This is a genomic window from Mesorhizobium sp. M1334, from assembly GCF_040317995.1.
Lineage (GTDB): Bacteria > Pseudomonadota > Alphaproteobacteria > Rhizobiales > Rhizobiaceae > Mesorhizobium.
The window spans coordinates 1-57,671 of sequence record NZ_JAMYLM010000008.1 but is presented as its reverse complement, the minus strand read 5'-3'; the positions used below and the strand labels follow the sequence as shown (position 1 = coordinate 57,671).

The window sequence follows — 57,671 nt, the reverse complement described above, 5'->3', positions numbered from 1 at the left end:
GAGTTTCCTGTCACGTGCACGCCAAATCAGCGAGCGCGAGCAGATCGACACGACAAACGTACAGGTGATTTCGACCGCGGTGCCCCCGCCCGCGCGCTCATGGCCCCCGCGCACTGCCCTGGTAGCAGGCGCAGGAGCGTTCGCAGGCTTTGCCCTGGGCATGCTGCTGGCCATCGGCATGGGCATCATCCGCGACATGCGTCGGCCGCCGAACCGATCAGGCCTTGCCGCCAGCCGAGCCTGAAGCAAGGCATGGTGAAGCGCATCGTTTTCCACATCGCCAGCCTGAGGGGCGGCGGCGCCGAACGTGTCTTCGTCCTGATGGCAAATGAACTGGCGTCGCGTGGCCACGAGGTCACGCTTTTTACCTGGAACGCGGAAGGCCCTAACGCCGCGCTGCGTTCCGCTGCCGTGCATCTGGTCGACTTCGGCCTTCTCTTGCGCGGCGAGGGTTACGCCAAGTCGGCGACGCTGAAAGGCATCGTGCGAAGCGCAAATTTGTTCCGCCGCCTTGATCCTGATGCGGTCTATAGTGCCCCGGAATTCGCCAATCTGGTGATGGCGCTGTCACTCATGTTGGCCAGAAGCCGGGCAAAATTCTTTCCAAGTTTCCACGCGGCCGCCTCGCTGCCTGCCAGCGGCCTCGGCGCGAGACTGGCGATCGGGCTTTCCGCGCTGGTTGCAGCGCGTGCAACCAAAGCCATCGCCGTTTCGGCGGGTGTCGGCCGTGACATCATCGCCCGCGGCTTCCCCAAATCCAAGGTCGTCGTCATCAACAACCCGCTGCCGCCGGCTGAAGCACCGCAGGGGACTTCCTATGCCTGGCAGGCAGCGTTGGCGGCGATGGGCGATGGCCCCGTCATCGCCACCGCCGGACGCCTGGTGCCGGTCAAGGACCACCGGACTTTGCTGCGGGCCTTCGCTGCCCTGCGCGCCGGCCGCCCTGCCCGGCTTGTCATCTTCGGCGAAGGTCCGCTGGCTGCCGAATTGCACGCCTATGCCGAAGAGACCGGCATCGGCGCGCACGTGCTCTTTGCCGGCTACGTCAACGACCCCGCAGCTTGCTATGCCGCAGCCGATCTGTTCGTTCTGTCATCGACCAGCGAAGGCTTTGGCAACGTGTTGGTCGAGGCCATGGCTGCAGGTGTCCCCGTAATCTCCACCGATGCCCCGCATGGCCCGCGAGAAATACTCGGTGACGGCCGCTTCGGCGCCTTGGTGCCGGTCGGTGACGCCGCAGCCCTTGCGAAGGCGATGGCCGAAATGCTGGATCACCCCATCCCTGCTGCCGTGCTGAGAAACAGGGCGCTGGATTTCACAGTCGACAAGATCGGCGATCGCTACGAAGCGTTGCTCTAGTTGTCGCGCACGGCCAGCAGATCGCGGTTGGATGCGATCGACGCGGGCGGGTCTTGATTGCCGTAATCTCTTCACAAGCTGGAGCGCAGCGGCTCATGGTCGGGCGTTTCCTCGTTCCTTGAGTTGTTGGGCGAGGAAGTCCTTGACCGAATCGAGAACCGCGTCCCGTTCATGAGATACGCCTGGCAGCAAATCGAAGCGCACGCGCGCACCCGCCTCCTCGAACGATCGACACAAGGCCATGAGGCGTTCCGGCCGTGTTCGCCCGGCATCGTTGGCGCCTGGCATCCAATGGGTGCTGCCTTGCACATGAGTGATTTCCCAAGTCTCCAGGTCAGCGTCGCCGACGATCATCTGGAAAGGCACTTTTGCCAGCGCTGCGGCATCGAAGGTGATGCCGAACTTCTCCGGCAGATCGCGAATGCCCACCCACCAGTCATGCGTCGGATCGAGTAAGGTCACCGAGCCTGGCGCGCCGATTGAGGCCGCCCAGAGCCTGTCGGGATGCAGGATAGCAAAACGATGCGTGAAATGCCCGCCGCCGGAAAATCCGAACATGGCAAAGCGGCTCCAATCCTGACTGTATTTGGCGCTGACCTCCTCAATCATGGCGAGCAGCACCTGATCGTAGCGTATGTTGCCCTCGAGCATATATTTGTACCCACTGCGGGCATCGTCCCCGAGAACGCCGATCGGAAACAGCGGACACAACACGGCGCAGCCGTTCCAGCGTCCGAACTCGGAAAACGCGTCGCGGAATCCAAGAAAAGAGGTGCGGCCGGTGCCATGGACGGCGACCATCAGGTCGACTTTGGCCCCTTCTCCAACCGCGGGAGGCACATACAGGCAATAGTGAAAGCGCGGGTCTGATTTGGAAGCAAAGATGGCGGTCGCGCCAAGGTCATAGGTAGCGCGACCGCGATCCGCGACAGGCCCCTTGGCAACGCTTGTCAAACCGATAACTCCTTAATAGGCCCGGCATTCCGACAACAATATACCGGTCGGCCGACTTCGTGAACTGGAGGCGCCTCCAGGCAGCCGCGAGGAGGACCTCGTCTTGCACCGGAAGCAGGTCGCCGGCGGGACGATCGGAGGCAAAAAGAATGCCTCCGCCAACGCCTCGGGCAGCCGCCATTAACTTTTCGTTAACCATGCCGGGCTAGCCTTAACCAATCAGTAAGGACTCGCCTCTGTGACCTGCGTCGCTCCCATCCAAAACAAGTCCATACGCTTTCGAGCGCGCTCGTTTGTAGCCTTCACCCTCACCCCTGAGGCCCCGCTAGGGGAATGGCTGCAAAGCCTCGATCACTGGACCGAAAACTCTCCCGGCTTCTTTGCCGGCCGCCCGGTTGTGCTCGATCTGACCATGTTCAAGCCCGAGGTGGGCGAGATGCGGGATCTTGTCTCACAACTCGCGGAGCGCGGGATTCGCATTTACGCGATCGAGGCCGATGGCAACGTTGCTCTTGATGCCGATCTGCCGCCGCTCCTCGTTGGCACCAAGGAGGCCACCGCTGATGCGCTTTACGCGCAGCCGAACCCGAAGGCCGCCGCTGAGGCCAAGACGGAAGAGCCGCAGGCGCCGAACTCATTGATGATCAAGGCACCGATCCGCTCCGGCCAGTCGATCTTTCACCCCGATGGCGACGTGGTCATTGTCGGCTCCGTCAGTTCCGGATCCGAGATCATCGCCGGAGGATCGATCCACGTCTACGGCACGTTGCGTGGACGTGCGTTCGCCGGCGCCACGGGAAATTCCGCAGCTCGCATCTTTTGCCGGAAAAATGAAGCCGAACTTCTGGCGGTAGACGGCTGGTACCGCACCGCCGAGGAGATGGACGCCTCCTCGCGAGGAAGGCCGGTACAGGCCTTTCTCGAGGACGGCGCACTTTGCGTAGCACCGCTCAACTAACAACATTGGAGGCACAAATATGGGCAAGGTAGTGGTTGTCACATCCGGCAAAGGGGGTGTCGGCAAGACGACCTCGACGGCCGCTCTCGGCGCCGCGGTCGCGAAAACCGGCAAGCGGGTGGCCCTCGTCGACTTCGATGTCGGGCTGCGCAACCTCGATCTGATCATGGGCGCCGAGCGGCGCGTTGTTTTCGATATCGTCAACGTCATTCAGGGAACCGCCAAGCTCTCGCAGGCGCTGATCCGTGACAAGCGGCTCGAAACGCTGTTCCTGCTGCCGGCCTCGCAAACGCGCGATAAGGATGCTCTCACCGAGGAAGGAGTCGCCGATGTCATCGACAAGCTGCGATCGGTTTTCGACTACGTCTTCTGCGACAGCCCGGCCGGCATAGAGCGGGGCGCGCAACTTGCCATGCGCTTTGCCGACGAGGCGGTAATCGTTACCAACCCGGAAGTGAGCTCGGTCCGCGATTCCGATCGCATCATCGGCCTGCTCGACTCCAGGACGATGAAAGCCGAGCAAGGTGAATCGATTGCCAAACACGTCCTCGTCACGCGCTACGACGCTGCCCGCGCTGCCCGCGGCGAGATGCTCAGCATTGATGACGTTCTCGAGATCCTGTCCACGCCTCTGCTGGGAATAATTCCCGAGAGCCAGGACGTGCTGCGCGCATCCAATGTGGGCGCGCCGGTTACGCTCAGCGAAAACACCAACCCCGCCGCACGCGCCTATATCGACGCGGCAAGAAGACTCGAGGGCGAGGACCTGCCGGTCATTCTGCCTTTCGAACGGAGGGGCCTCCTCGACCGGCTGTTGGGAAGGAGGGCAGCATGAACCTGCTCGATATCTTCAAGCGCCGCGGCAGCGCGCCCGTGGCGCGCGAGCGCTTGCAACTGCTGTTGGCTTACGAGCGTCGAAGCCGCAACCAGCCCGATCTCGTCTCCGTGTTGCGCGAGGAGATCATGGCGGTGATCGCCCGGCATGTTCAGGTCGACCAGGATTTCCTGCAGGTAAGCATGGATCACGGCGAAACGACGTCGAGATTGGAGATCGACATCCAGATCCCCAACAAAGTCGCAATGCCCATGGCCGCGGCGTTCTAACGAAACCCTCCAGTCAGGGCTTGCGTCGGCTGCTGCCGAAATTGCGGCGCCGTGGTTGGTGTGCTTGAGCCGGTCGCCACCGGCAAGTTCTCGCAAGTCGAGGACAGTAACCACTCCCTCACCAAAACCCCGCGGCCGTTTCCAGCCGCGGGGGGCCTTGGGAGGGCCTTTCGAAACCCGTGGTCAAATGTTGGCGAGCAATTCGTTGACGCGGCTTTCCATGTCGGCAAGGGCGGTGTCGACGTCCTTCTGGCCACTGATTGCTGCACTCATCTCTTCGCCAATAATGTCCTGGATCGCAAACTGACGCTGTACGGCGGACGGCAGCGGCTTGCCGAGATCAGCGACCGCAGAGATTGTGTTGCGATGCGGCAGTGCCTTGAAGGCGTCCGAGGTGATGACGGCCTTGTAGGCTGGCAAGTGGCCGGTGCGCGACCATTCGAAGTCGTTGTCGGCGAAGAACTTCAGGAATTTACCGATAGCCGCGATCTGTTCAGGCGTGCGGTCTTTCTGCGAAACGGCCCAGGTGTGGCCGTCGGCATATTGCGCATGGGCGCCGCCAAACAGCTGCGGATACGGATAGACCGCATATCCGCCCTTGTTGAGCGCCGTCCCCTTGGTCTCGGACTGGGCGTTGTAATCGCCGACCACCCACGTACCGTTGAGATGGACGCCACCCTCGCCGGCAAGGAAGGCGTTGATCGAGCCGCCATAGTCGAGATCCTTGGTGGTGTAGCCCTTCTCGAAGATCGCCTTGTACATCTCGACGACCTTCTTGGCTTCCGGCGTATTCAATTTCACATGCTTCGGATCGGCAAAGAAATCGGAATCCTGCTGGAAAAGATAGGTGTAGAGGTTGCGTGTGTAGAGTGCAGTCTCATTGGCCAGGTTCTGGACGAAATAAGGCTTGCCCGTCTTCTGCTTGAACTGTTCGGCCTGGGCGAGCAGTTCCTCGGGCGACTTTGGAAAAAATCGGCGTGCCGTCTGCATTGACGAGGCCGGCTTGTTTGAAAAGATCCATGTTGACGTGATAGAGCATCGTCCAGCTGTCGATCGGCAGACCATAGATCTTGCCGTCTTTGGTGGCGCCATTGCGTGCCGCGTCGGTGAAGGCGTCGGGTGTCACGCCGACCGACTTCAAGAGATCGTCGAGCGGCATCAACAGGCCCTTCGACTGATAATCCGACAGTACGGATTCATGGATCGTGACGATGTCCGGAGCGTCGCCTGAAGCGAACTGGGCGGTCAGCTGATCATAGCCGGGCCATTCCACGGTGGTGACGTTGACGTGGACATCGGGATTGTCGGCGTTGAACTTGTTGATCAGCGAGGTGATGATGCCGCATTCGCCAACGGCCTTGGTGGCATCGGTGTTGGTGCCGAAATCAGCATCGCAGGCGCCGAAAAAGCGCTGCACGCTCAGTTCGGTGGCCGCGAAGCTTGGAGCTGCGAGCAGCATTGCGCCCGCAGAGACTGCGGCAAACAGTATTTTTTTCAGTTTCATATCAGTTCCTCCTACTGAGTTTCCGCCGCTCCACCCTGGATTGGCTTTCGTGCTTCAATCGCTGCGCATTCCCCCGGCCGTCAGGCTATCTTCGTTATCTCACCGCAGCGCCGGAGACCGCCGTGACGATGTATTTCTGGAAGAACAGGTAGACGATCAGGATCGGGGCACCGGCGAACACCGCCTGCGCCATCAGGAAGCCGATGCCTTCGGACTGGGCGAAATTGGTCTGGGTCGAGGCCATGCCGACCGTCAGCGTGAACATGTCCTTCCTCGTCGCCGAAATCAGCGGCCAGAAGTAGTCGTTCCACGCGCCGAGAAAGGTGAAGATGCCGAGCGTCGCCTGCGCAGGCAGCGTGAGCGGCAGAAGCACCTTCCAGAAAATCCTGAGCCGGCTGGCGTTATCGAGCATGGCGGCTTCGTCCAGCTCCTTCGGGATGGCCTTGAAATACTGGGTCATCAGGAAGACGCCGAACGGAGCCGAAAGGCCCGGCAGGATGAGCCCTTGATAGGTGTTGTGGAACTTCAGCATGCTGAAAATTTGGTGACGGGCGACCAGCACGGCCTGTTCCGGGACCGCCAGGCCGAACAGCACGATCACGAACAGCACGTCTCGGCCGGGGAAATTCAGCCGTGCAAAGCCGTAGCCGGCGAGCGACGACAGGATCAACGTGCCGAGCGTCAATCCGCCCGAGACGATGATGCTGTTGCGCACCCAGATGAACACCGACGAGGTGCCGACGGTGTTGATGTAGTTCTTCAGCGTATAGGGCGCGTGAAACACCGAATTCGGATCGGCCATCAGCTCGGTATTGTCCTTGAGCGACAGGCCGATGACCCACAGAACCGGCGCGATCATGACGATCGAAAGCAGGATGACCAGGGCCAATAACAAATGGTCGCCAAATGCCCGGCCCTTGATGGAAGCTGTGGCGCTCATGCCTGGTCTCCCCTGCTGCGTGTCACCAGGTACTGGGCCATGGCCGCGACCAGGATGAGGATGAACAGGATTTCCGATGCCGCGGCGCCCAGGCCGAGATCCCAGCGACGGAATGCGGTATCGTAGATGTAGAGCACGATCGGCTTGGTCAGGTTGTTCGGACCGCCCCGCGTCATCAGCCAGGCCTGGCCGAACAGCTGGAATTGCAGCACGATCTGGATGATGATCACCAGGATGAAGGTCCGCTTGATCGACGGCAGCGTGATCGAGCGTAGCGTCTGCCAGCGATTGGCATTGTCCAGCGCTGCCGCCTCGTAAATATCCTGTGGAATCTGCTGGAGCGCCGAGAGAAAGAGCATCATCGGCAGGCCGATGCACCACCAGATGGTGGCAATGGCGATGCCGATCATCGCAAGGCTGGGATCGGAAATGAAGGCCGGTGCGGTTGCGCCGAACCATCCGTAGATCGTCGACAACAGGCCGACATTCGGAATGAAGACGATGCGCCAGATCAGCGTGACGATGGTGACCGACAGCACCGACGAGGAAAAGAACAGCGTCCGCAAAACCGCGGCAGTGCGCGTGCGGCGCTTGAGGCAAAGCGCCAGGAAAAGCCCGATCAGCGCCAGCGTCGGCACCGTCAGAAGCACGAAGTAGAAGGTATTCCAGATCGATTGCAGGAAGACCTTGTCGTGATACAGCCTGGCGTAATTGCCGAGACCGACAAAATTTCCGGACGAAAACGTGTCGGCCTTGTGGAAACTCAGCCACATCCCCCAGAGCAGCGGGAAGAGCAGCAGCGTGGTGAAGAAGAACAAGAATGGCGCAACGAAAATGAAGTTTCGCCATTGCGGCGCATAGATGTCGGCGGTAGGGGCTCTGACGCCGACAGCAAGCGTCGCGGTCGGGGACGTCGCCAGCCGGTCAACCATCTCAGGCCTCCCTCGCATGCCAGGCTCGGCCGGTCTCGTTGAACAGATGCGATTTCTGGCCGTCGAAGGCGAGCCCGATTCTGTCGCCGACGGCGACGCGGCTGTTGCCGGCATCGGAGCCGACGATCTGCTGGCCATCGCCCAGCCGCGCGTAGATCAGGGTGCGTTCGCCGAGCCGCTCGAGCACATCGACGACGCCGTCGGCATTGCCCTGTCCGGCGGCAACGATGCGCACGTCTTCCGAACGGATGCCGAAAGTGTAGTTGCCGTCGGCCAATTGGCTGGAGGCGATCTCGGTCTGCACCGAGATGCCGTCCGCAAATCTGGCCGTGGCGTTCTTGCCCGATCTGTCGAGTATCGCATCGACGAAGTTCATCGCCGGCGCACCGACGAAACCCGCGACGAATTTGGTCGCCGGGCGTTCGTAGATCTCCATAGGGGTACCGATCTGGTCGATCTTGCGATTGTTCATGACGACAATGCGGTCGGCCAGCGTCATTGCCTCGACCTGGTCGTGGGTGACGAAGATCATCGTCGATTGCAGCCGCTGGTGAAGCTGGGCAAGCTCGATGCGGGTTCGGGTGCGCAGCGCCGCATCGAGATTGGAGAGCGGCTCGTCGAACAGGAAGGCCTTCGGCTCCTTGACGATCGCACGGCCGATCGCGACGCGCTGCCGCTGACCCCCGGAGAGCTGGCCCGGCTTGCGATCGAGCAGATGCGGCATTTCGAGGATGCGGGCGGCTTCGTTGATGCGCGCCTCGATGACCTTGCCTGGTACGCCGATATTCGCAAGGCCGAAGGCCATATTGTCGCGCACCGTCATATGCGGATAAAGCGCATAGGACTGGAACACCATCGCAATGCCGCGCTTGCCCGGCGGCAGATGATCGATGCGCTCGTTGTTGATGGCAATCTCGCCGCTATCGACAGCTTCAAGACCGGCGATCATCCGAAGAAGCGTCGATTTTCCGCAGCCGGACGGCCCCAGGAACACGATGAATTCGCGTGCCCTTATGGAGAGCGACAGATGATCCAGCACCGTCATGGCACCGAACTGCTTGCTCACGTTCCTGATCTCGATATCGGCCGTCACGTCGACGCTCCTCCTCAGCGTTTGCGCTTTCTCGATGATCCGCCCGAACTCAGAGCCTCAGGCGTATGAACTGGTAGGAATACGCCGGCAGCGACAGGTTTAGTTTGCCGCCGGCGACTGCGGCGCCCTCACCCTTCCTGGGGCTGACATTGCCAGGGTTTTCGGCCGAATTGACGGCTTTCAGATCGGCGTGTGCCATCACCTGGTGATCGACGATCTCCGCCGCGCCGAAGCCGGAGAGGTCGACCACTGTTTCGATTGCCTCGCTCGAATGGCGGTTGACGGCGAAGAAGGTGACGTGGCCGGTTTGCCTGTCGTGCACGCCGGCAACATCGACATAGGCGACGTCGCCCGCAACGCTGGATCTGTAGGTCGGGCTTTCCACCTTGAGATCCAGCGCATTGCCGCGGCCATAGTTGGAAGCAAACAGATACGGATAAAAAATCGTCTGCCGCCATGCCGGGCCATTCGGAACGGTCATGATCGGCGCGATGACGTTGACCAGTTGTGCCAGGCAGGCGATCTTGACGACGTCGGAACGGCGGATGAAGGTGTTGAGGATCAGGCCGACCTGCAGCACATCCTCGAAATTATAGATGTCTTCGAGCAACGGCGGGGCGAACGGCCAACCGTCGCTGCCGCCGAGTATCTTCTTGTCCTGTTCCTTGGAATGGTACCAGACGTTCCATTCGTCGAACGAGATGTAAACCTGCTTGTTGGAGCGCTTCTTGGCCTTGATATAGTCGATGACGCCGGCGACCGAGACAATGTAGGCGTCGAGCTTTTCGCTCATGGCGAGATAGTTCGGAGCGTCGTTGGCTTCGTTGTCGAAATACATGTGCAGCGAGATGTAGTCGACCTCGTTGTAGGTATGGTCGAGAACCGTCGCTTCCCATTCAGGGTAGGTGGGCATCTTGGCATTCGAAGAGCCGCAGACCACCAGTTCGAGTGACTTGGAGAAGGCGCGCATGGCCTTGGCTGTCTCGTGCGCCAGGCGGCCATACTCGTCCGCGGTCTTGTGGCCGATCTGCCAGGGGCCATCCATTTCATTGCCGAGGCACCAGAGCTTGACGTCGAAGGGCTCCTTGCGGCCGTTGGCGATGCGCTTGTCGCTCCATTTGCTGCCGCCGGGATGGTTGGCGTACTCCAGCAGGTTGCGGGCTTCGTCGAGGCCGCGCGAACCGAGATTGACGGCAAGCATCATCTCGGTGTTGGCGCAGGTGCACCAATCGGCAAATTCATGCAGGCCGACTTCGTTGCTTTCCGATGTGTGCCAGGCAAGGTCGAGGCGGACTGGGCGCTGTTCCTTGGGGCCAATGCCGTCTTCCCAATTGTAGGCCGAGACGAAATTGCCGCCGGGATAGCGCACAATCGGAACATTGAGTTCCCTGACGAGATCGATGACGTCCTGACGCATGCCGTTGGCATCCGCTGTCGGATGGCCGGGCTCATAGATGCCGGTGTAAACTGCCCGCCCCAGATGCTCGATGAAGGATCCGTAGAGCCTCGGATCGATTTCCGAGACAACATAATGCGGATGAGCCGTAACGGCTGCCTTCATGCATTCCTCCCATCGATATCAAAAATGATGATTTAAATCATCTTGCCCGATATCAAAGCGGGATTGACAGCCCTTCGTCAAGCCAAAATACCCAAATGTAGGACAATTAGACGAACGCTTTGGCGCGGCAGAAAGCCAGCTAGTTGAAATTGCTAAGTTATCTTCAGAACCCGGTTTCATGATATCAACCAGTATTGATCCTGAGCAGGATGTCCTGATCGTAATTTCCAAAGCCCTTGCCGAAAATGTTGATCCCGCCGGGGCGCTTGGCGTCGTCCTTGACGCCGATACGGACGCGGATTGAATGATGGCTCTTCAGATCGAGTGCGGCGAGACCGGTTTCGGAAATCCTGAGGCCGTCGACATAGGTGCCGTCATTGGCAATTCGCCAGTTCTTCAGCTTACCGTATTGCGAGCCCTTGAGCTTCCACCAGGAGGGCGTGAAGACGCCGCGCTTGTCGCCGAAATCCCCCGGCGACGTCCATGTGCCGACATCGACGCCATTGATCGTCAGCGTAATGTCCGAGGGCCAATCGGCGCTGGTGCCCGGCACTTCCGAGGACAGCTCTATCGCCACTTCGAGTCCGGTGATCTCGGCATTGGCGAGCTTGGCATTGTTGGGGAACTGGTATTCGACAAAACCGCGCGTGAACCACAGCAAACCGGCTTTCATGCGGTCCGGATCGAGGAAAGTGTTCGGCACATCGAGCAACCCGATGATGCCGTCCGGCGAACAAAGGCCGCAGGGCGCGGTAACCTCGAAGCCGGTGTAAAGCCCGATCGGCATCGACACTTCGATCGCATCGTTCTTGACCGCACGATATTCGCTCTTGAACACGACAAGCACTTCTTCGGCCGTCGGATAACAGATTTTCTGACTGCCTTTCTTCGCTTTCAGGTTCTCGGTTCGGATCAGCCCCGCATCCTCCAGCACCTGGATGTTGGTCGAGACGGTCGACTGCGGCAGCGACAGCACGGCGGCGATTTCGTTGATATTCATCGGCCCCTTTTCATGCAGCAGTTTCAGCATCGAGATCCGCGCCGAGGAGGCAAGCCCTTTGAGCACGGCAATGCCTTCCTCAGGTTCAATCACCAGAAAATTGCGACTCATGAAATTGCCCGGCCCACGCGAAATCCATATCCGAAATTTACCCTGTATATCGAGATAGCTGATTTAGTCAATGCGCAGGCGGAACGCCGGGCAATTTGTTGAATCCGGCAGGGCGAGGGTCAACCAGTGGCCCTGCACAGAGTTTGTGCTGGAGTCACATGCAGAGTGGACACCTGAACGCCGATCGCCCAATCTAGTCCCGAGCCGAGCCCGGTGATGGCGGCTTGAACATAAAGTGGTTGGACGGGTCGTGACCAAAGGGTGGAAATTATACGATCAGCGACTGGCCTGGGTCCTCGTCGCGCCTGTGCTTATACTGCTTACCCTGCTTCTGCTGCTGCCGATCGCGATGATGACGGTCTACACGTTTTTCACCTTCGTCACCGCCGGAGTTGAGTCGGCGGTGCTGACCTTCGACAACTGGAAGGAATTCCTCACCGACAGCTATTATCACGGCTTTCTTTGGAAGACCGTTCGCGTCGGCGCCATCACCGCGGTGATCTGCGCGATCCTTGGCTATTTCCCCGCCTATTTCATCTGGGCCACGACCTTCAGGCACAAATGGCTGCTGTTGCTGCTGCTCATCGTGCCGTTCTGGATCAGCTTCACCATCCGGACGTTCTCGTGGATCCACATCCTCGGCGAACAGGGGCTGATCAACGTCGCGCTCATCAGGCTGGGCGTCATCAACGAGCCGTTGCCGATGCTCTACACCGAGGGCGCCGTCATCATGGGGCTGCTGCATTTTCTGCTGCCCTACATGATCCTGAACGTCTATGTCAGCCTGGAAAGCATCGACCGCACGCTGATCGCCGCCGCCCGCTCGATGGGCTGTACCAGCGCGCAGGCGTTCCGCGAAGTGACCTTGCCGCTATCGATGCCGGGGCTGGGCGCCGGGCTGCTGCTCTGCTTCGTGCTGGCGGCCGGTTCCTATGTGACGCCGCAGCTGCTCGGCGGTAGCCGCGATGCGCTGTTCGGCAACCTGATCTACGATACCATTATGGGGCAGCTCAATTGGCCGATGGGCGCAACGCTTTCCATCGTCCTGTTCGTCCTGCTCGGCGCCGCCGCTGCCGCCTACAGCCGCTATATGGGCCTGTCGCAGATCATGAAGGGCCTCAGCGCATGAGAGCGGATCATCCCGATCGCGAAGGCAGATGGGCGTGGCGGCTGACCGGCGTGGTCACGGTGTGCGTCTACGTCTTCATGTTTGCGCCGATCCTCGCCACGGTCGTGCTTTCCTTCAACGCCTCGATGTTCGGCGGCTTTCCCCTCACCGGCTTCAGCCTGAGATGGTATGAGAAGCTGCTCACCAACGAGCCGGTTCTCGACGCCTTCCGGACATCGATGTGGATTGCCCTGGTAACGGCGACGGTGACGACGCTGCTCGGCATCATGGCGGCATTGGCGCTGGTGCGCTTCGAGTTTCGTGGCAAGCAGGCGATCAACACGCTTGTCATTCTTCCCGCGCTGGTCCCTGAAACGATACTCGGCGTCGGCCTGCTGGTCATGATCAAAGCCGTCGACCAGCCGCGCAGCATGACGCTGCTGGTGCTCGGCCACATTCTGCTCACGCTCCCCTACGTGGTGCTGATCGTCCAGGCGCGCATGGTCGGCATAAAGCGTTCCTATGAGGAGGCGGCGCTGTCGCTCGGGGCGCCGCGTGTGTCGACATTCCGCGAGATTACGCTGCCGCTGCTCATTCCCGCAGTGCTTGCCAGCGTCCTGCTCGCTTTCACCATTTCGTTCGACAACACTTCGGCCAGCCTGTTCTGGCGGCCGGCGGGCGTCGAGACCATGCCGACGCAAATCCTTTCGATGCTGAAGATCTCGATCAGCCCCGAGGTGAACGCGCTCGGAACCGTCATGATCCTTTTGACGGTCGGCATTCCCTTGGCTGGCGGGCTCATCCTGCAAAGCCTCACCTGGTTCAAGGCAGGCAAGTGAAAATGAAAATGGGAGAACGGAAATGAAACTGACAACCACCAAACGACTGGAACGGCTCAACGAACGATATGCCGATGGCGACATCAGCCGGCGATCATTCCTGACGCTGACGGCCGCCGCTGCCGCCGCCACCGGGCTTTCCATGCCTTGGATGGGACGGGCGCTGGCCGCGGTTTCGGAAGTGCGCTTCGACGGATGGGGCGGCGTGGTGCAGGAAGCGATCGATAAGTACGCGTTCCAGCCCTACACCGCCAAGTCCAAGGTCAAGGTCGTCCAGGGCACCTTTGGCGACGAGAACGAGATCATCACCAAGATCAAGACGTCGAAGCCGGGCGACTTCCAGATCGTCCATTCTTCCGGCGTCAACTACTACATCAAATACGTCAATGGCGGTTTCAATTCGGAGATCAACGAGGCGAACATCCCGAACATGGCAAATGTGCTGACCGCCATGATCGAGCCGTTCCGCAAGATCACGCCAAAGCTGTCGGCTGTGCCCTATGATTACGGCACCACCGGCATCGCCTACAACAACAAGGTCATCTCGCCGGAGGAAGCCAAGGAAAAGGGCGCCAACCTGCTTACCGACAAGAAATATGCCGGCAAGATCGGCGGCTACGCCGATATGACGACGCGCGTCTGGTATGCGGCGCTGCAGACGAAACAGGATCCCAACAACATCCAGGACATGGATGCCATCTGGGCCAAGGTTCGCGAGACCCGCGACCTGGCCAAGAAGTTCTGGAGTTCCGGCGCGGAACTCATGGACCTCCTGTCGCGAAACGAGATCGTCGTCACCGACGCCTGGTCAGGACGTGTCGCCGCCCTGCAGCAGCAGGGCCAGCCAATCGGCTATCTCGACCCTGCCGGCTCATACGCGTGGATGGAGGACATGCTGGTGCTCAAGGGTTCGCCCATGGCCGAATGCGAGGAACTGATCAACTTCATGCTGGATCCGGCAACGTCGATCGCCGTCGCCGAGGGCCAGAACTATCCGCCATCGCTTGACCCGACCAAGGTGAAGCTGACCGACAAGATCGCGGCACTTCCGGCCTTCGACCCGACCGGATCGATGAAGTCGTTGACCTTTGCCGATCCGCTCTACTGGGCGAAGAACGAAGACGCCTGGACCAAGCAATGGGACAGGGTGTCGAAAGGTGCATGACGACGACAGCCACGACCAGCAGCCCCGGCCGGCTTCGGCCGGGGCCGCTGGCGACCCGCTTGCCCAAGGCGAGAGGCAGCCGACAGGAAAGCCTGCGGTCGAGTTTCGCGACATCGATATTTTTTACGGCAAGTTCGCCGCTGTGCGCGATTTTTCACTGGCGATCGGCAAGGGTAGTTTCGTCACCTTGCTGGGGCCGTCCGGGTGCGGCAAGACGACGATCCTGCGATCGATCGCGGGCCTGGTCGACATCTCCAGTGGCCAGATCTCGATCGGCGGAAAGCGGGTCGACGACATCCCGATCTACAAGCGCAACATTGGTCTGGTGTTCCAGAACTACGCGCTCTTTCCGCACAAGAACGTCTTCGACAACGTCGCATTCGGCCTGAAATATCGAAACGTGCCGAAACCGGAAATCGTGCGCCGGGTCAAGAAGGCGCTGGACATGGTGCGGCTGCCCGGCAGTGAGACAAAGCTGCCATCACAGCTCTCTGGCGGCCAGCAGCAACGCATCGCACTGGCCCGCGCCATCGTCTTCGAGCCGGAAGTGCTGCTGCTGGACGAGCCCTTGTCGGCACTCGACGCCAACATGCGCGAGGACATGCGCGTCGAGATCAAGAAAATCCAGAGGGAGACGGGCATCACCGCTATCTTCGTGACGCATGACCAGGAAGAGGCCTTGTCGATGTCCGACCGCATCGTCGTAATGAACGCCGGCCTGATTGAGCAGATCGGCTCCCCCGCGCAGGTCTATGACCAGCCGGCCACCGCATTCGTCGCCAATTTCCTTGGCAAGGCCAACATGCTGCCTGGCAGCGTGACAGTGATGGACGGCAAGATGGCGACGATCGCGCTGGCCAGCGGCCACGTCGTAAAGGCGGCCGCGCCGAAGGCCCTCGCGACCGGCAGCGCGGTCACCGTCGTCGTTCGCCCGCAGAAGCTTACCGTCAGTGCCGCCGGTGCTGCCAACAGACTGGCGGGACGGGTCGTTTCGACCTCCTATCTCGGCGGCAATGCGGTCTACGAGATCGACATCGGCGCCGGCACGCTGGTGCGCGCCAACACGCTGATCGACGGCCAGCCGCTGCGTGAAGGCGAAATGGTCGATGTCTGCTTCGATCCGCTGGGCTGCGTGCTTCTCGACGCGCAAGGCTTACGCATCGCGTAGCGAGGCGGAACTGAGCCGTTCAGTCTTTCGCGTCACCCTTTGGCCCGAGAAACCGCGCATAAACCTCACCGACAATACCGCGCCGGAAAACCAGCACGCAGACCATGAAGGTCAGGCCGGTGGCGATGGTCACCGGAAAACTCGAGGTGGCGAGCGTGTTTTCCAGGCCGACGACCAGACTGGCCCCGATGATCGGCCCGACCATGGTGCCGATGCCGCCGAGGAGCGTCATCAGGATCACCTCGCCCGACATCTGCCAGGTGACGTCGGTGAGCGTGGCAAACTGAAAAACGATCGCCTTGAGCGCGCCGGCCAGCCCGGCCAATGTCGCCGACATGACGAAAGCCGCCAGCTTGTAGTTGGCGACGGAATAGCCCAGCGAAATGGCCCGGCTCTCGTTTTCCCGGATGGAACGCAGGATCATGCCGAAAGGCGAGTTGATGATGCGCCAGATGGCGAAGACGCCGATCAGGAAGACTGCCAGCACGAAATAATAGATGTTGATCGAGACGTTCAGGTCGAGCATTCCAAACAGCCTGCCACGCGGCACGCCCTGGATACCGTCCTCACCTCCGGTGAACGGTGCCTGCACGCAGAAGAAGAAGAACATCTGCGACAGCGCCAGCGTGATCATGGCGAAATAGATGCCTTGCCGGCGGATGGCAAAGAAGCCCATCACAAGGCCGAGCAGGGCCGCACCCAGGACGCCGAGCAGGATGCCCGCTTCCGGCGGCCAGCCCCAGACCTTGACCGCGTATGCGGTGAAATAGGCCGCCCCGCCGAAGAACGTCGCATGGCCGAAGGACAACAGACCGGTGTAGCCGAGCAGAAGGTTGAACGCGCAGGCAAACAGCGCAAAGCACAGCATCTTCATCAGGAAGATCGGATAGACGAAGAAAGGCGCCACCAGCAGCGCCAGGATGCCGAGCCCGACCAGCGCCCATTCAAGCCGTGCGGAATTCTTGGCACGCGTCTCGCGAAGGGTCAGTTCGGCCATCTCAGGCATCCCTTCCGAACAGGCCGGCTGGCCGGACCAGAAGCACGATCGCCATGATGACGAAGACCACCAGATTGGAGGCTTCGGGATAGAAAACCTTGGTCAAGCCTTCGGCGAGGCCAAGCATGTAACCGGTGACGATCGCCCCGAGGATCGATCCCATGCCGCCGACCACGACAACGGCGAAAACGACGATGATGAGGTCAGATCCCATCAGCGGGCTCACCTGATAGATCGGCGCGGCGAGAACCCCCGCAAGCCCGGCAAGAGCGGCGCCGAGGCCGTAGGTAAGGGTCAGCAGCAACGGCACGTTGACGCCGAAAGCCTGCACCAGGCCGGGGTTCTCCGTTGCCGCGCGCAGATAGGAGCCCAGCCTGGTCTTCTCGATCAGCGCCCAAGTGCCGAAACAGACGATCATCGAGGCTACCACCACCCAGCCGCGATAATTGGGCAGGAACATGAAGCCGAGATTGGTGCCGCCGGACAGCAGCGGCGGCACGGAATAAGGACTTCCCGATACGCCATAGTAGTAACGGAATACCCCTTCGAGCACGAGCGCGAGGCCAAAGGTGAAAAGCAGCCCGTAGAGCGGGTCGATGTCGTAAAGCCTCGACAGCGCCAGGCGCTCGACCACGACGCCGAAGCCGCCGACGATCAGCGGCGACAGGATCAGAGCCGGCCAGTAGCCGATGCCGAACCGGGTGAGAAGCAGATAGCCGATGAAGGCGCCGAGCATATAGAGCGCGCCGTGAGCGAAATTGATGACGCGCAACAGGCCGAATATGACGGCAAGGCCCAGGCTCAACATTGCGTAGAACGAGCCGTTGATGAGGCCGACCAGCAATTGGCCGAGGAATGCCTGAACGGGTATTCCGAAGACCATCGTCATGGCGCCATCATACACCCAGCACTTCATGCAGCAGCGTCATGCGATCCGGCAGTTCGCCGACCGGAAAGGCCGCCACGACCTTGCCGTGCTCCATCAGGTAGAAACGGTCGGTGACGCGGCTGGCAAAGCGGAAATTTTGCTCGACCAGCAGGATCGTCATACCGCGCTTTTTCATCGTCGCCAGCAGATCGCCGATGCGCTGCACGATGACCGGAGCCAGGCCCTCGGTCGGCTCATCGAGAAGCAGCATTTTCACGCCGGTTCTGAGCATGCGCGCAATCGCCAGCATCTGCTGCTCGCCGCCCGAGAGCCTGGTGCCGGGGCTGTTGCGGCGCTCCTTCAGATTGGGGAAAAGATCGAATATTTCCTCCACGCTCATGCCGCCTTCGGCGACGATCGGGGGCAGCACCAGATTCTCGTCCACGGTCAGCGTCGCGAAGATGCCGCGTTCCTCCGGCACCAGGCCGATGCCTTGATGCGCGGTCCGGTGCAATGGCAGGCGCATCAGATCCTTGCCGTCGAAAAAAATTTGGCCGGTTCGTTGGCGGATCAGCCCGATAATGGCGCGCAATGTCGTGGTCTTGCCGACGCCGTTGCGGCCCAGCAACGTTGCAGTTTCACCTGCAAAGACCTCCAGATCGACGCCGTGCAGCGCATGGCTCTCGCCATACCAGGCGTTGAGGTCGCGGACTGCAAGAAGCGGCGCGGCGTCAGTCATCGGCGGTGCCCATATAGGCGATCCTCACCCGCTCGTCGCGGCTGACCGTGGCGTAGTCGCCGGCGGCAAGGATTTCGCCGCGTTGCATGACGGTTATCCAGTCGCAAAGATCGGCCACCACCGTCAGATTGTGCTCGACCATCAGCACGGCGCGATCCCTGGCAACGGAGCGGATGATGTCGGAAACCGTGCGCACATCCTCATGCCCCATGCCGGCCATCGGCTCGTCGAGCAGCAGCACTTTCGGCTCGAGCGCCAGCGTCGTGGCGATCTCGAGCACACGTTTCCTGCCATAGGAGAGATCGGCGGCGGGCCTGTTCTTGGCATCGTCGAGACCGACAGACCGCAAAAGCTCCTCGGCGCGCGGCGTCAATCTATCGAGCGCCGACAGCGAGCGCCAGAACTGAACGCTGAGCCCGCCCGGTCGCTGCAATGCAACGCGCACATTGTCGAGCACGCTGAGATGCGGAAACACTGCCGATATCTGGAACGAGCGCACCAGGCCCATCCGCGCGACCTTGGCCGGCGAGGTGCGAGTGATGTCGTGGCCGAGCAGTTCGATCCTGCCGCTGGTCGGCGGCAGGAACTTGGTGAGCAGGTTGAACACAGTGGTCTTGCCGGCGCCGTTGGGTCCGATCAGCGCGTGAATATTGCCGTGGTAGAGGTCGAGATCGACATTCCTGACCGCAACAAAGCCGGCGAAGTCACGCCGCAAACCGCGGGCGGAAAGCACTACCCGCGGCCGATCCGGTTCAGGCGGCGCCATCGGTCCGCCGATCACTCGCCGGCCGTGGGACAGCCGCTCTCTTTGGCGCTCAGGAACGCCTCGTTACCGGGGATCGTGGCCAGGGGTTTGTAATAGTCCCACTCCTTGGTGCTCTCACTCGGCGACTTGACCTGATAAAGATACATGTCGTGAACCATGTTGCCGTCGGACTGCACTTTGCCGTTCGCCGTAAAGACGTCGTTCACCGGCATCGAATGCAATTCCTTGGCGACCGCCTCGGTTCCATCGGTGCCGGCTTTGTCGATCGCCTTCAAATACTGTGTCACGGCTGAATAGGTGGCGGCCTGGATCATATTCGGCATGCGGTTGGTGCGCTTGAAGAACCGCTGGGCGAACTCGCGGCTCTTGTCGTCGCGATCCCAGTAGAAGCCTTCGGTCAGCACCACGCCTTGCGCCGCCTCGAGACCGAGCCCATGCACCTCGGCCAGCGTGAACAGAAGTGCTGCAAGCCGCTGGCCGCCCTGCACGATACCGAATTCGGCCGCTTGCTTGATCGAGTTAGAGGTGTCGAGGCCGGCATTCGCCAGGCCGATGACCTTGGCGCCCGACGATTGCGCCTGCAGCAGGAAGGATGAATAGTCGGTCGAGCCGAGCGGGTAACGCACCTCGCCAACCACCTTGCCGCCATGGCTCTCGACGAAGTTTGCGGTCTGCTCCTTCAGCGAATAGCCGAATGCATAGTCGACTGTGACGAAGAACCAGCTGTCGCCGCCTTGCTGGACGAGAGCGCCACCGGTCCCCACTGCCTGCGAATGCGTGTCGTAGGCCCAGTGGAAGCCATAGGGCGAGCACTGTTTACCGGTTAGCTCGGTGGTCGCGGCGCCGGTGACGATATCAATTTTCTTCTTTTCCTTGGAAATCCCCTGGACGGCGAGCGCCACCGAGGAGGTGGTGAGTTCCATGATGGAATCGACCTGTTCGGTGTCATACCACTGCCGGGCAATGTTGGAGGCGATGTCCGGCTTGTTCTGGTGGTCGGCGCTGACGATCTCGACCGGCGCCCCTTGCACCTTGCCGCCGAAATCCTCGACCGCCATTTTGGCGGCCTCGACCGACCACTTGCCGCCGAAATCGGCATAGACGCCCGACTGGTCGTTGAGAATGCCGATCTTGACCTTGCCGTCGGAAATCTCGGCGGCTGCGGCAGGCATCGCAGTCGCTGCAAGAAGCGCGGCCGAGACCAGGTACGATAGCTTCATTGGTGACTTCCTCCCTTATGGTCGACAACCGAGCAACATGTCGGCGGCTCCTGCTGCGGCACGAAGAGTGGCCTCCCATATTCCATCCTCTCCAGCGCAAAATCACGCAGCGCTGTACGGCCACCGTCCTTCAAATCGTAGCATCGCTCGGCAACGCGAGAACAGTTACTTTAGTATTAGGCATCCGCGATGCCCGGCCGCCGAAGCGCAACATAGCGCCGGATCGTGCGGCGTCCAGATCGGCCTCTATTCTCGCCGAAGCAACGATTGCGGCTGACGGTCCGGATATCGTTGAACGAGAATTCCCCTCGTCAACCGTCGGCTGGATGATGGCACGCGACCAGGCGGCCCTCGCCGATGCTTTGGAGAAGCGGGCGCTCGCTGCGGCAGATCGGGGTGGCAGCTGGGCAACGGGAGTGGAACCGGCACCCCGAGGGTGGGTTTATCGGGCTGGGCAGGTCACCCTTGAGCACCAGCCGGCCGCGCCGCGCCCGGTCGATGCCGGGTATCGGCACGGCGGAACGTAGCGCCGCGGTGTAATGGTCGCCCCGACATTTGCGGCAATCGAGGAATCTATCACACCATGAATGGTCCCAATGAGTTCCACGTCATCGGCACGATGCGGGACTGGACCATCGTCGACCGCCTGCATCGGATCGAGACGCAGACCCTGGTTTTCCGCGGCTTCTACGACGAAGCGACCGAGGCCTGCGTCCAGCCCTTTCCGGATCTTATTCCGCGCGTCGAAGGCCTGGTCTTCCCGAATTCCAGCCACATGCCGCATGTCGAGGAAAGGCACGACTGGCTCACCGCCGTCGGGCGCTTCCTGGCCAAACACGATTGACGTTCCAGCATCCGGCCTTCTGCTCCAACGGATCGTCGACACGGCGCAGTGGTCATGAAGGCCGGCATGGCCCGAATCAGCCTGCCTTCACCTGTACTGGCTTCCCGTCGCTGAAAAATCTGACGGATACGGAGTGGGAGGGACCCCCGGCGCCGGTGGGTATGGAAACGATCGCCTCCAAGTTTCGCAAAACACGTTGCAACCGAATTGATTAGCCGTCGTTAAAGTGCGGGTGATCTAGCGGGGCATGGGGAGGCTTTCATGCAGACGTATCTCGTCGAGCGTATGGACGGCGACGATGTTATATCGGTGCGCGTTGTCAACGCGCCGAGTCCGTTCAGAGCCGCAGCTATGATGACGGGCGGGCGTATTACCTTCCGAACGTGGGAAAAGGATTGGATTCGCGTGACCGACGAAAATCGGGGACAGATCTATGCATATTGTTTCGCCCCCGGCAGCTATTCCGACACCGAAGCATCGCCTGTATCGCCCGGGAGAAACACAGAATAGGCAATATGCCTGCGCAGCCGCAATTCCGTCTTCAACCCACCTTTGTCTTCATCCCGCCTTGGCATGTGTCCAACAGGCGTTGCCAACTTGGCACAAACGCCAGTGCTCGCCGTGTCATGCGCACCACGGCAGCCAGCGAGCTCGGCATGATTGGCTCGGCCCGCGGCTTGCGAAACAGGCGAAGGGCATCATCAGAATGATCGATGAAAAGATCGGGGCGGGGGGCGATAAGTGACCCTAATCTTAGCGTAGGCAACTCATGTCTTCGGCATATTTGGGATCAGAAGTCGCGGATCAGGATCTAGCGGTGGATTGTCAGACAACGACCTCCGATAATTGGTCAAGTGTCCCACAATACCCACTGGATCAGGGTGGTCCCGTACTGCGCCCATTTCAAAGATTGGGCGCCGATTTTACCAACATTGCGGCCTTCGAGCACCTGAGAAATATCGTCCGCCAGTACCCCGACAAGCTTGCGATCAGCGACGGCGCCAATCGTCTGACCTATTCCCAGCTTCTCCGGTCAGTCGAGACGCTGTCCTGCCAGATCGCGGCGGCCGTCCCAGATGGACAGGCGATAGGGATTCTTCAGGCCAACTCAGCCTGGTATCCCATCGCCATGCTGGCAAGCATGGCGGCTGGGCGCCCTTCGGTGCCGCTGAACGCACGAGATCCTGGCCCGCGGATTCTTGAAATCGTGGCCGGGGCGCGACTCTCAGCTATTCTGGGCGAGGGCAATGTCCGACCCGACGGTTTGCCTCACCGGGTCAGTTGGATCGATGTGTCGACCAGTGCGGCCTCGCAGGGTGGGCAAGTGCCTCAGTCTTATTTCGCCTCGGTCGATGCGCCCGCCATCGTGCTTTATACGTCAGGAAGCACGGGCCGGCCCAAAGGCATCGTTAACAGCCAGCGCAGCTTGCTGTGCCGGGTCCAGCAATATGTCGATGCATGCCACATAAACTCGGATGATGTTTTCCTGCCATTGACCGGACCCGCCACAATCGCCGGGTGCCGGGAAATTCTTGCGGCTCTTCTCACCGGCGCCACCTTGCATCTGGTCGAAGTCGAAGCGGTCGGCTTGCGCGCCGTGCAACGTCTGGTGCGATCCGCGGGCGTGACGATCACCTATCTGGTGCCGGCACTGCTTCGCGCGCTTATGGCAGACGGACCTGCGGAAGCGTTTCATTCACTCAGAGTCGCTCGGATCGGTGGCGAGAAGGTGCCGTGGAGCGACATCGCCCTGCTGCGCAAGGCCGTCTCCGATACGTGCCTCATCCAGATCGGTTACTCGTCGACCGAGACCACGGGCTCGCAATGGTTCCTGCCGCGAGACTGGCCGGAGCATGGAGATTCGGTTCCAGTTGGCTGGCTACTGCCTGGCATCACCTTTGCAATTGTCGACAAAGCGGGCCGCCGCGTTCAACCAGGCCACCGCGGAGAGCTTCTGATCAGGAGCCCCTATGTCTTGCTTGGCCATTGGGAGGACGGGGCGGTTGTGCAGGCAACATCAGACCCGGACGATCCAAGCCTTCGGATTTTTGCGACGGGTGACCTCGTTCGACTTGATGACCAAGGCCTACTGCACATCGTCGGTCGCAAGGGGCGCCAGGTAAAGATCAATGGTCGACGCGTCGAGCCAGCCGAACTCGAACGGGTGCTGCGTTGCGCACCCTCTGTTGCGGATGCTGTGGCAATCGTGGGTGCGGCGAATGAGCTTGTCGCCTTTGTTGTTCCTCGGCGCTCGGCCGAAGCGGCCTTTTCAGACGAGCTTCGCCAGCTTGTCAGGTCCAATCTGCCGCCACCGCTGCGTCCCCTGCGGTTGCACACGATCGCCGAGATGCCGCGTCTGCCGAGCGGCAAAGTCGACATCACGACACTTGCAGACATGGATCTTTCAGCCAGAGAGACGGCAGCGATCGAGCGTCCGCTCGAGCCGCGAGGCAAGCTGACGGCGCAGCAGGTCGTCCAGCGGGCATGGACCAGCATTCTTAATACGCGGGTGGCGGCAGGGCGCTGGGATGACGCCGGAGGAGATTCACTGAAGCTGCTGCACTGCGTCATGGAAATCGAAAGCGCTATCGGGCAGGAACTCGGTCTTGAGGCCTTCACCGTCGGGATGAGCCTGGACGAAATGGTCAAGGCGGTCGTGTCTGCACAGGCAGGCGACCAAAGCGCGCGCGCCGAGAAGCACGACCCTCCCATTCTTTTTCTGTTCCCGGGGTCGGTCGGCTATGGCCCGAGCCTTGCTGCCTTTGCAGCAGCGATGGGCAAGGTCACCCGCGTTGCCCCGATCAGGTATCCGGCCCTGGCTCTGATACTGCGCGGGCAAAACAGCCTCGCCGACATGGCCGATGCCGCCGTCGAGCAGATCCGCCGCACTCAACCTTCGGGTAACATACGACTTCTTGGCCATTCGCTCGGCGGGGCTGTTGCTTTCGAAGTTGCGGCGCGGCTGCTGGCCGCGGGGCGAACTGTAAAGTTCCTCGGCATCCTCGACACCAGCCTCATCGGCGAGCGAAGCGCCTACTTGGAGACGTTTACGCGCACATTCAATCGAATCCGGACCAACCGCGTATCCGCTTCCCGGATGGCTTGCCGCGCCCTCGCGAAAGTCGCCGTGAAAATGCGGCGAGAGGCGCAACTGGTCCGGTTTCTCGATCGCTACGCTCAGGGACAATTCAATGCGACGAGCTTTAGAACCAAACTGGAACTGCAGGAGGTTTTGCGGGCACGGGCCTTCTTCCAGTGGCTGACAGAGCCGAAGCCGGCGCTGCCGATCACCGGCACCCTGTTTCGCTGTGCTCGACCCGGAATGACTCTGGCCATCGGCTGGGATCGCGTTTTCGCCCATCTGGACGTGATTCCGATCGTCGGCACCCATATCGACCTGGTCATAGAGCCTCACCTCGCCACCAACCGTCCCCTTATCGAGAAAGCGGTGGCGCAAACCTATTCGCCAACCGAGTCTCGCAAACTGGAGTACAAGCCATCGACCTGATCTCAACATTCGGCAAAGACGCCCTGGTGCTCGACGCTGGCGCGGAAGTCGATCGCATCGTCCAGATCTTGCGCCAGCAGGTCTTTGGCACCCTGCGACGTCGAGGGGTGGTTGTCGGCCTCTCAGGCGGCATCGACAGCTCAGTCGTCGCGGCGTTGTGTGTTCGCGCCTTTGGAAAAGACAAGGTCCTCGGGATATTCATGCCGGAGCGCCATTCCTCCGGCGACTCGCTAAGGCTCGGCCGCACCGTCGCCGCGCAGCTTGGTATCGATACGGTCCTGGAGGATATAACGCCGGCCCTCGAAGCGATCGGCGCCTACAGACGACAGACCGAAGCAATCAAGACTGTCGTTCCCGAATATGGGGACGGCTGGAAATGCAAGCTGGTGCTCGCCTCGGTTCTCGAGAGCAACGGTCTCAACATCACGCGCCTCACGGTTCAGGATCCCGAGGGCAGGACCGACACGGTGCGTCTGCCGTCGGCAGCCTATCTGCAGATCGTCGCGGCAACCAATTACAAGCAGCGCCTGCGCAAGATGACCGAATACTACCATGCCGACCGCCTCAACTACGCGGTAGCGGGCACGCCGAACCGCCTGGAGTACGACCAGGGCTTCTTCGTCAAGCAAGGCGACGGAATTGCCGACCTGATGCCAATCGTCCACCTCTACAAGACCCAGGTCTATCAATTGGCCGAATATCTTGGGGTGGAGGAAGAGGTCCGGCGAAGACCGCCCACCACGGACACCTTCTCGATGCCGCAGAGTCAGGAGGAGTTCTACTTCGCGCTGCCTTATTATTTGATGGATCTGTGCCTCTACGGCTTGAACCACGGGATAGCCAGCGAAGAGGTCGCTGAGGCAACCGGCCTCACCGAGGCGCAGGTCCAGAAAGTCTTCAAGGATATCGATAGCAAGCGGCGCGCCGCACGTTATCTTCACGCGCGGCCGTTGGTGTCCTCTTCAATGGGCGAGGGCTAGGCGATGTGCGGCATCGCCGGAATTGTGTCGCTGAGCGGCGCCGCGGCTCCCCCTTCCCGGGATGCGCTGATGCGCATGGTGGGCGCGCTGGCGCATCGCGGCCCGGACGAGCGTGGCCTCTACCGGGACAGACGTGCGGGATTGGCACATGCCCGCCTATCCGTCATCGATCTCGCGAGCGGCCAGCAGCCACTCGCCGGCGCGGGCGACACGATGTGGATCGTCTTCAACGGCGAAATCTTCAATTACGTCGAGCTGCGACAAGACCTGGCCGCGCTCGGCTATCGCTTCCGCACACGCAGCGACACCGAGGTCATCGTCCATGCCTATCATGCCTGGGGCGAGGCCGCCTTCGAGCGAATGAATGGGCAGTGGGCAGTCGCCATCTGGGACTCCGTGGCTGGTCGTCTCGTCTTGTCGCGGGATCGGTTCGGCATCTGCCCGCTGCACTTTTGCGAGCATGGCGGACGGCTTTACTTCGCCAGCGAGGTGAAGGCCATTTTCGCGGCCGATGCGGACATACCCCGCGCGTTCGATCCAGCCGGCATCGATCAGACTTTTACTCTTTGGACTGTCGCGCCGCCACAAGGCGTGTTTGGAGGAGTAAGCGAACTCACGCCTGGGCATGTCCGCATTTATGACCGCGGCGTCGTTCGCGAGCGGGCTTTTTGGAAGCCTGCCTATCCAGAGGTTGACGGGCCTGGCGATGATGAATTCAGCGGCTCGCTTGATGACGCGGTGGAGGAAGTGCGCAGCGCCCTGGAGACCGCGACGGCGCTCAGGATAGTACGCGCCGACGTGCCGGTTGGCTGCTATTTGTCCGGCGGGCTCGACAGCTCACTGGTCGCCACGCTGGGGAGACGCTTCGCGGGCGAGCGCTTCCAGACTTTCTCGCTGCGTTTTGCCGACGCCGAATATGATGAGACGCATTTCCAGCGCCTGGTTGCCGGCGTGGCCGGCAGCGACCATCATGAGGTGGTTGTTTCGCGCAGCGATATCGCTGGCATCTTCCCTGAGGTGATCTACCATGCCGAGCGGCCAATCCTAAGAACCGCGCCGGCGCCGCTGTTCCTGCTCTCGAGACTGGTGCGCCAGCATGGCATCAAGGTCGTGCTGACCGGCGAAGGGGCCGACGAAATGTTCGCCGGCTACGATTTGTTCCGCGAAGGCAAGGTCCGCCGCTTCTGGGGACGCCAGCCCGCCTCGAAGCGACGCTCCCGTTTGCTGGAGCGCCTCTATCCCTATCTCAGCCGCTCGCCGGTACAGCAGCAAGCGATGGCACGCCAGTTCTTCGGGCGCGACATCCATGCCTGTGATGCGCCTGGTTTTGCGCATGGCACGCGCTGGCGTACCACAAGCGCCATCAAGCGGCTGTTTTCGCCAGACATGCGCGCCCAAACGGAGCGCCATAACGCCGTGTCCGAGCTGCTTGCCCGCCTGCCGCCGGAGTTTTCGCGATGGGGCTCTCTTGCGCAGGACCAGTATATCGAGATCCAGACGCTGATGTCGGGCTACCTGCTGTCCTCACAAGGGGACAGGATGCTCATGGCTCATTCCGTCGAAGGGCGCTTCCCGTTCCTCGACCATGACCTCGTGAGGCTCGCGAATTCGCTTCCGGCCGCCTATAAGCTGCGCGTGCTCGACGAAAAGCATGTGCTGAAACGTTTGGCGCAACCGATCGTGCCGTCGGAAATCGTCACCCGCAAGAAACAGCCTTACCGGGCCCCCAACGCGCTTTGCTTCGTCGCAGATGGCGCTCCGGCCTACATTCGCGAAGCACTTTCGGAGGCGGCGCTGCGCGAAGCGAACGTCTTCGATCCCAAATCCGTGACCCGGCTCCTGAGCAAGTGCCAAGCCAGCGCCGGCGGCGGCGACCTGTCCAACTCCGACAATATGGCGCTGGTCGGAGTGCTGTCGACGCAGCTTCTCCATCGGCAATTTATCGCGAGCCGTCCAAGTGGGGCTCGCACGCTCAAGCTCAGCATCGATATCGACCGCGAGCATCGTGAAGAGGTGCTCGCATGATGCATGGCGCCGTACCCCTCCTGCACGACTATCTCACCAACTCTGCCAGCCGGCTCGGCGCCAAGGTGGCCCTGGTGTGCGGCAATCAACGTGTCACCTATGGCGATCTCGACATGCGCTCGAACGCCATAGCGCACCATTTGACCGAGGCTGGAATTGCGCGTGGCGATCGAGTGGTGATCTTCGCCGACAACACTGTCGAGGCCGTCGTCGCTTTCTGGGCGGTGCTCAAGGCCAACGCCGTGGTGTGCATCGTCAATCCACTCACCAAAAGCGACAAGCTCGATTATTTGCTCAACGATTGCCGCCCGACGGCACTGATCACCGACAAACACCTGCACTCGATTTTCAGGGATCCGGCGCGGAATTGCCCATCGTTGCGCCGCATGATCGTCTCCGGGCCGATCGAACGCAACGACCTGCAAGAACTTCCGCATGCTGTGCGCTGGGATACTGCGGTCGCGGCAGCCCGCAGCACGCCGCCCGCGCGCCGCTGCATCGACATCGATCTCGCTGCGATCATTTATACGTCCGGCTCGACGGGCGAGCCCAAGGGCGTGATGCTGACGCATCGAAACATGATCGCCGCATGCGCCTCGATTTCCTCGTACCTGGCGCTTGCCGAAGACGAGGTGATCCTCAATGTCCTGCCGCTCGCCTTCGACTACGGTCTTTACCAGATGATCATGGCGTTCGGCGCGGGCGCCCGGCTGGTGCTTGAGCGCTCGTTCGCCTTCCCGGCGCAGATCCTTGGGCTGATCAAGCAAGAAAGGGTGACGGGCTTTCCCGGCGTACCGACCATCTTTGCCGCACTCGGGGAGCTCAAGTCTCTGAGGGATCAGGATTTTTCGAGCATTCGCTATGTCACCAACACTGCGGCCGCCCTGCCGCTCAAGCACATTCTCCTGCTGCAGGAGCTGTTTTCTGGCGCCCGTATCTATTCGATGTACGGCCTTACCGAATGCAAGCGCTGCACCTACCTGCCGCCGGACGATCTGGAGCGAAAGCCGTTGAGCGTCGGCATCGCCATCCCCAACACGGAAATGTGGATTGTCGACGAGCATGACAGGCGGGTCGGACCCGGCGTCGTTGGTCAGCTCGTCATCCGCGGAGCGACGGTGATGAAGGGCTATTGGGGCAAGCCGGAGGCGACAGCCAGAAAGCTCAAACCCGGACCGCTGCCGGGTGAGCAGGTCCTGTACACCGGCGACTACTGCCGGATGGACGCCGAGGGCTATCTCTACTTTGTCGGTCGCGGCGACGAGATCATAAAATCGCGCGGAGAGAAGATAGCGCCGAAGGAGGTGGAAAACGCGTTGATGAACATTGCCGGCGTACGGGAAGCCGCGGTCATCGGCGTTCCGGACGAGCTGCTCGGGCAAGCAGTGAAGGCGTTTGTCGTGATGGAGCAGGGAAGCATGCTCGGCGAAAAGCAGTTGCAGAAAGAGTGCCAGAGACGGCTGGAAAACTTCATGGTTCCGAAGTCCATCGTCATCGTACCCAGTCTGCCGATGACCGACACGGGCAAACTCAAAAAAACGGCCCTGTCATGAGTCGGCACCAAAGCGAAGTTGATCAGCATTCATCTTTTGTACCGGAGGCGAAATCAATGTTATCTACCAAGGATAGAACCGATACCTTCAGTGAACAAATTCGCGCTTTCCTGGCCTCGAATTTCTATATAGCCGATCCGGACAGTCTGGAGAGCGACACCTCGCTTCTCGACCAGGGCATCGTGGACTCGACGGGGGTGCTCGAGGTTATCGGCTTCATCGAGGAGACCTTCGGCATCACGGTCGAAGACAGCGAGCTGCTGCCCGAGAACCTCGATTCCATCCAGGGAATTGCGCGATACGTTATGCGCAAGAGAAACTGATTGCCGAAAGCCCGCAGCTCTGTTTCAAATCCCCGGCTGTTTTAAGCCGCGACAGCGCGTCTGAAGCCTGCCGCGACTGTGGCGCTTATGCCTGCGCCTTTGTATGTGCCACAACCACCCGGCCCTCGCCGGCTGGATTGGTGACTGCCCGGATACTCTCATAGACCTTGGAACGCTCGAGCAAACTCATGACCTGCCGGTCCTGGCCAAGGCCGACCTCGAAAAGCAGGATGCCTCCGCGCCGCAAATAACGCGGCGCCTCCTTCAGCACCCGCATGTGGATGCTCAGGCCGTAGGGGCCGGCTGCGAATGCTTCACGCGGCTCGAGTTCGACCAGGTGCGAACGGTCGCCCTCGAGCCGTTTTTCCGAAATGTAGGGCGGGTTGCAAACGACCACATCGATCGTGCCGTCAAGCTCCAGGCCGGAGAAGGCGCTGAACAAGTCGCCCTGAAGCACCGTTACCCGCTCCTCCAAATCAAGATGGATGACGTTGCGGCGCGCGACCTGCACGCATCCGTCGGTAAGATCGCTTGCCCACACGCGCGCGGTGGGGGCGTGGTGCGCGATGGCGCACGCCAGATTGCCCGCCCCACAGCACATGTCGACAACGCGAGGTACCGGCAAGTTCAGTTGGCTCAGAACATCGAGAGCGGCGTTGCCGAGCAGTTCCGTTTCCGGTCGAGGAACAAGCGCACCGGGCGAGACGAGCAGCTGCAGTCCCATGAAGGTGCTGCGGCCCCTGCCATAGGCATCGGCGACATTGATCTCTTCGCTCACGACACTCACCTCCCGTTTTACCCGGCGTTGGTGGCCGACAATGGCGCACCGATAAAGTGTATCTTAAAACCGCTTAACTCTCGATCGACAAAATCAAAACCCAATCCCGCCTCAGACGCTTTGAAGCCCTGATGCTACAAAGATGACCATAAGCTTCTGCGCCGTGTCATGATTAGGAATATCTCCTTACTCGAGCCGGTTATCCCCAGGCTGGCGAGCCAGTTGCCGAATTCTCAGCCTGGCGTCACGATTTTGCTACATTTTAATCAAAGAAGGCACATATGTAAGCAATTCGTAATGTTCCAGCAGCGGGGCGGAGCTGCTGCTTCCCGGAAGGTTAAAGTTTGTCCCTCATCGAAAGAATCGACGAGATTGCGCGGCAATTTCGCGTCAACGAGCGCGCATCATGAAGTCGACCAAAGAGCGCTCGCTCGATCTACGCTCCGCAATGTTTGGCTGTGTGCACGGCCTCGTCGGCGTAGGCGTTTTCTCCGCATTGATAAATATCCTCGCCTTGACCGGCTCCGTCTACATGCTCCAGGTCTACGACCGCGTGCTGCCTTCGCAGAGCGTGCCGACTCTTATCGGATTTACCGTCGGGATGCTGGGACTTTACGCGGCCTATGGGCTCCTCGATTTCGTGAGGCTTCGCCTGTTGGTCCGCATCGGCAGCCGCCTGCATAAAAATCTGCAGCAAAAGGCGTTTGCAGCCTCGCTTTCCCTGCCCCTCGTCGCCGGGCCGGATGCGAACCGGATACACCCGCTTCGTGATCTGGACCAGCTACGTGGCTTTCTTTCCGGGCTGGGGCCGACGGTCTTATTCGATGCTCCCTGGATACCATTTTATATGGTGGTCATCTATCTGCTGCACCCCGCCCTTGGCGTGCTGGCAACGCTCGGTGCATGCGCCGTTGTTTTTTTGACGGTGGTTGCCGAGATCATCGGCCGCAAACCTGCGGCTCGTGCATCTGAAACACTCGTCGCGCAGCGGCTGCTGGCGGATTCCGGCCGCCGCAATGCAGAGGTCGTTCAGGCGATGGGCCTGTCTGCTCCGCTTAGCCGGCGCTGGAACGAGGTCAGTCATCTTTATCTGAAGAACCAGGAACGGCTTTCGGACGTCGTCGGCGCAGCGAGCTCACTGTCGAAGACGCTCCGAATGGCCTTGCAATCATGTGTGCTGGGGCTTGGTGCCTACCTTGTGATCGGGGGCGAGGCCTCGCCCGGCGTGATCATTGCATCGTCCATTTTGCTGGGCCGCTCACTGGCGCCGGTCGATGTGGCCATCGCAAACTGGAGAGGGTTTCTGGCAACCCGCAAGAGCTATTCCGAGCTGGCGGCAGCGCTGGATGCCTTTGCTAGCCAGCAAGAGACAATGGAACTGCCGCGCCCAAAGGCGGAGCTTGCGGTCGAAGATTTGACTGTCGCGCCACCAAGCCTGCAGAAGCCAACCATCTTCAATGTAAGCTTCCGCTTGGCAAGAGGCGCAGGGCTCGCGGTCGTCGGCCCGAGCGGCTCCGGCAAGACCACGCTCGTGCGCGCTTTGGTCGGGGCGTGGAAGCCGCTTCGTGGCACGGTAAGATTGGACGGCGCCTCGCTCGATCAGTGGAACTCAGAACTGCTCGGCATTCATATTGGCTACCTGCCACAGGACGTTGAGCTGTTCGACGGGACGATCGCCGATAACATTTCGAGGTTCGGCGGCAAAAGCGACGCAAAAGGCGTGCTGGCAGCTGCCAAGGCTGCGGGCGTGGACAAGATGATCATGCGTCTTCCGCAGGGTTTTCAAACACGCATCGGAGAAGGCGGCGCGGCCCTTTCGGCTGGGCAGAGGCAGCTCGTCGGGCTTGCCAGGGCACTTTACGGCGATCCCTTCCTCGTCGTTCTTGACGAACCAAATTCCAATCTGGACGCAGACGGCGATGCTGCTTTGGCCGGCGCAATCCTGGCTGTGCGTCAGCGCGGCGGTATCGTGATCGTCGTTGCGCATCGCCCCTCCGCTCTCGTCAACATCGATCAGGTACTCGTCCTGTCGAACGGGATGCTCCATTCGTTCGGCTCGCGCGAAGACGTTCTGGCAAATGTGGTCCGGCCCTTCCCGCGTCCGGACAAGCCAAACATTGTCGTTCCGCTGCAGCACGGTGCAAGCGGGCATGCGTGAGGTATTGCTTAGTGTCTAACGTGACCATGTCGTCATATGCTGCGGTTGGCGGCGAAGGCCAGCCGACCGGGGCGAAGCCGGAGTCGGATGGCATTCGAGCCAATCTACCCTGGGGTAATCTGGTCCGGGGCCTGGCAACAAATTGTCGTTCCGCCGCGCAAAGGTGCGGACGAGCATATGCGAGGTATCGCTCCACTGTTACCGTGTCGTCATACGTCGCCGCCGGCGGTGAGAGCCGTTCGTTGGGGACGAAGCCAGAGCCGGATGGAATCCGGGCCAATCTGCTCCTGGGCCTGGCAACCAGCTTGCTGTTGGTCTTTGGCGGAGGGCTCTGGTTGGGATTGACCAAGATTGCCGGCGCGGTGATTGCGCCTGCGACTGTGGTGGTCGAAAGCAACATAAAAAAAGTGCAGCATCAAACCGGCGGCACCATCGGCGGAATCTTCGCGCAGGACGGCGATCATGTGAAGGCCGGCGACGTGTTGGTCAGGCTGGACAACACCTTGACCCGAGCAAACCTGCAGATAATCACCGAGGACCTCAATCGCGCCACCATTCGTCTGGCCCGACTGGAGGCCGAGCGCCAGGGTCTGCCGGAAATGCAGATCCCGCCCGACCTTCGCGCTCAAATGGGTGACCCGCAAGTGGCGGCACTTGTCAGTGGCGAGCGTGCCTTGTTTGAAAGCCGTGCTGCGGCGCTGGCTGGCCAGAAAGCCCAATTGCAAAGCCGCTCGAAGCAGCTGGAACGTCAGATCGATGGCCTCAAATCGCAGCAGTCTGCGACGGACGAGTCTCTGGATCTGCTGACCAAGAACCTTGCAGATGTCGAATCTCTCTATGCAAAGAAGTTGGTGTCCAAGGAGAGGTTGAGCAATGTCAGCCTGGAGAAGACCCGGACTCGCGGCGAATCGGGACGCCTTGTCGCGGCGATAGCGGAGGTACAGGCTCACATCAGTGAAACGGACCTGCAGGTGCTTCAGCTCGACGAACAAATGCGGAGCGACGTGACCAACGAACTTCGCGAAACGGAAGCCAAGCAGACCGAACTCAGTGAGCGCAAGGTGGTGGCCGAAGACGAACTCAGCAGGACAGACATTCGTGCCCCGCAGTCGGGCACGGTACAAGAATCCTCGGTCCACACCGTCGGAGGCGTAATTGGCGCCGGAGAGGTGCTCATGATGATTGTGCCCGATTCCGACAACCTTGTTGTCGACGCTTCCATTCCTCCGTCGCGTATCGATGAGATTCATCCCGGACAGCAGGTGTCGATCCGCTTTCCGGCGTTCGACGCCGGCACCACACCTGCTTGCGAAGGCTCGGTCAAGCGCGTCTCAGCGGATCTGATCAAGGATCAGCAACGCCAGCTTTCCTATTTTTCGGCTCGCATCGACGTCGAGAATGAAGCGACCTGCCTGACTGGAGAGAAAATACTCAAACCCGGCATGCCCGCCGAAGTCCACATAAGAACCGACGAGCGCAGTGTCTGGTCCTACTTGATGAAGCCTCTTACCGACCAGTTCTCCAGGGCCTTCAGGCAGTAAGGGGCTGCCACACTCTCAACCGGCAGCCCGGCGGGTTCATCGGGTCGCCGCGTTTTCGAGAGCGCTGCTGAACCTGACCTCGATCGTGTCTCCCGGCATGACCTCGGTGTCTTCTTGGACAAGCTGTTTCCGCCATTCTTCGCCGAGCTTGCGAACGATCGTGACCTCGGCCTGGATCCTTTCGCCGGCAACCGGCAACGGCAGGGCGGCCGCTCCCGTGGGCTGCAACTTCTGGCTGGCGGCGCGAAGTCTTGCGCTGACGTCGGCAAGGCGCACGTTGGTATCCTTCAGCTCGGTCAGCAGACCGATCCTTCTTTGGTTGTCATTGCGTTCGCGCTGTCTGGCAAAATCGTCCTGCTGACGTCGTGCTCTCATAAGTTCAACCGAGGTTTCGAGTGCCCGGCTGGAAGAGAGTACCAAAGCGCGCCGGACGTCGGCGAGCCGGGTATTGGTTAGATTTCCCGACTCAAACGCTTTCCTTACGCGCGCCAGTTCGTCTTCGTCCGCCTTCACCCCATCCGCTTCGGCCCGCTCGCGCTCGAGCAAGGTCTCGGTTTGCGCTGCAGCATCCTTGCCACTTTTATCGAGAAAGCTCTGCTCTTTCTGGAAATTGTCCAACGAGAGCTTCAGCCCTTCTGCTTCGGCCTGCGCGATCGCCGACGCAAAACCTGCCGACAAGGGCGACCCTTGTGGTGGCTGCATGTCGAAAGTCGACTTACCCTGAAGTTCGGCGCGGAGACGGGCGCTGTGAAAATAGTCTCTCGTGTATTCCCCCCAAAGCGACTCATAATCGCGCCGCAGATCCACCGGATCGGGGCCAACCTGGTTTGCCCGGGACCGCAAAAGGCTGAAGCCACCTGACACGGCAATCGCCTGCCGCACGGTCATCAGCGGGCGATAGGCCTGCTGTCCGGGAGTGAGCACGTCGCCAGTCACATAGATCGGCCTGTACTCTGCAACCACGGCGGTCACGTCTGTCGGCTTGATGACGATCATTTGCTCCCGCCCGTCAGGCAGCCGCTGGTGGAATATCTTGGTTGGCAAGATCGTCTGCATGCGTGTCTGCAGTTCGGCCGGAGTCAGGCCGCCAACCGAAACCATCCCGACTTCGGGAAGCGCGATCGTGCCGTCCATCTGGACCACCGCACGTTGCGTTCGCTCAGAGATGGAGGCAATTCCTATCTCGACGGTATCGCCGGCGGAAAGTCGATAAGGAACCCGTGCTTCCGCCGCAGCGGCCGTTTCCATCGCGGCTAGCATGCCGAGCACGACAAGAAGGATTCGATTAACGAGGACCATTGGCGGCAATCTCCTTCTGGTTCGACCGCGACTCTTCCGGCCAATCGAGACGGGTGATGAATTCGTAGACTGGCCCGCCAGGCACGCCCCAGTTGCTCGACCAGATCACCTGTGAGCCGTCGGGGGACGGCGAGGCATGGGTTTCGCTCCAATAGTCGGACGGGACGTTGTGGGTTTGCGTGACTCGTCGAACCTCACCGCTGCCGTCGAGGCGCAGCGCGATCACCTCTCGCGCATATGGCGCCCAGTCGCGATTGGCAGATATCTCATCGGGATTGCCGCCATAGCTCACGAACACCCAGCCGCTCCTGTCCAGTGCCCGCGCGGACGCATGCTCCGCTTCGCCAAATTTCATAAGCGAGGTGACCTTCCCGTCAATCAGTCTCCTTTTGATGACGTGATATTTGTCAGGGTCGGATTTGCTGATGCCCACGAAAACTTCGCTACCGTCATCATCGACCGTCATATCGCCATGGCCGGGCCGATGATGGTCCGTCCACCTCTGCCGCAACGTCCCGTCGACGGAGAAAATAGCTCGCTGTTCTGTGTCTTCGTTCACGTTCTGAAAGCACAGGATGTTCGCTCCCAGCGGGGAGATCGAGCAGGCGCTGACCGTTCCGGCAAGCTGGGCAAGATCGATGTCAGGAAATTTCCGGCGCTGCTTGAGATCATAGGCAAAGGCAACCATCGCACCATCCCCACGGATCGCGCGCACTGCTATGCGATCGCCGTCGCGGCTAGGATTGCCTTTGGACGGACCGAACTGAAGATCATGGTAATTCGGCGACACGAACAGCACGTCTTCGCGATTGGTCCGTGGCGCCCAGGTCGAAATTTTCCGGTCCTGAACGCAAATCATCAGATCGGGATTTTGCGGATGCCATTCGCATTCAGCCGATCGAGCGCGACGGAAAAGCGGGACATAGGTGTGCCCGTCGAAAAAGCACATGCCATTGCAGCCGTTGGTGATGACGAGGAGGCTCTGGTCTGAATTCCACGCCTGGGAGCTGGAATAACGGTGGCTGCAAAATTTCTTCTCGCATACGACGCCGTTGCCAAGAGCGCCAGGCTTGGTGATGCGCATGAAAACTGTCCCGAAGGCTGGATCCGTCGCGGGTTGGAGATAATCGGGCAGATCCATCATCACTGGCGCGACAAACTGTGTCGGCGCGCTGTCTTGCCGGCCGCTGGCCGTGGACAAACCCAACGACAAGGCAGCCGCAATCAACAGCGGAGCCAACCCACGCGGGCGAAAGGTCATGTCATGTAGCCCATTTCGTGTCGCACCCGGCCTTCGCTGAGGCGCCCTTGCCACCATCCGATGGTCCGCTCCAAGCCTTCGCGCAGGCTGGTCTGGGCGCGCCATCCAGTCTTGCTTTCGAGGAGCGAAGAATCGGCCAGCAAGGCACGCACCTCGGAATTCTGCGGCCGCAGCCGGCGCTCGTCGCGGTGAATTGGTTTCTTGCAGCCACTCAACTCGATCACCAGATCCAATATGTCCGAGATCGTCACAGCGCGCTGGCTTCCGGCATTGTAGGCATGGCCAAATTCGAGCTCGGCCGAACCTGCGGTCAAAAACGCCGCCGCAGTGTCTTCCACGAAAGTAAGGTCGCGGATCGGGCTTGTGTCTCCCACCATGATCGCAGGGCATTTTTTATCGAGAGCCTGACGTATGATGGTCGGTACGATGGCCCGCTCACTTTGGCGTGGGCCGTACGTATTGAAGGGCCGCATGATAACCACGGGAATGTCGAACGATCTGGCGTAGGACTCCGCCATCATGTCCGCACCGATCTTGGATGCCGAATACGGTGACTGTCCCTGCAATGGGTGGGACTCGCTGATAGGCATTGTCAGCGCGGTGCCATAAACCTCGCTTGTCGAGGTGTGCACCACACGCTCTGTCTCCCATTGGCGCGCCGCTTCGAGGACGTTGACCGTGCCCAGGATGTTGGTTTCCACATAGGACTGGGCGGCGGCATACGAATACGGGATAGCGATCAGTGCGGCGAGATGAAACACGACCGCCTGGCCGCGCACGATCCGATTAACGAACGCGCTGTCGCGAACATCGCCGCGGATGAGGTTCAACTGGCTTCGTATAGTGTCCGGTAAATCGTCCAGCCAGCCGTGGCTGTCGAAGGAATTGTAGAGAGCCACCGCGGTGACGTCGGCACCGCTACGGACGAGCGCCTCGGTGAGATGCGAACCGATGAACCCATCGGCACCCGTAACCAGAACTTTCCTGCCCTTGTATGCCATGACCCAAGCGTTCCCCCTATGACGTGAGGCACTGACTTTGCAAATCCACGAGAGCGCCGATGTCCCACCTGCTCTCAAGTTCCGATCGGCGGCGGCGAAACGACGCCAAGCACCGCCAGCAGGCCGCGCACCATCCAGACGACATCGGAGACGATCGTGCGTTGCGGATAATAGGAAAGGTCAAGCCTGGCTTTGGCCGGAAACAAGACCTCACGGTAGAACAGTAACGGGTCCACGGATCGCGGATAAAAATGCGCTTCATTCCGGAAGAGAACCTGGGCTGGACCAAGCAAGCCTGGCTTGTATTGTAAAATACCCTCGAAGCCCCCGCGAAAACAATCGGCGAAGACAAGGCTCTCCGGGCGCGGCCCGACGATTGCCATCTCGCCCCTGAAGACGTTCCAAAGCTGCGGCAGCTCGTCGAACTTGGTGACGGCGAGGAACCGTCCTACCGGCGTCATGCGGCTGTCATCGGCCATGGTCAGCGCCAAGCCACCGGGATCGCATTTTACGCTGAACTTGCGGAACTTGTACATGCGGAATGGGCGAGCACCGGCCCCGACGCGGGTCTGCGTAAAGAAGATGGGCCGACCGCCTTCCAGCAGCAGCGCCACGGCAATCAGCAACATCAGCGGAGCAAAGACGATCGCCGCGGCCGCAGCAATGACGAGATCAATTGCTCGTCTCACAGTCCCATGGGCGGCACTTGAGACGTTAGGCCGGTGAATGGCTAGGTCCAGGGCATTCATGCGGCTGTTCCTGTCTGAGCGCAACCGCTAACCGCTGCGGCAAGAGCGACAACCACCGTTTCGACCAAAGGTGCCGTGACCTGCGGATGCAGCGGTACCGTCAGCTCGCGCTGCGCGAAATCTTCGGTGCGCGGCAAATGAGTATCGGGGATAAGCTCACGATAGAGCGTCATCTGGTGCACCGGCGGGTAGTGGATAGTGGTTTGTATCCCTTGCGCGCGCAGTGCGTCGATGACGTCTTGCCTGTCGGCGTAACGTGGCAAAAGGATAGGCATGATGTGGTAGGCCGACGTCCGCGGCTCGTGGAACGGGATGGTCACGGCCGGACAATGCTTGGCTATGAGACGGCGATACAGCATGACCAGGATACGCCTGATCTCATTCCACTCCTGCAAATTTTGCAGCTGGACGAGTCCGATCGCAGCCCGCAATTCATCCATGCGATAGTTGAATCCGAGCATGGTGACATCATACTGAGGGGTGCGGCTGTTCAGCCTTTGACGTGTCCCGGTGGTCATCCCATGTCCACGCGCCTGGCGGATTGTCTCGAGCAGACCGGCATCCCTGGCGATCACAGCCCCGCCTTCCGCCGTGGTCATGTTCTTGTTGCCGTAGAAGCTGAAGGCGGCCGCGGCACCAAATGTCCCCACCTCCTTCAAGCCCGGCGCATGCGCCGCGTCCTCGACGATATGCAGCCCCCGGGCACGGGCGAACCTCTGCCATTGTTCCCGATCGGCGAGGTAGCCGGCGAAATGGACGAGAATGATTGCCTTGGTGCGGGTCGTGCATTTCGCTTCGGCTTCCACGATCGACATCAGCGGCACGTCGGCTGACTCGATGTCGACGAAGACCGGCGTCGCACCGACATAGAGGACCGCATTTGCGGTCGCCACGAAAGTCAAGGATGGCACCAGCACCTCGTCGCCCGGCCCGATGCCAAGTGCGTGCAAAATGAGATGAAGCGCTGCCGTACAAGAACCGACCGCGACGCAATCCTCCGCACCATGGACGTCGGCAAAAGCTTGTTCGAAGGCTCGTACCTGCTCCCCCATTGTCAGCCAGCCGCTGTCGATGACCTTGGTCAAAGCAGTCTTTTCCGGCACACCCAGGATCGGGGCACTGACCAAGAGCATCACAACCTCCTAGACTGATAATTGTGGGAACCGAGCTCGTGACTTCATCATGCAGCCGTCGCGGTGACCTCGATCGAGGCCGATTGGTCTTCCCAGGAAATGGTCTGTGCGTTCTGGAAGTCGTCGACGCGCCCGATATCGAGCCAGAGACCCTCATGCTTGTACACGTGCACGGTTGTGCCGTTCTGCATCATCTGCAGCATCAGGTCGTCGAACCCAAAGGGTATGCCGGATGGGATAAACTGCAGAACGTCCGGGTTCATGCAGTAAATTCCCATGCTGACCAGATGCGAGAGGGTCGGCTTCTCGCGAAAGACCTGCACGGTATTGTCGACTTCGTCGATGACGCCGAAATCCATCTTGATCAGACGACAGGCTGTTGCGATCGTCACCGGATCGGTGTGCTTACGGTGCGCTGCTACAAATCGACTGAGGCTTAGATCCGTAAGGACGTCGCCATTGAGAACGATAAACGGCTCCGTCAGTTCATCCCTGATCAAAGACAGTGGCCCGATGGTGCCAAGCGGCTCCATCTCCTGCGTATATCGAATCTTCAGGTTCCACTGCGAGCCATCTCCACACACGGTGCGGATCAAGTGGCCGAGATACCCGGTTGTAATATAGACTTCCTGAATACCGTTGCGTCGCAACCATTTCAGAAGCATCTCAAGAACCGGCCGTGCGCCGATCGGCATGAGCGGCTTCGGCAAGACCGAAGTGAAGGGGCGGAGGCGTGTTCCCATTCCTCCACATTGAATCACCGCTTTCATCCTGGTCCTCCCTTGTTCATTCGGCCTGAACGCTATCGTCACGGGCCGGCTATCCTGCCTTGGTCAGCACCCGGGAAACACGTTCTTTGCCCCTCCGAAGAACCGGTGAGATTTCCCGTAGAAGACCGGTGAGATTTCCCCACCGATCCCTGATCCGGACATTGCATCTGGATGGTATGTGGCCGTCGGGGTGGATGTCGTCGTGCATTCGAATGGTAACAATTCGGCCGTTTTGCTGTTCTATATCTTTGGATCTATGGCAGTGCTGAACGACCAGCCGGTCTGTCAGCTTTCCAAAAGGTCAGAACGTATGTTCGACGACGTTCGGCGGGTTCGCTCACAAGGGGCAAAAAAAAAGAGGAGCGTTTCCCGTTATTTAAGATTATATTAGAAATTCGGCGTTTGCGGTGTTGGGGGTGCCGCGGCGTCGGCTGGATGAATCGACGAGTGAATGGCTACGACTTCAGGCCCATCACCGTTCAATCCATTCAGATACGCGTTGGGGTAGTTCAATGTATCGAATCGTCATCGCCGACGATCACGGCTTGTATCGTCGCGGCTTGCGATTGGCACTGACCGCAGGCATTCCAGGTGTAGAGATATTTGAAGCGTCTTGTTTCGACGCGGTGCTCAGTTTGCTGGCGGAGCAATCGTTCGTGGATCTCGCGATCCTGGATCTGAATATGCCAGGCCTGTTCAATCAAGAAGTGCTCGGCGGGATCCTGTCCGCCTATCCGGATACGCGATTTGCGATCGTTTCCGGAAACGATTCACGCTCGGAAATACTCACGGCTCTGTCGATCGGGCTTCACGGTTACATCGTAAAGTCGCAGACGGACGAAGAGGTTGTTTTGGCCGTCAATGAAATCCTCTCCGGGCGCATCTATGTTCCCGCACTTCTGTCACGGTCGGGTGCAACGCAAGCAACCCACGCGCATACCCACTCCGAGAAGGGCCCACAGCGACGTACCGCTGGCGTCAACCTTGGCAGGCTGACCTCGAGGCAAAAGGAAGTCCTCAAGCTGATGGCGGAAGGCTATTCAAACAAGGAAATTGCGCGCGATCTGGAAATCGCGGAGGCGACCACGAAAATCCACGCTGCTGCGGTTCTGCGTGAATTGGGGGTACGAAATCGGACCGAGGCTGCCGTTATGCTGAAGACTTGGCTTTCGAGACATGCCAGCTAGAGCGCCGCGCGTCCTTTTGGACGTGCAACGGCATCCCATGACTCCTCACGCATATTACTGCATATCCAAAGCCACGGCGCAGCTTTGGGCCAACGACATTCTTGGAAAGAACACTGCCCATCTCAAAGGTCGCTCAGCGCCACTCGCCTTTAGATATCTGCTTCCGATTGTAGCACTGCACTACAATCCGATTTCCTTGCGCGACAGCCGCAGCGAATACCGCAACCCTTGGTCCGATATTTCCAGCCTGGGAGAGTGACCGACAAGCGGCGCTCCATCCACTCCGATTATCATGGAACCGAAGCCATGACGGACTACACTTGAGGTCCGCCGCCGCCCCGATTCGACCCACTCGAACACGATATCGCTGCCTGTGTCTTCAGCTGCGAACGTCCAGCTTACGTCGATCCGGCCTTTTGAATCGCCAAGCGCTCCGTATTTCATGGAATTGGTGGCAAGCTCGTGAACGATCATTGCAAAACTCTCGGCGGCGCCTCCCGATATCGCCACGGACGGACCGCTGACCGATATGGCGCGTGTCCCCATATAAGGGTGCAACTCTTGCGCAACGAGATCGTTTATCGCCCCCGATACGCTGCCATTGCGGGAAAGAAGCAAATGGGTTGCCTCGAGCGCGCGTATCCGATCGATCAGCATTTCCTTGTATTTGGCGACGTTATTTCCGGGAACATCGACCATCTTCACGAGCGCCGTGATCACCGCGAAAACATTGCCGAATCTATGACGCTGTTCGAGCATGATGCGCTCCCGCTTCTTTGCCGCGGCACGCAGCAGCGTGGTTTGTCGTCTCTCGCTCAGGTCGGCAGCCACTCCAAGCCGCTGTCCACCATCATCATGTCTTTCCTCCCTTCCGCGCAGCGCAACCCAGCGGATATGTCCGTCCGGTCGGCGGACACGTATCTCAACATCGTAATTCGTGACCGATGGTGCGGCCTTTCTCGATGCGGCCAGCTTTGGCCAGTCCGCCGGATGCACGACAGCTGACAGTTCCTCCAAACTGCGGCTATTGGCCTGGGCCAGGCCGAGAATGTCCCAGAACGTGTCCGAGCCCGTGACTGTCCCGTCTTTAAGGTCGATGCGCCACGTGCCCAAGCGTCCAGCAGACAGAGCGAGGTCCAGCCATTCCTTCTGAGCCCGAAGCGCTTCGTGAACAGCGCGTCGTTCCGAAATATCGTCGACCACCACGAAGATGCTCTCCGAGAGTCCCCCCTTGGGCACGGACGAAGAAAGCGTTAGCCGAGCCCAGAATGCCATACCGTCCTTTCTTAACAGACGGACCTCGGAAACGAACGAAGAGATGTCATTGCCCAGCCTTGCCAACAATTGCGCCAAGGTATGCCGGTCATTCGGATGGGCGAGCGTATCGAGCCGCAATTGGGCAAGCTCCTCCTCCTTGTACCCGGTCATCTCGCAAAGGCGTTTGTTGGACTGAAGCAACTCACCTTTCTCGTTGGTGTTCGCGAATCCCAGGGCAGCACGTTCGAAGGCCCAACGATAGCGGCTTTCTGTCGCTTCGACGGCAGCTAGCCTGGCCTCCGCGACTTCCAGCAACTCACGCAAGTCCTGCCGAAGGCGATGGAACGTCATGGCAATTACCCCGCCCGAAACCAGAAGCAGGATTGCGCGTGCCCAATCTCCATTTGAAATGTGATCGTGTCCTCGCGCCCACAGGCCGACAGTCACCATAAGAATGGTCGCAGCAAGCGCTGCCACGCGGTCTTCGAGATAGGCGATAATAATAATCGCCGGAATAAATTCCAGAAAACTTGCGCCTTGCCCAATATAGGCTGACGATTTGATTTCAAATATCAGTGTGGCAGCTAACACCGATGCAGAGGCAATATGAGTTAGCAATCTGCCCGACGGGTTCGAATTCGACCTGCGCGACTGCGAGCTCATGGACACAGACTACAACCTTCTGACTAGCCCGTCGAGACTAGAGCAAAAAACGTACAGCTTAGTACCACTGCCGGATTGCCATACCGCTATCATAGCGCGCATTTTATCGGACGCAGCGGGGCCTAAGAGCTGCCTTAGAACTGTCGGATCATATTAAGTTTTTCAAGGTGGCGATGAACATATTATCCGTCAGCGCATAGAAGACTAGAATCCAGCGACACATAGAAGACTACATGAATCCCGAATACTTATTTCGGGCGTGTGAAACTTTGGGTTAGGGGTAGAAAATGAATCTGATCGATAGACAGGTCAATACCTCTTCGAGCAATCGGTACATTGCTACGAGGACCAGGTATGATTTTGAAGCGCGGAATACGCGGCCCTCTTCTGGTCACCTTGCCGATCGCGCATCGGATCTATTGGACGCAAGGTTCGGCGAACAAAAAGGCCGCAGTCTGGAATCCATAACCGGCGTGCTTGATCGCATTGGCTGTGGCTATCTCGTGCTGAATCGCGAGAGAAAGGTGGTCGAGTGGAACGCAGCCGCCCAAACCACGCTTGAGCGCCAGGGCGAAGCGGCCGACACGGCGAGCGGGCTTACGACCGCCCTAAGGCGGCTGATCGCAAATGTTCCGGGTCAATTCCTGCCGGGCTCACTATCCTGGGTGGTGATCCGCAGCAGAGGCGACCGTCCGGTGATTCTGAACGAGAACGGCGTTATCGCTCCCGACGGAACGAGCATTGTGGCGTTGCTGGATCGGGATAACAGATCTGGGCCAAATCCTCGCACGTTGCAAAGAATGTTTGGCCTGACGAGCGCAGAAACGCACCTCGCCTTGCGCCTGGCTCAGGGCGACGCTCCTTTGGAGATCGCTCGCAGCTGGCGCCTCAGCCGCACCACGATCCGTTCCCAGCTTGCCTCGCTGTTCGCCAAGACCGAAACAAAACGCCAGGCGGAACTGGTGGCCCTTCTTGGCCGCATTTCGGTCCTGCCGTAGGGGCAGGCCACTGGATACCATCGCCGGACGTCGGCATCCGCCCGGGGATTCAGACGGCGCAAGTTGGAGTGTCATGACTTGGCAGGTCGTGCACCGCATGACGGAAGCCGCAATCCCGGACCGGCCATTCGGTACTGTCGAACGGATTCGAAAGGCGACAAGTTGGACAACGATGTAGGCAGCGAGTCTGTTCTTGCCGCAGCGAAGAAGGTGGAAATCGCTCGATCGCGTTCGGACCGCGCGGTGAAGAGACTGGCACGGACCGGACCGATCGTCGTCACCGGTGCGGCAGGCTTCATTGGTTTTCACGTCGCTTTGCGGCTTTTGCGTCTGGGTGTCGAAGTCATCGGCGTCGACAATTTCTCTCCCTACTACGATCCACGACTCAAGGAAGCGCGATTTGCGCGCCTCTGTACCGAGTCGGGCTTCACTCCGATGCGAATTGATCTGGCGGATGCGGCGCGTGTCCAGTTGCTGTTTTCAGAAGTTCGACCTTCAAACGTTGTGCATCTCGCGGCTCAGGCCGGCGTGCGACATTCACTAGTTGACCCGCATGCCTATCTGCAATCGAACATAATAGCCTTTCTCAACGTCCTTGAGGGCTGCCGGCACTTCGGCGTTAATCACCTCGTCTATGCCTCGTCGAGCTCCGTCTACGGCTCAAATCGAACCATACCGTTTTCCGAGCATCACGGCGCCGATCATCCTGTCAGTCTATACGCCGCAACCAAGCGTTCAAACGAATTCATGGCGCATTCATACAGTCACTTGTTCGGCTTACCTATGACTGGACTGCGCTTCTTCACTGTTTATGGCCCCTGGGGCAGGCCCGACATGGCGGTCTATATGTTCACGCGTGCGATTATCGAGGGGAATCCAATCGAAGTAGCCAATGCCGGCCGCGTGTGGCGAGACTTCACCTATATCGACGATATCGCTGAGGGCGTGGTTCGAGCGCTTGCTGCACCGCCGCGGCCCGATCCGCATTGGGACCCTTTCACCGCCGATCCTGCTACAAGTTCCGCGCCGTATCGCGTCTACAACATCGGCAACGACTGGCCCGAGGAGATCAACCGGCTCATTTCGATCATCGAGACCGCCCTTGGCTGCCGGGCGCTTCGCGTGGATGTGCCGTTGCCGCCTGGCGACGTTTTAGAGACACGCGCCGACGTCAGCGATCTTCGCAAGGCCGTCGGCTTCGCCCCGACGACGCGCCTTGAGGACGGAGTGCAACGCTTTGTCGAATGGTACCGGGACTTTCATGGAAGGGACACCGCGACCAGCATACGGCAACAAAAGTTGGTGCATGTAGGGGCCACCGTGTGATCCGCGCCTTGTCGGAGCGACGGATCCACGCGTCTGTTATCCTGTCTCGGCTGCTGGTCTGGTCAAAAGATCAAGGTGATGCCGCACAGCGTAACGACGAAATTTCCGGTCATCGATGCCCCGCGCGATCCTCGCGCAAATCAGCTTATCGCGGGCAGTTCCAATGAGCGATCTCAATTCAGAGACTGAAGTTGTACTTGGCACGGAGCACAAAGAATTCGCCGCATCCGCGTTCTGCCGAACAATGTCATTCAGATGGATGATGGTGACGTTCAGGCCCCATCGTAAGCTCTATTCGACCGCATTTTTGCCTCCTCGGAATCGCGAGCTCATGTCCCAAAGCTACTTTCTGAGATCCAGGACGGTTCCTACGGTCGAGAAAATAATCACCCGTGTTCCTCCAAGCCCGATCGGCGGTATTCTTCGCGCGGCAGGAGGCGTTTCGGCCATGGCGATTGCCGGCCAGCTGACCCTGGTCGCCGCCATTCCCGTTTTGGCCCGGCTCTATTCCCCGGCAGATTTCGGGATCTTCACGATTTACCTGTCGATCGTAAACATCCTCGGTGCGATCGCAGCATTGCGTTTCGAGGCCTCGCTTTATGGGGTCAAGGACAGTGCGCAGGCATACGTGACCGTTAAGCTCATTCTCCTGGCTGTCATGGTGACGAGTGTCCTTGCCTTTGCGGCAGGACTGCTGTGGGCGAGCATCGCTCCAGCGCGAGTTGGCCACCTCGCCTGGCTCGTTCCACTTGGGATGGGGGGTGCCGGCCTCGTCGAAGCAATGAACTGCTGGAGTTTGCGCGTAGGCCTGCTACGCGACTTCGCCCTCGGCCGCCTGATTTTGCCGGCGACCATGGCCCTGCTGCAACTAACTTTTGGGCTCGCCCATTTCGGAGGTGAGGCGATGGTGCATGCTCATATCCTGAGCCAATTCATCTTTATCGGAATCCTCGGCTCTCGGGTTCTGAGCAGAAAGGACATAGGCGGCATCGCCCGAGCGCCGTGGCGGACCGTCTTTGCAGTCGCCAGGCGAGAATACAAGTTTCCATTGTTCGACATTCCCTCGGCCCTAGCGAGTTTTGCCATCATCAATCTTCCCGCAATACTCGTTGGTTCGCTGTTTGGCGCCGCTTTTGCCGGTTACCTGGGAGTTGCGTCACGGCTGGTGACTGCACCCGTGACGCTGATCGCCAACCCGCTTAGCAATGTTTTTGTATCTGAGGCGAACAAAACCAGCAGTCGCGCACATTTGCTCGGCACCGCGCACGGCCTGTTGATGCTTTCAGCCGGCCTCACTGCATTGCCAATATTAGCGCTTGGCCTGGCCGCGCCATATATCGTCGTTCCCCTCCTGGGCGCGCCCTGGGTTCCCGCCGCAGACATTATGACCGCGCTGGCGTTCATGGGTGCCACGCAGGCGTTGTCGACACCGCTTCAAGATGTCCCGGCTCTTCTGCGGCGGCAAGAGGTACGACTTCTCGTCGACGGCGCGCGGACGGCGCTTGTATTTGGCCCGCTACTCGCCGGTGCTGAGGCAGGTTGGGAACCACTTAAAGTCATTTATCTGATGGCGGCCGGCGGCGCCGTCGGGTTTGCATTGAAAACGGCGGCCTCTCTGTATCTTCTCCGCCACTACGTCGAACCATCGGGAGCCGCCATACCAAAGCAGAGTCATCATCTCGAGGGAAAAACACCATGAAGCACTCGCAGCTTGATCAGCTTCCAACGACCGATGTGGTTGACCAACATCATCGCGCTGATGCTTCGCGACTGCGCCCTTTCATTTCAGTTGCCATCCCGACCTTTCGCCGACCGGACACGATCCGCCGGGCGATGGATAGCATTCTGAGTCAAGATTTCGCCAGTTGGGAGCTGGTCGTCAGCGACGACGAGGGCCGCGAGGGAGCGACCTGGGCAATCGTGGCCGAGTATGCACGGACCGAGCCTCGCATCCGAATTGTCGAGAACGGTCGGGGCCGGGGTCAGGTCGAGAATACCAACAACGCCATGCTCGCTTGCGTCGGAAAATGGATCAAGCTGCTCCATGACGATGACTGGCTCGCCCCAGGCGCACTCAAGACCTTTGCCGAGGTTTCCACCAAGCATCCCTCGGCTGCATTCATGACCTGTGCCGCGAATATAATTGAAGACGATCGGATGAAATTCCGATTGCCACCGCAAGGGCGACAACGGATCTCCGTCTACTCGAGCCAGCAATGCCTAACGGACCTCTATCTGGTCCGTACGACGCGGAGCCTCGGGATCATCCCGTCGACGCTGTTGATCAACCGCGACGTCATTCACGCGGGTTGCCTGATGCGCGCGCACAATTCTATCCCGGCCGGAGTCGACCAGCTGTTCTTTGTTGACCTGGCGTGCCACGGAGACATGGTCGCGATAAATGACGGCTTGATTTTCTACGACGCGACCAATCACCCGAGCATCACTACGACTAAGAATTTTGACGAAGTTGATCAAGTAACTCTTGCTGTCAAAGAGCTTAACTGGAATCTAATTCAGGATCGTAAACACCTCCCTCGCCCCGAGACTTTGTTACGGGCGCTGCGGGTTGCTCGTATTCCCAGCAGATTCCACCAGCAGTCATGGCGAGCGACGATCCAAGATGCCATGCAAATTCTTCGCCCATCAGTCATGAAAATTGCGAGCCAGCACATTCTTACTTACGCGTTCGCCATCCGCCCGAGACTGGGCCGGTTGCGTAGCCAGAGGCGAATTTAGCGTGGCGGCATCATTGAGGCCTGCGTTGGCCGGCTGGCACGCATTCTACACCGTCGAAGGCGGCTTTCCTTCGTCCAGGCTTCAGGGATAGCGAGATGACCATTTGTCCGGCGTGTGGCAGTGTATCAACCGCAAAATTGTTCGAAGTGACAGCAGACGAGGCCTCTCGACATTTCATCAATCCGCGTCAGGACCCCGATCGCTCCCGAAAGTTAACAAGCCACCTGTCGGATCTCTGGGGCCGTAACACTTGCGACATTCGCAAATGCGCAGATTGCGGATTCGGTTTCGCAGATCCGTTCGTCGCCGGCGGCTTTGAGTTTTATAACTTAGCCTGGGCGTACCCTTCTTATCCAACTATGAAATGGGAATATGCAAGGACAATCGAAGAGCTCGCGGGCCTGAATACTGGCGGAAAGACTGCTCTCGAAGTGGGATCGGGATTTGGGTATTTTCTCGACCGCATCAAGAATAAATTCTTCCATACTTCGGATATTTCTGCCGTCGACTACAACGAAACGGCGCGATCAGTACTGGCGTCAAAAGGTTTCAAGACATTTGCAAGTGACTTTCGAGATGGCAGCTTCAGTTCCATGAAAGAGGCGTTCGATTTTATTTTCATGTTTCAGGTCTTCGAGCATATGGACCAAGTGGATGATGTTTTTGCTCGCTTAAAATATCTTCTGAAAACCCAAGGATCTGTTTTCATTGCCGTGCCAAATGAAAACAGAACGTACTATATGGAGTCTCACGGTTCGCTCGTAGACATGCCACCAAACCACATTGGCCGATGGACGAAAGGAGCCTTCGATGCCATATGTCGGCGGCACGGCTTGCAATTGAGCAAATGCGAGCGCGAGCCGTTCAATCTCGCCAAATTCCTGAAGCAAGACATCGTCCACAGCTTTTTGCGTAAGGGACAAAAACCAGGTAGTGTGAGTGAGTTCGTGCGGGCCTTGCCGCGAAGCAAAGCGCAACGAATGGCGCAAGGTTTGACCGCCCTTGCGATTTCACCGTCACGCTTGCCGGCATGGGCATACGCCATCAGGAACGCATCTACGATGGGCGGGAGCGCACTCTGGGCGAAAATCGACAAAGTCTCGTCACCTGCGCCACAGATTCATCGCCAAGCCAAGCAGTAATGAGCGGTGCGCCACGCCGCTTGCAGCGGGAAGGTGATTTTGACACCACCAGGCTGCTGGACCTGCCAAGCAGACGAAGGATGGCATCAGGGGCGTCGCCTCAGGCGTGGCTCCCGAAATTCATGAATGCCCGTCCGGCGGCTCCTGGCCAGTAGGTTCCGTTGTGACACCTCGGCCCCACGCTCCGGACGGATCTCTCCGCGGCAACCTCGGCTACGAGCGAATGGCCTGCGCCGGCAGCCGATCGGCGCCCAAAACAGTGATTTTCAACGAGCGGTGGTGGGAAGGAGGTAACAGTAAAAGCCGAGCTCGTCATGCTCCCTCCAGCAAGAGATCAGCGCTGTCCCCGAACCGGTAACCCGCGTGCTTCCTGAGATTAACCTTCGTGAGAACGCTTGCGACGGGAACCGAAGCTGGCGTATCGCCCGCAAGCAAGTCTAGGACGCCTCGCGCGATGCTGCGTCGCGTTTTCGCCCAGCGAATGGCGAAAAGAACCACGTCACCCCAGCCTGTCAGGAGTCTGGCCTCTGGTCCCTCAAGCCCCAGCGGCCCATTTATGATGACCACCCGATAGACCGAGTGCAGTTCATCTTTGAAAGGGGAGCCATCGACACTGGACAGTAAGGGCAGCAGATCCTCCGACGGTGCGAGCGCCATGAAATCGATTCCGATTGCCGACATTCCAGCTATCGCATCGCGCAGCGCACAACGGTCATTGATATAGTCTCCGAAAAAATTGTGCGGCTTACGTGCGCTGAATTCCTTCACAAACTCGCCTGTAAGGCGGCGGTCCGTGCGGTCCAGATCAATAAAGAGTACTCGCCCTCCAAGTCTTGTGGCCGCCAAGGCCATGCTCCATGCGAGCTCGGTCTTGCCATCATCCTCACTGCAGGATGTTATCAAGATTATGTTCGAGCAATCCCTCGCCCGCTGGGGCGCTGCAGCGACAAGCAGGGCCGTCACGGCGCGGCTGTATCTTGACTCCTGCTGACCTGAAACCAGCTGCTGCAGTCGCCTCGCGTGCGTTGTGGCAGCCTGGGGTATTAGCCCGAGGCACGGAACTTTGAGCGCTGCTTCAGCTTCGGCCTCCCCGTGCAAGGTGCTATCGAAGCGTTGGCGGACAAGTATGAAGATCCCCCCAATCAGGCCAAACACAACCATGCCGGGCGGAATAAGAAATATTGGCGAAAGAGTCGTTGGATTGGTAGGAGGCCACGCCGCTGAGAGAAGCCTGACTCCGGGGGATGGACTTGCAATACGCCGCATCAAGTCTTGTTGCCGGGTCAAAAGGTCGTTGTAGCGCTGCGTCAGGATGCCGACCTGGGGCTCGAGAGCGCGCAATCCGGAAAGCCGGCCGGCTGTATCGGCCACAACCGCATCCAGGACGTCCTTACGCTTTTGCAGCACCGCTATTTGGGAGCGATAGATGTTCGTCTCGGCAGCGACGCGGGCGATTTCTTGTTCGATCTCACGATCGATCGCATTTGTGACATCCTCATCTGTTGTGCCGTTGGCCTGGCGTGCCAAGAGATCGGCCAGCACGGGTGATCCGATGGTTTCGGCTACCGCGGCAACCGACGCGCCCCCCTTTCGCAAGTCCTGAATGTGTTGGAGTCGAGATTCCGATGCGGAGAGATCCGCTTTCGACAAGGAGATTTGCTGGGTGAGTTCGACTATCTCCTTGGCGGCATTATCCGCTGCACCTTGGTCGATCGCGCCATGGCTCAGCCGATACCTCTCAAGACGATCGGTCGCTTCTGCGAGACTGTTCTGTGTAGCTGGAAGTCCGGCAACTATTGATTCAAGTTCCAGTCTGTCCGATGCTTGGCTTTTCCTTGCCAGATCGCCAATATACACCTGCACGAACGTATTGGCGATCAAAGCAGCTCGCGCCGGATCGTGATCGGTGAAGCCGACACTGATGACTCTTGATCGCAACTCCTGGCCGATCCTTATACCCTTACGCAGTATCTTGAGTTCAGCCGCATCTGGCTCCGCCGGAGTGCTTCGCGGCCAAATTTCGGCCAGCAGATCGGCTGTACCCGAGCGCAACTTCGGCGGCTCGACGCCCGCAGGGTCAGCAGCAGAATTTTCGGTAACAGCATCAGCCTTTCTAGTATTGTTGAGAGCGTCCGTTTTGCGCAGCGCTGCCACCACGCTTCGCAGATGGCCTTGCGACGAGAGCATGGTGATGTGGTCGTCAATGCTGGAATCCAGCACATCTTGAGTAGAGACCGAGCCGCCGGCAGGGGCCGCTCTACTAGGTGCGTCGACGATTACCTGTGCAGTGGCTTCATACAGGGCAGGCCGTGCAAGACCCGCAAGCGCGGCTAATACACCGCCAGTGATGACCATGGCCAGCAGGAACCATTTTTTTCTTGAGAGGGTAATGAGGAGCTGATGGAATGGGGTTTGCGTGTCCATCTGTTCGCGTAAAGGCCGTTTCATGCGCGGAGCGATTTCGCGCGCAGGCACGTGCATTTCGTTAACGTGCGGAAGGTGGATGCGGCTAACTATGGACCCTTCCATCTTAATCTCCTGTAAGTTCGGGCACGCGAGAACCCGTTGCTGTGGGCGATGGGCGCCTTGCCTCGTTGTGCCAGGCCTGGAACATCAAAGCGGGCCACAATTCACGAGAATGGTCGTGCCTGCCGTCAACGTGATCGCGCCAGCACGCATCCACCTCTGCAAGGTCGAAAATCCCGTCTCCGGACAAACGCATATCGGCGACAAGGTCGTTTGCCCAACTCAGCAGCGGGCCTCTCAGCCAGACGGCTATAGGAACATCAAAACCTTGCTTCGGCCGCTCGATCAGCCGCTGCGGAACGTATCGGCGCAACAACTGACGAAGGATCCACTTGCCTTTGCCATTACGAACTTTCGTATTCGTCGGCAGGCGCCAGGCAAATTCGACAACCCGATGATCGAGCAGCGGGCATCGCCCCTCGAGGCTGCTGGCCATGCTGGCGCGGTCCAGCTTCACCAATATATCGCCGGGGAGGTATCCAGCCATATCGTCATACAACAGACGGGACAGCAGCCCATCAAGCCGGTGCTCGACGTGAATTGATGACGGTGGCTGGTGGAGGCTCAGGTTCTCGTTCGATGATCCCGTAAGTCGCCGATACAACTCGTCCTCGTTGGCTGCAGCAAGCAGCTGAGCTAGGCGATTCAGCCGATCCCCCCGAAGCGCATGCCGTGCACCCTCCGAAAGCGGCAGCTTGCCGACGAGATCGTGGCGGGCTGCACGGGCCAATAACCCAGTGCCTGCCGCGAGCGCCCGACGCAGTGCTGACGGCAGAATATGCTGTCGTCGCAGGCGGGCCGCCATGAAGTGGCGTGCGTAGCCGGCGAAGCATTCATCGCCACCGTCGCCCGACAGAGCCACCGTAACGTGCCGGCGAGCGAGCCGCGCCACCAGCAGAGTTGGTATCTGCGATTCGTCAGCGAATGGCTCGTCCCAGATCTGCGGCAGTTCTGGAATGACGTCGCGCGCTACGGCAGCCGAAAGGTGGAGTTCGGTATGGTCGGTCCCCAGATGGCGCGCGACTTCCGCAGCGTGGGGAGCCTCATCGAACCCGCCCTCTCCGAAAGCGATCGTGAACGTGCGCACAGGCTTTTCCGATTGAGCCTGCATAAGGGCCACAACCGTCGAGCTATCTATTCCGCCCGACAAGAAGGCCCCGAGCGGGACGTCAGCGATCATGCGCTCCCGAACGGCAAGTCGAAGCAGGCCGTCCAGTTCATTGGTGAGTTCCTCGTCGCTGCCGGCGACCTGTTCCGCCCGCCCTTCCGTGGCGGCTTCGGCCAGCGACCACCAGCGTCGAATGCGATGCGACAGAGAGGCGACACTGCGTTCCCCGGAGAACTCAGCGGCCGTTACCGACAGGACCGAACCCGGCGGCAGCTTGAACACGCCTCGCCAAATGCAGCTGTCATCCGGTACCCATCCCTTCGAAAGCATTGCCGCGGCCGCATCGATATCGAGCTCCTGGCAAAACCCTGGAAAACGGTTGATCGCCTTCAACTCGGAAGCAAAAACAAGTGCATCGCGTGTTGAGGCGATATAAAGCGGCTTTTTACCCATTCGGTCGCGGGCGAGATGGAGCGTCCTTGTCCTAAGGTCCCACAATCCTAAAGCGAACATGCCGGCGAAACGGGTGAGTGCTTTTTCGAGGCCCCAACTCTCAATTGCGGCGAGCATGACTTCGGTATCGCTGGCGCTCCGAAAATGATGGCCTGTACTCTCCAGCTCACGGCGCAAATCACGGAAATTGTATATTTCGCCGTTGAATGTAATGACATATCGGCCGCTTTCAGAATGCATCGGCTGACGGCCAGCCTCCGACAGGTCAACTATGGCCAGCCGCCTGTGACCGAAGGCGACCCCCGATTCACAGTTTACCCAGAATGCCTCGCCATCCGGCCCGCGGTGACGAAGTGCGGCCGTCATCTGCTCTATTGCCCTGAGCGGCCTCGTGTCGGCTGAATCGGAGGCAAGAAGAATTCCGGCAATACCACACATACCATTACCCCGGATTGTTGGAGATTGCAGAAACTGCTTTCGGCGTACCGGCGACAAGGCAGATGGTTAGCGCAAACCATACGATCGGGTGGCGGATGATCAGATGCGGCATCCCGAAGATGATGATTGACACCACGAGCGCTAACAGCGCGTCGAGCTTCGCACGCCACACCGATATGATGGCGGCGCCGACTATCCAGACCAGCGCCAGAACCGCAATGAGACCACCTTGAGTGTACAGGTCGAGGATCGTGTTGTGAGCCTCGAAGGGCCGTTCCAGAAATTGCGAGTCGAACACTGATGGGCGCTCGAGATGCGGACCTGGACCAAGGCCCAGCGACCCGGATTCGGCGCCCTTCTCCAGCGCTTCGTTCCAGAGATGCACGCGGAGTGCGGCGGTTTCGGCAGTGGCCTCGCCGCCTTTGTCCTTGGTCAGGCCCTTGGCGAAATTTTCGAGGACGCTCGCCTCAGTTACGGCGTAAGGGGTTATCGCGATCGCCAACGGAAGGATACCGACAAGCAACAGGAGGACGGCTTGCCGTGAAAAGCTGACCCTGTTGCCACCGGTCTTGAGCCATGTCCTGATCCGCAGCCCGAGGAACGTCAGGCAGGTCAGGATGCTGGTGTACAAATAGGTATCGCTCTTTGTCAGCCTCCCGACATAGAAGGTCAGGAACAAGCTGGCGATCCCAAGAAACCTGCCCCATCGATTGCTGGTGGTGGTCGCAAGATGCAAGGCTAGCGGGCCAAAGATTGCGCAGTAGAGCGCGAGCTGGTTTGGATTATGCGACCAGCCACGAAAGCGGTCCCAGTACCAGGGATCGACGCCAGCTTGGGGGATCCAGCCCCAGCCCTGTCCCAGCTGAATGGCAAGCGCGATATTCGCGATGCCCACAACCCACCAGCCAGTACGACGCAGCCGGCGATCAGCGTCGGGTTCTGCAGCGGCTAGGCAGGTGATACTGACCAACAGCAGGTAGGCCATCGTATCGTGCATCAGGCCCGTCAGATATAGAATTGTGGTCAGATAGCCGACGACGGTGCCGATCCCGAGAGCAAGCGCCATGATCGTCCAGAAGCTCACAAGGCGTGTCAGCGCCGGCCTTGTCTCCAGGTGGCCCCCGGCGAGTACGCGCCCAATCGACAGCATGATCCAAAGTACGATGAACAGTTCGCCAACCCCTAAGGGCGACCCTGGAATGTCGAGTTGCACCGCATAGGTCGTTGCGAGGCCGCAGGCCAGGATCGCGTCCCGGATCATCGGCGCCCGTCCAATCTGCTTCTCGCAGCACCCTCTCCAAACAAGGTCGGAGACGCCGGTCGGGCGAGATCGCTGTGGGGTTTGGCACCAAGGATATTTTTGTACAGATCGCAATATTGGGCCACCACCCGCGGCAGCGCGAACTGCTCCCGGACAAGTTCGACGGAACGACCGCCCATGACTTTTCCGCGACTGCGGTCGGAAAGGATGTCAACTATTCGAGATGCAAGACCATCGGCGTCGTGCGGTTGGACAAGATAGCCGTTCCATCCATCCTCGACCACTTCATTGCAGCCGGGCATGTTCGAGGCAACGATGGGCAAACCCGCCAGCCCTGCCTCGAGCAGGACGCGCGGGATTCCTTCTCGATATTGTGTGGGGAAGGCGAACACGTCGGCCATGCCAAGAAGGGCTGGAACATCGCGTCGTGGGCCAAGCGCGATAACATGAGGAGCGTGTCGATCGATTTCCGACTTGTCGACTGCAAATGGACCTTCGGACTCCCAAGGGCCGACAAGCACGAAACGAGCATTAGGTCTTTTGGAAAGGACGCGGGGCACTGCTTGAAGCAGTATCGGGATGCCCTTCTGGCGGGTCAGCCGGCCCACAAAAATCACGATCTCCGCTGACTGGAGCCCGAGTTCCTTGCGCATTTTCGTTGCCGGCGGAGCAAGATGCCTCGCCATGGCGAACGCATCGACGTCGATGCCAGAACTGCGGATCACTCTTCCGCTGCCGGGTTCAATTAATCGAAAGCGCTTGAAGAAGGCCTCATCGTCCCGGTTCTGAAACACCGTCGCTGCCGTCCAGAAGGAAGCAAGCCACTGCAGTCCGCAAAAGATTGGACGCAGGGTCAGAGCCCGCGGTTCGAGCGAGGAGAATGTCCAGCCCAGGCCGTTGATCGTGCGTACGACCGGGACTGTTCCGCGCAGCGAAAGGGGTGCGAGCAGGTTAGGCTTGGTGTCGAAACTTTGGACAATGTCAGGCCGGAGTTCCGCAACCAGTTTCCGAATCGCTCTTACGGCGGTCCACTCGCCACCGCCGCTGGCAAATCGGTCGAAACCGTAGCGGCGATGCGGAATGCCATGCCGCAAAAACGCAGCCTCATCGCCGGTCGAAACCGCAGTGACCCGGAAGCCGCTTTCGCGCAGCGACATTAGGAACGGAATTCTCAGGGCGTGATCTTCGCCTCCCACACAAACGAGATGCGGATTCATCCCGAAGCTCCCGTCCGTGCGCCGTGTTTCGGTCGCATGAAGTAACTACCTTTCGCATCTGCTTTCATGGTTTTGCTTCGTTACTTCTGTGCGCGTGAAAGGGTACGGTAGGAGGAGGCTTGCCTACTGTCCTCGTCTGTTTGAATGAGGTAAACCGCATTGGGATCACGGCCTTACGCACAGCGCGAAGCACCTCGACGGCATCTTGTGGATACGCCGATGAATTGTGCCTCGAACTCTGGCGACTTCTGCCAAGCCGGACTCGTCACTGATAAGCCAACCGAAGAAAGCCCTTCCGACAGTCGTGCGCTGTACGGCTGCTCTACGCTGCGATTCCTAAGCTCCCTGTCCGGTCCGCGTGTTACCAGGCATGATGATCAGCCCTCTCACCCACAATCCCTGACGCGGCTTGCCTCCTTGCGACCAGCGGGCAAGCCGATTCGACCCCTCCGATGTCGAAAACCTGATCTGCCGACCGATATCCCGCGACGAGCGGGCAGACGCTTACGAATTGTCCACAACTAATTGGTTGCGGCAATGGACTACGAAGGGCCTTGTCCCTTAGATTAAATGTTCTTCTGATCTGTCAATTTGCAGGTTAACAGCTAAATTAACAACTCAATACCGCAACATGCAGGCTAAATTTTTAAACAATTAATCTATCGATTTTCAATTAAATTGGGATTGATCTGCATAGCTATGCGAGCTTAACGTGATTGTATACTTGATATTTATTTAATACATCTATTGGGATTTCTCCCTCTGTGCAGCATTCCTACTGGCGATCAACCATTCTATCAGAGGCTGCAGGTATGTGATTTGGCGCTAATATACACCCTCTAGTAGGCAATCCCCGGGCGCTATCGAATGAGACAAAGGAATATTGGATGGCAACTCTGCACTACGCCTCGGGTGGCTCCGCCACCGAAATCGCAACCGCCGGGTTCAATCTGGCCGACGTTCAATATGTTAGCCAGGTCAACGCATTGCCGGATGGCATGAAGGGCCTGGTGTATCTGAATGAGCACGAGGGCGTAACCTCATCCT

General features: G+C 59.6%; 47 protein-coding genes and 2 pseudogenes (1 of these 49 running past the window's edge). 24 read left to right on the top strand and 25 right to left on the bottom strand.

Annotation, left to right across the window (positions count from 1 at the left end; translation table 11 throughout):
• Both NKH17_RS16525 and NKH17_RS16520 read left to right on the top strand, forming a co-directional pair.
• Positions 1-244, top strand: partial view of a GumC family protein gene (locus NKH17_RS16525; protein WP_352897623.1) — the 3' end only. The gene continues 1,307 nt to the left of window position 1, outside the view; the window shows 244 of its 1,551 coding nt (coding positions 1,308-1,551); its start codon lies off the left edge, out of view; the stop codon is at positions 242-244.
• Between the two features lie 8 nt (positions 245-252).
• Positions 253-1,359 (top strand): glycosyltransferase, encoded by a 1,107-nt coding sequence (locus tag NKH17_RS16520; RefSeq protein WP_352475703.1) that lies wholly within the window; start codon positions 253-255, stop codon positions 1,357-1,359.
• A gap of 93 nt (positions 1,360-1,452) precedes the next feature.
• Here NKH17_RS16520 and NKH17_RS16515 read toward each other — a convergent pair whose 3' ends face one another.
• Positions 1,453-2,313: an alpha/beta hydrolase gene (locus NKH17_RS16515; RefSeq protein WP_352475704.1), complete on the bottom strand. Its 861-nt coding sequence runs from the start codon at positions 2,311-2,313 to the stop codon at positions 1,453-1,455.
• 238 nt (positions 2,314-2,551) lie between these two features.
• Between NKH17_RS16515 and minC the strand changes: the two genes are divergently transcribed.
• The 3 genes from minC to minE are packed head-to-tail and all read left to right on the top strand — an operon-like array spanning position 2,552 to position 4,375.
• Positions 2,552-3,271: a septum site-determining protein MinC gene (gene minC, locus NKH17_RS16510; protein WP_352475705.1), complete on the top strand. Its 720-nt coding sequence runs from the start codon at positions 2,552-2,554 to the stop codon at positions 3,269-3,271.
• A 19-nt stretch (positions 3,272-3,290) separates the two neighbouring features.
• Positions 3,291-4,106, top strand: coding sequence for a septum site-determining protein MinD (gene minD, locus NKH17_RS16505; RefSeq protein WP_254819515.1), 816 nt, complete (start codon positions 3,291-3,293; stop codon positions 4,104-4,106).
• Positions 4,103-4,375 carry a cell division topological specificity factor MinE gene (minE, locus tag NKH17_RS16500; RefSeq protein WP_023677151.1) on the top strand — a complete coding sequence of 91 codons (273 nt, stop codon included), beginning with the start codon at positions 4,103-4,105 and terminating at the stop codon, positions 4,373-4,375. Before minD ends, minE begins: the two co-directional genes overlap by 4 nt.
• Before the next feature lie 183 nt (positions 4,376-4,558).
• Here minE and NKH17_RS16495 read toward each other — a convergent pair.
• The 6 genes and pseudogenes from NKH17_RS16495 to NKH17_RS16470 all read right to left on the bottom strand — a co-directional run bounded on the left by NKH17_RS16495 (position 4,559) and on the right by NKH17_RS16470 (position 11,516).
• Positions 4,559-5,834, bottom strand: a pseudogene (locus tag NKH17_RS16495) (extracellular solute-binding protein).
• A 139-nt stretch (positions 5,835-5,973) separates the two neighbouring features.
• On the bottom strand, positions 5,974-6,819 hold the full coding sequence (locus NKH17_RS16490) for a carbohydrate ABC transporter permease (protein ID WP_352475707.1): 846 nt from the start codon (positions 6,817-6,819) through the stop codon (positions 5,974-5,976).
• Entirely contained in the window at positions 6,816-7,751 is a 936-nt protein-coding gene (locus tag NKH17_RS16485) for a carbohydrate ABC transporter permease (protein WP_352475708.1), read from the bottom strand. The genes NKH17_RS16490 and NKH17_RS16485 overlap by 4 nt, the downstream gene beginning before the upstream one ends.
• Position 7,752: 1 nt before the next feature.
• Positions 7,753-8,844, bottom strand: a complete 1,092-nt coding sequence (locus tag NKH17_RS16480; protein WP_352475709.1) for an ABC transporter ATP-binding protein — start codon at positions 8,842-8,844, stop codon at positions 7,753-7,755.
• 49 nt (positions 8,845-8,893) lie between these two features.
• Positions 8,894-10,405 (bottom strand): arabinosylfuranosidase ArfA, encoded by a 1,512-nt coding sequence (gene arfA, locus NKH17_RS16475; RefSeq protein ID WP_352897620.1) that lies wholly within the window; start codon positions 10,403-10,405, stop codon positions 8,894-8,896.
• Between the two features lie 184 nt (positions 10,406-10,589).
• Positions 10,590-11,516 (bottom strand): ArsR/SmtB family transcription factor, encoded by a 927-nt coding sequence (locus NKH17_RS16470; protein WP_352475711.1) that lies wholly within the window; start codon positions 11,514-11,516, stop codon positions 10,590-10,592.
• 250 nt (positions 11,517-11,766) lie between these two features.
• Between NKH17_RS16470 and NKH17_RS16465 the strand changes: the two genes are divergently transcribed.
• The 4 genes from NKH17_RS16465 to NKH17_RS16450 are packed head-to-tail and all read left to right on the top strand — an operon-like array spanning position 11,767 to position 15,796.
• Complete coding sequence (locus NKH17_RS16465; RefSeq protein ID WP_254819522.1) at positions 11,767-12,645, top strand: ABC transporter permease; 879 nt, start codon at positions 11,767-11,769, stop codon at positions 12,643-12,645.
• The gene (locus NKH17_RS16460) at positions 12,642-13,463 is read left to right on the top strand and encodes an ABC transporter permease (protein WP_352475712.1); all 822 of its coding nucleotides are present in this window, start codon (positions 12,642-12,644) and stop codon (positions 13,461-13,463) included. Before NKH17_RS16465 ends, NKH17_RS16460 begins: the two co-directional genes overlap by 4 nt.
• Before the next feature lie 22 nt (positions 13,464-13,485).
• Positions 13,486-14,628 carry an extracellular solute-binding protein gene (locus NKH17_RS16455; RefSeq protein WP_352803021.1) on the top strand — a complete coding sequence of 381 codons (1,143 nt, stop codon included), beginning with the start codon at positions 13,486-13,488 and terminating at the stop codon, positions 14,626-14,628.
• A complete protein-coding gene (locus tag NKH17_RS16450; RefSeq protein ID WP_352897617.1) occupies positions 14,621-15,796 on the top strand; it encodes an ABC transporter ATP-binding protein in 1,176 nt (391 codons plus the stop codon). The genes NKH17_RS16455 and NKH17_RS16450 overlap by 8 nt, the downstream gene beginning before the upstream one ends.
• A 19-nt stretch (positions 15,797-15,815) precedes the next feature.
• Here NKH17_RS16450 and NKH17_RS16445 read toward each other — a convergent pair whose 3' ends face one another.
• The 6 genes and pseudogenes from NKH17_RS16445 to NKH17_RS16420 all read right to left on the bottom strand — a co-directional run.
• Positions 15,816-16,793 (bottom strand): branched-chain amino acid ABC transporter permease, encoded by a 978-nt coding sequence (locus NKH17_RS16445; RefSeq protein WP_352897615.1) that lies wholly within the window; start codon positions 16,791-16,793, stop codon positions 15,816-15,818.
• 1 nt (position 16,794) lies between these two features.
• Positions 16,795-17,682: a branched-chain amino acid ABC transporter permease gene (locus tag NKH17_RS16440; RefSeq protein ID WP_352897613.1), complete on the bottom strand. Its 888-nt coding sequence runs from the start codon at positions 17,680-17,682 to the stop codon at positions 16,795-16,797.
• Positions 17,683-17,689: 7 nt separating this feature from the next.
• The gene (locus tag NKH17_RS16435) at positions 17,690-18,400 is read right to left on the bottom strand and encodes an ABC transporter ATP-binding protein (protein WP_352897611.1); all 711 of its coding nucleotides are present in this window, start codon (positions 18,398-18,400) and stop codon (positions 17,690-17,692) included.
• Complete coding sequence (locus NKH17_RS16430; protein WP_352803648.1) at positions 18,393-19,166, bottom strand: ABC transporter ATP-binding protein; 774 nt, start codon at positions 19,164-19,166, stop codon at positions 18,393-18,395. The genes NKH17_RS16435 and NKH17_RS16430 overlap by 8 nt, the downstream gene beginning before the upstream one ends.
• An 11-nt stretch (positions 19,167-19,177) precedes the next feature.
• Positions 19,178-20,386, bottom strand: coding sequence for an ABC transporter substrate-binding protein (locus NKH17_RS16425; RefSeq protein ID WP_352897609.1), 1,209 nt, complete (start codon positions 20,384-20,386; stop codon positions 19,178-19,180).
• 311 nt (positions 20,387-20,697) lie between these two features.
• Positions 20,698-20,916, bottom strand: a pseudogene (locus tag NKH17_RS16420) (oligopeptide/dipeptide ABC transporter ATP-binding protein); the annotation flags it as partial.
• Positions 20,917-20,969: 53 nt separating this feature from the next.
• On the opposite strand from NKH17_RS16420, the gene NKH17_RS16415 reads away from it, so the two are divergent.
• The 7 genes from NKH17_RS16415 to NKH17_RS16385 all read left to right on the top strand — a co-directional run bounded on the left by NKH17_RS16415 (position 20,970) and on the right by NKH17_RS16385 (position 29,619).
• Positions 20,970-21,230: an alpha/beta hydrolase family protein gene (locus NKH17_RS16415; RefSeq protein WP_352897608.1), complete on the top strand. Its 261-nt coding sequence runs from the start codon at positions 20,970-20,972 to the stop codon at positions 21,228-21,230.
• Between the two features lie 261 nt (positions 21,231-21,491).
• Complete coding sequence (locus NKH17_RS16410; protein ID WP_254819531.1) at positions 21,492-21,740, top strand: hypothetical protein; 249 nt, start codon at positions 21,492-21,494, stop codon at positions 21,738-21,740.
• A gap of 259 nt (positions 21,741-21,999) precedes the next feature.
• The gene (locus NKH17_RS16405) at positions 22,000-24,738 is read left to right on the top strand and encodes an AMP-binding protein (protein WP_352971423.1); all 2,739 of its coding nucleotides are present in this window, start codon (positions 22,000-22,002) and stop codon (positions 24,736-24,738) included.
• Positions 24,735-25,718, top strand: coding sequence for an NAD(+) synthase (gene nadE, locus NKH17_RS16400; RefSeq protein ID WP_352897719.1), 984 nt, complete (start codon positions 24,735-24,737; stop codon positions 25,716-25,718). Before NKH17_RS16405 ends, nadE begins: the two co-directional genes overlap by 4 nt.
• 3 nt (positions 25,719-25,721) lie before the next feature.
• On the top strand, positions 25,722-27,743 hold the full coding sequence (asnB, locus tag NKH17_RS16395; RefSeq protein ID WP_352803658.1) for an asparagine synthase (glutamine-hydrolyzing): 2,022 nt from the start codon (positions 25,722-25,724) through the stop codon (positions 27,741-27,743).
• Positions 27,740-29,296 (top strand): class I adenylate-forming enzyme family protein, encoded by a 1,557-nt coding sequence (locus NKH17_RS16390; protein ID WP_352651107.1) that lies wholly within the window; start codon positions 27,740-27,742, stop codon positions 29,294-29,296. Before asnB (NKH17_RS16395) ends, NKH17_RS16390 begins: the two co-directional genes overlap by 4 nt.
• A gap of 56 nt (positions 29,297-29,352) precedes the next feature.
• Complete coding sequence (locus NKH17_RS16385; protein ID WP_254819389.1) at positions 29,353-29,619, top strand: acyl carrier protein; 267 nt, start codon at positions 29,353-29,355, stop codon at positions 29,617-29,619.
• An 85-nt stretch (positions 29,620-29,704) separates the two neighbouring features.
• Here NKH17_RS16385 and NKH17_RS16380 read toward each other — a convergent pair whose 3' ends face one another.
• Positions 29,705-30,397, bottom strand: coding sequence for a N5-glutamine methyltransferase family protein (locus NKH17_RS16380; protein WP_352803661.1), 693 nt, complete (start codon positions 30,395-30,397; stop codon positions 29,705-29,707).
• Between the two features lie 406 nt (positions 30,398-30,803).
• Here NKH17_RS16380 and NKH17_RS16375 point away from each other — a divergent pair, with 406 nt between their 5' ends.
• Positions 30,804-32,555 (top strand): type I secretion system permease/ATPase, encoded by a 1,752-nt coding sequence (locus NKH17_RS16375; protein ID WP_352480481.1) that lies wholly within the window; start codon positions 30,804-30,806, stop codon positions 32,553-32,555.
• A 242-nt stretch (positions 32,556-32,797) separates the two neighbouring features.
• On the top strand, positions 32,798-34,096 hold the full coding sequence (locus NKH17_RS16370) for an HlyD family type I secretion periplasmic adaptor subunit (RefSeq protein WP_352480480.1): 1,299 nt from the start codon (positions 32,798-32,800) through the stop codon (positions 34,094-34,096).
• A 36-nt stretch (positions 34,097-34,132) separates the two neighbouring features.
• On the opposite strand, the gene NKH17_RS16365 is transcribed toward NKH17_RS16370, so the two are convergent.
• The 6 genes from NKH17_RS16365 to NKH17_RS16340 form a co-directional block, all read right to left on the bottom strand.
• Positions 34,133-35,395 carry a polysaccharide biosynthesis/export family protein gene (locus tag NKH17_RS16365; RefSeq protein ID WP_352480479.1) on the bottom strand — a complete coding sequence of 421 codons (1,263 nt, stop codon included), beginning with the start codon at positions 35,393-35,395 and terminating at the stop codon, positions 34,133-34,135.
• On the bottom strand, positions 35,382-36,656 hold the full coding sequence (locus NKH17_RS16360) for a hypothetical protein (protein ID WP_352480478.1): 1,275 nt from the start codon (positions 36,654-36,656) through the stop codon (positions 35,382-35,384). Before NKH17_RS16360 ends, NKH17_RS16365 begins: the two co-directional genes overlap by 14 nt.
• Positions 36,653-37,657: an SDR family NAD(P)-dependent oxidoreductase gene (locus NKH17_RS16355; RefSeq protein ID WP_352480477.1), complete on the bottom strand. Its 1,005-nt coding sequence runs from the start codon at positions 37,655-37,657 to the stop codon at positions 36,653-36,655. The genes NKH17_RS16360 and NKH17_RS16355 overlap by 4 nt, the downstream gene beginning before the upstream one ends.
• A gap of 74 nt (positions 37,658-37,731) precedes the next feature.
• Positions 37,732-38,406: a sugar transferase gene (locus NKH17_RS16350; RefSeq protein WP_352704735.1), complete on the bottom strand. Its 675-nt coding sequence runs from the start codon at positions 38,404-38,406 to the stop codon at positions 37,732-37,734.
• Positions 38,403-39,539 (bottom strand): DegT/DnrJ/EryC1/StrS family aminotransferase, encoded by a 1,137-nt coding sequence (locus NKH17_RS16345; protein ID WP_352480475.1) that lies wholly within the window; start codon positions 39,537-39,539, stop codon positions 38,403-38,405. The genes NKH17_RS16350 and NKH17_RS16345 overlap by 4 nt, the downstream gene beginning before the upstream one ends.
• Positions 39,540-39,586: 47 nt before the next feature.
• Positions 39,587-40,309, bottom strand: a complete 723-nt coding sequence (locus NKH17_RS16340; protein ID WP_023675619.1) for a nucleotidyltransferase family protein — start codon at positions 40,307-40,309, stop codon at positions 39,587-39,589.
• Positions 40,310-40,821: 512 nt separating this feature from the next.
• On the opposite strand from NKH17_RS16340, the gene NKH17_RS16335 reads away from it, so the two are divergent.
• A complete protein-coding gene (locus NKH17_RS16335) occupies positions 40,822-41,496 on the top strand; it encodes a LuxR C-terminal-related transcriptional regulator (RefSeq protein ID WP_352480474.1) in 675 nt (224 codons plus the stop codon).
• A gap of 180 nt (positions 41,497-41,676) precedes the next feature.
• Here NKH17_RS16335 and NKH17_RS16330 read toward each other — a convergent pair whose 3' ends face one another.
• Positions 41,677-43,416, bottom strand: coding sequence for a PAS domain S-box protein (locus NKH17_RS16330; RefSeq protein ID WP_352480473.1), 1,740 nt, complete (start codon positions 43,414-43,416; stop codon positions 41,677-41,679).
• A gap of 287 nt (positions 43,417-43,703) precedes the next feature.
• Between NKH17_RS16330 and NKH17_RS16325 the strand changes: the two genes are divergently transcribed.
• The 5 genes from NKH17_RS16325 (at position 43,704) to NKH17_RS16305 (ending at position 49,621) form a co-directional block, all read left to right on the top strand.
• A complete protein-coding gene (locus NKH17_RS16325; RefSeq protein WP_352480472.1) occupies positions 43,704-44,414 on the top strand; it encodes a helix-turn-helix transcriptional regulator in 711 nt (236 codons plus the stop codon).
• 243 nt (positions 44,415-44,657) lie between these two features.
• On the top strand, positions 44,658-45,740 hold the full coding sequence (locus NKH17_RS16320) for an NAD-dependent epimerase/dehydratase family protein (RefSeq protein ID WP_352897718.1): 1,083 nt from the start codon (positions 44,658-44,660) through the stop codon (positions 45,738-45,740).
• Positions 45,741-45,903: 163 nt separating this feature from the next.
• Complete coding sequence (locus NKH17_RS16315) at positions 45,904-47,439, top strand: lipopolysaccharide biosynthesis protein (RefSeq protein ID WP_352480471.1); 1,536 nt, start codon at positions 45,904-45,906, stop codon at positions 47,437-47,439.
• Complete coding sequence (locus tag NKH17_RS16310; RefSeq protein ID WP_352480470.1) at positions 47,436-48,479, top strand: glycosyltransferase family 2 protein; 1,044 nt, start codon at positions 47,436-47,438, stop codon at positions 48,477-48,479. The genes NKH17_RS16315 and NKH17_RS16310 overlap by 4 nt, the downstream gene beginning before the upstream one ends.
• Positions 48,480-48,574: 95 nt before the next feature.
• Positions 48,575-49,621 (top strand): class I SAM-dependent methyltransferase, encoded by a 1,047-nt coding sequence (locus NKH17_RS16305; protein WP_352897600.1) that lies wholly within the window; start codon positions 48,575-48,577, stop codon positions 49,619-49,621.
• Between the two features lie 312 nt (positions 49,622-49,933).
• Here the strand turns inward: NKH17_RS16305 and NKH17_RS16300 are convergent, their stop codons facing one another.
• From NKH17_RS16300 to NKH17_RS16285, 4 genes are all read right to left on the bottom strand, one after another.
• On the bottom strand, positions 49,934-52,150 hold the full coding sequence (locus tag NKH17_RS16300) for a GumC family protein (protein WP_352803677.1): 2,217 nt from the start codon (positions 52,148-52,150) through the stop codon (positions 49,934-49,936).
• A gap of 1 nt (position 52,151) precedes the next feature.
• Positions 52,152-54,146 (bottom strand): asparagine synthase (glutamine-hydrolyzing), encoded by a 1,995-nt coding sequence (gene asnB, locus NKH17_RS16295; RefSeq protein WP_352897598.1) that lies wholly within the window; start codon positions 54,144-54,146, stop codon positions 52,152-52,154.
• Between the two features lie 4 nt (positions 54,147-54,150).
• On the bottom strand, positions 54,151-55,212 hold the full coding sequence (locus tag NKH17_RS16290) for an O-antigen ligase family protein (protein ID WP_352971413.1): 1,062 nt from the start codon (positions 55,210-55,212) through the stop codon (positions 54,151-54,153).
• 191 nt (positions 55,213-55,403) lie between these two features.
• Positions 55,404-56,624, bottom strand: coding sequence for a glycosyltransferase family 4 protein (locus NKH17_RS16285; RefSeq protein ID WP_352480465.1), 1,221 nt, complete (start codon positions 56,622-56,624; stop codon positions 55,404-55,406).
• Between the last annotated feature and the right edge of the window lie 1,047 nt (positions 56,625-57,671).

Excerpts from the sequence above, each read along its gene's own strand:
- NKH17_RS16520 (WP_352475703.1), top strand. The coding sequence starts at position 253 with ATGGTGAAGCGCATCGTTTTCCACATCGCCAGCCTGAGGGGCGGCGGC.
- minD (WP_254819515.1), top strand. The coding sequence starts at position 3,291 with ATGGGCAAGGTAGTGGTTGTCACATCCGGCAAAGGGGGTGTCGGCAAG.
- minE (WP_023677151.1), top strand. The coding sequence starts at position 4,103 with ATGAACCTGCTCGATATCTTCAAGCGCCGCGGCAGCGCGCCCGTGGCG.
- NKH17_RS16490 (WP_352475707.1), bottom strand. The coding sequence starts at position 6,819 with ATGAGCGCCACAGCTTCCATCAAGGGCCGGGCATTTGGCGACCATTTG.
- NKH17_RS16485 (WP_352475708.1), bottom strand. The coding sequence starts at position 7,751 with ATGGTTGACCGGCTGGCGACGTCCCCGACCGCGACGCTTGCTGTCGGC.
- arfA (WP_352897620.1), bottom strand. The coding sequence starts at position 10,405 with ATGAAGGCAGCCGTTACGGCTCATCCGCATTATGTTGTCTCGGAAATC.
- NKH17_RS16470 (WP_352475711.1), bottom strand. The coding sequence starts at position 11,516 with ATGAGTCGCAATTTTCTGGTGATTGAACCTGAGGAAGGCATTGCCGTG.
- NKH17_RS16460 (WP_352475712.1), top strand. The coding sequence starts at position 12,642 with ATGAGAGCGGATCATCCCGATCGCGAAGGCAGATGGGCGTGGCGGCTG.
- NKH17_RS16455 (WP_352803021.1), top strand. The coding sequence starts at position 13,486 with ATGAAACTGACAACCACCAAACGACTGGAACGGCTCAACGAACGATAT.
- NKH17_RS16445 (WP_352897615.1), bottom strand. The coding sequence starts at position 16,793 with ATGGCCGAACTGACCCTTCGCGAGACGCGTGCCAAGAATTCCGCACGG.
- NKH17_RS16440 (WP_352897613.1), bottom strand. The coding sequence starts at position 17,682 with ATGACGATGGTCTTCGGAATACCCGTTCAGGCATTCCTCGGCCAATTG.
- NKH17_RS16435 (WP_352897611.1), bottom strand. The coding sequence starts at position 18,400 with ATGACTGACGCCGCGCCGCTTCTTGCAGTCCGCGACCTCAACGCCTGG.
- NKH17_RS16430 (WP_352803648.1), bottom strand. The coding sequence starts at position 19,166 with ATGGCGCCGCCTGAACCGGATCGGCCGCGGGTAGTGCTTTCCGCCCGC.
- NKH17_RS16425 (WP_352897609.1), bottom strand. The coding sequence starts at position 20,386 with ATGAAGCTATCGTACCTGGTCTCGGCCGCGCTTCTTGCAGCGACTGCG.
- NKH17_RS16415 (WP_352897608.1), top strand. The coding sequence starts at position 20,970 with ATGAATGGTCCCAATGAGTTCCACGTCATCGGCACGATGCGGGACTGG.
- NKH17_RS16410 (WP_254819531.1), top strand. The coding sequence starts at position 21,492 with ATGCAGACGTATCTCGTCGAGCGTATGGACGGCGACGATGTTATATCG.
- NKH17_RS16405 (WP_352971423.1), top strand. The coding sequence starts at position 22,000 with ATGTCTTCGGCATATTTGGGATCAGAAGTCGCGGATCAGGATCTAGCG.
- asnB (WP_352803658.1), top strand. The coding sequence starts at position 25,722 with ATGTGCGGCATCGCCGGAATTGTGTCGCTGAGCGGCGCCGCGGCTCCC.
- NKH17_RS16390 (WP_352651107.1), top strand. The coding sequence starts at position 27,740 with ATGATGCATGGCGCCGTACCCCTCCTGCACGACTATCTCACCAACTCT.
- NKH17_RS16385 (WP_254819389.1), top strand. The coding sequence starts at position 29,353 with ATGTTATCTACCAAGGATAGAACCGATACCTTCAGTGAACAAATTCGC.
- NKH17_RS16375 (WP_352480481.1), top strand. The coding sequence starts at position 30,804 with ATGAAGTCGACCAAAGAGCGCTCGCTCGATCTACGCTCCGCAATGTTT.
- NKH17_RS16365 (WP_352480479.1), bottom strand. The coding sequence starts at position 35,395 with ATGGTCCTCGTTAATCGAATCCTTCTTGTCGTGCTCGGCATGCTAGCC.
- NKH17_RS16360 (WP_352480478.1), bottom strand. The coding sequence starts at position 36,656 with ATGACCTTTCGCCCGCGTGGGTTGGCTCCGCTGTTGATTGCGGCTGCC.
- NKH17_RS16355 (WP_352480477.1), bottom strand. The coding sequence starts at position 37,657 with ATGGCATACAAGGGCAGGAAAGTTCTGGTTACGGGTGCCGATGGGTTC.
- NKH17_RS16350 (WP_352704735.1), bottom strand. The coding sequence starts at position 38,406 with ATGAATGCCCTGGACCTAGCCATTCACCGGCCTAACGTCTCAAGTGCC.
- NKH17_RS16345 (WP_352480475.1), bottom strand. The coding sequence starts at position 39,539 with ATGCTCTTGGTCAGTGCCCCGATCCTGGGTGTGCCGGAAAAGACTGCT.
- NKH17_RS16340 (WP_023675619.1), bottom strand. The coding sequence starts at position 40,309 with ATGAAAGCGGTGATTCAATGTGGAGGAATGGGAACACGCCTCCGCCCC.
- NKH17_RS16335 (WP_352480474.1), top strand. The coding sequence starts at position 40,822 with ATGTATCGAATCGTCATCGCCGACGATCACGGCTTGTATCGTCGCGGC.
- NKH17_RS16330 (WP_352480473.1), bottom strand. The coding sequence starts at position 43,416 with ATGAGCTCGCAGTCGCGCAGGTCGAATTCGAACCCGTCGGGCAGATTG.
- NKH17_RS16325 (WP_352480472.1), top strand. The coding sequence starts at position 43,704 with ATGAATCTGATCGATAGACAGGTCAATACCTCTTCGAGCAATCGGTAC.
- NKH17_RS16315 (WP_352480471.1), top strand. The coding sequence starts at position 45,904 with ATGAGCGATCTCAATTCAGAGACTGAAGTTGTACTTGGCACGGAGCAC.
- NKH17_RS16310 (WP_352480470.1), top strand. The coding sequence starts at position 47,436 with ATGAAGCACTCGCAGCTTGATCAGCTTCCAACGACCGATGTGGTTGAC.
- NKH17_RS16305 (WP_352897600.1), top strand. The coding sequence starts at position 48,575 with ATGACCATTTGTCCGGCGTGTGGCAGTGTATCAACCGCAAAATTGTTC.
- NKH17_RS16300 (WP_352803677.1), bottom strand. The coding sequence starts at position 52,150 with ATGGAAGGGTCCATAGTTAGCCGCATCCACCTTCCGCACGTTAACGAA.
- asnB (WP_352897598.1), bottom strand. The coding sequence starts at position 54,146 with ATGTGTGGTATTGCCGGAATTCTTCTTGCCTCCGATTCAGCCGACACG.
- NKH17_RS16290 (WP_352971413.1), bottom strand. The coding sequence starts at position 55,212 with ATGGCGCTTGCTCTCGGGATCGGCACCGTCGTCGGCTATCTGACCACA.
- NKH17_RS16285 (WP_352480465.1), bottom strand. The coding sequence starts at position 56,624 with ATGAATCCGCATCTCGTTTGTGTGGGAGGCGAAGATCACGCCCTGAGA.